The organism is Massilia sp., assembly GCF_046293535.1.
In the GTDB taxonomy this organism is placed as follows: domain Bacteria; phylum Pseudomonadota; class Gammaproteobacteria; order Burkholderiales; family Burkholderiaceae_D; genus Telluria.
In genome coordinates this window covers 56,353-114,023 of sequence record NZ_JBKBOV010000011.1, presented here as the reverse complement: position 1 = coordinate 114,023, position 57,671 = coordinate 56,353, and the positions used below count along the sequence as shown (strand labels likewise).

At 67.6% G+C, this 57,671-nt stretch carries 45 protein-coding genes (2 of these 45 only partly in view); 27 read left to right on the top strand and 18 right to left on the bottom strand.

All coding sequences use genetic code 11. From position 1 onward, the window contains the following. The 6 genes from ACK4S9_RS08930 to ACK4S9_RS08905 all read left to right on the top strand — a co-directional run. Nucleotides 1–272 carry the final stretch of an SDR family NAD(P)-dependent oxidoreductase gene (locus ACK4S9_RS08930; RefSeq protein ID WP_409724383.1) on the top strand. 520 nt of this gene lie to the left of the window's left edge, so 272 of the gene's 792 nt are visible here — the last part of the coding sequence; the start codon falls outside the window, past its left edge; it ends in the stop codon at nt 270–272. Beyond that, nucleotides 269–1,159 carry an SMP-30/gluconolactonase/LRE family protein gene (locus ACK4S9_RS08925; RefSeq protein WP_409724380.1) on the top strand — a complete coding sequence of 297 codons (891 nt, stop codon included), beginning with the start codon at nt 269–271 and terminating at the stop codon, nt 1,157–1,159. The genes ACK4S9_RS08930 and ACK4S9_RS08925 overlap by 4 nt, the downstream gene beginning before the upstream one ends. Before the next feature lie 4 nt (nt 1,160–1,163). Beyond that, nucleotides 1,164–2,963, top strand: a complete 1,800-nt coding sequence (locus ACK4S9_RS08920; protein ID WP_409724377.1) for an IlvD/Edd family dehydratase — start codon at nt 1,164–1,166, stop codon at nt 2,961–2,963. A 114-nt stretch (nt 2,964–3,077) separates the two neighbouring features. Further along, nucleotides 3,078–4,049, top strand: coding sequence for a D-xylose ABC transporter substrate-binding protein (gene xylF / locus ACK4S9_RS08915; RefSeq protein WP_409724375.1), 972 nt, complete (start codon nt 3,078–3,080; stop codon nt 4,047–4,049). A gap of 119 nt (nt 4,050–4,168) precedes the next feature. Next, nucleotides 4,169–5,695 (top strand): D-xylose ABC transporter ATP-binding protein, encoded by a 1,527-nt coding sequence (gene xylG, locus ACK4S9_RS08910; RefSeq protein WP_409724372.1) that lies wholly within the window; start codon nt 4,169–4,171, stop codon nt 5,693–5,695. Then, the gene (locus ACK4S9_RS08905; RefSeq protein ID WP_409724369.1) at nt 5,692–6,897 is read left to right on the top strand and encodes a sugar ABC transporter permease; all 1,206 of its coding nucleotides are present in this window, start codon (nt 5,692–5,694) and stop codon (nt 6,895–6,897) included. Before xylG ends, ACK4S9_RS08905 begins: the two co-directional genes overlap by 4 nt. A gap of 200 nt (nt 6,898–7,097) precedes the next feature. Here the strand turns inward: ACK4S9_RS08905 and ACK4S9_RS08900 are convergent, their stop codons facing one another. Together ACK4S9_RS08900 and ACK4S9_RS08895 are read right to left on the bottom strand one after the other, a co-directional pair. Next, nucleotides 7,098–8,687 carry an aldehyde dehydrogenase (NADP(+)) gene (locus tag ACK4S9_RS08900; protein ID WP_409724365.1) on the bottom strand — a complete coding sequence of 530 codons (1,590 nt, stop codon included), beginning with the start codon at nt 8,685–8,687 and terminating at the stop codon, nt 7,098–7,100. Nucleotides 8,688–8,778: 91 nt separating this feature from the next. Continuing rightward, entirely contained in the window at nt 8,779–11,841 is a 3,063-nt protein-coding gene (locus tag ACK4S9_RS08895) for a TonB-dependent receptor (protein WP_409724362.1), read from the bottom strand. A gap of 525 nt (nt 11,842–12,366) precedes the next feature. Between ACK4S9_RS08895 and ACK4S9_RS08890 the strand changes: the two genes are divergently transcribed. Genes ACK4S9_RS08890 through ACK4S9_RS08880 form a run of 3 tightly spaced genes read left to right on the top strand, consistent with a single transcriptional unit; the run spans nt 12,367 to nt 18,059 of the window. Continuing rightward, complete coding sequence (locus tag ACK4S9_RS08890; protein WP_409724359.1) at nt 12,367–14,031, top strand: DUF5597 domain-containing protein; 1,665 nt, start codon at nt 12,367–12,369, stop codon at nt 14,029–14,031. A 29-nt stretch (nt 14,032–14,060) separates the two neighbouring features. Continuing rightward, on the top strand, nt 14,061–16,940 hold the full coding sequence (locus ACK4S9_RS08885; protein ID WP_409724356.1) for a TIM-barrel domain-containing protein: 2,880 nt from the start codon (nt 14,061–14,063) through the stop codon (nt 16,938–16,940). Between the two features lie 36 nt (nt 16,941–16,976). Further along, nucleotides 16,977–18,059, top strand: a complete 1,083-nt coding sequence (locus ACK4S9_RS08880; RefSeq protein ID WP_409724353.1) for an SGNH/GDSL hydrolase family protein — start codon at nt 16,977–16,979, stop codon at nt 18,057–18,059. 22 nt (nt 18,060–18,081) lie between these two features. Here ACK4S9_RS08880 and ACK4S9_RS08875 read toward each other — a convergent pair whose 3' ends face one another. Together ACK4S9_RS08875 and ACK4S9_RS08870 are read right to left on the bottom strand one after the other, a co-directional pair. Further along, a complete protein-coding gene (locus tag ACK4S9_RS08875) occupies nt 18,082–19,602 on the bottom strand; it encodes a tryptophan halogenase family protein (RefSeq protein WP_409724350.1) in 1,521 nt (506 codons plus the stop codon). A 128-nt stretch (nt 19,603–19,730) separates the two neighbouring features. Further along, nucleotides 19,731–21,500, bottom strand: a complete 1,770-nt coding sequence (locus tag ACK4S9_RS08870) for a glycoside hydrolase family 9 protein (RefSeq protein WP_409724347.1) — start codon at nt 21,498–21,500, stop codon at nt 19,731–19,733. A 272-nt stretch (nt 21,501–21,772) separates the two neighbouring features. On the opposite strand from ACK4S9_RS08870, the gene ACK4S9_RS08865 reads away from it, so the two are divergent. After that, nucleotides 21,773–23,977: an OsmC domain/YcaO domain-containing protein gene (locus ACK4S9_RS08865; RefSeq protein ID WP_409724345.1), complete on the top strand. Its 2,205-nt coding sequence runs from the start codon at nt 21,773–21,775 to the stop codon at nt 23,975–23,977. A gap of 93 nt (nt 23,978–24,070) precedes the next feature. Next, nucleotides 24,071–24,271 carry a hypothetical protein gene (locus tag ACK4S9_RS08860; RefSeq protein WP_409724342.1) on the top strand — a complete coding sequence of 67 codons (201 nt, stop codon included), beginning with the start codon at nt 24,071–24,073 and terminating at the stop codon, nt 24,269–24,271. 10 nt (nt 24,272–24,281) lie between these two features. On the opposite strand, the gene ACK4S9_RS08855 is transcribed toward ACK4S9_RS08860, so the two are convergent. Beyond that, entirely contained in the window at nt 24,282–25,043 is a 762-nt protein-coding gene (locus ACK4S9_RS08855; protein ID WP_409724340.1) for a DUF1080 domain-containing protein, read from the bottom strand. A gap of 108 nt (nt 25,044–25,151) precedes the next feature. Here ACK4S9_RS08855 and ACK4S9_RS08850 point away from each other — a divergent pair, with 108 nt between their 5' ends. Both ACK4S9_RS08850 and ACK4S9_RS08845 read left to right on the top strand, forming a co-directional pair. Further along, on the top strand, nt 25,152–26,378 hold the full coding sequence (locus tag ACK4S9_RS08850; protein WP_409724337.1) for a YeeE/YedE family protein: 1,227 nt from the start codon (nt 25,152–25,154) through the stop codon (nt 26,376–26,378). 74 nt (nt 26,379–26,452) lie between these two features. Then, entirely contained in the window at nt 26,453–28,075 is a 1,623-nt protein-coding gene (locus tag ACK4S9_RS08845) for a phytoene desaturase family protein (RefSeq protein WP_409724334.1), read from the top strand. Here the strand turns inward: ACK4S9_RS08845 and ACK4S9_RS08840 are convergent. Further along, on the bottom strand, nt 28,072–29,472 hold the full coding sequence (locus ACK4S9_RS08840) for a PLP-dependent aminotransferase family protein (protein WP_409724331.1): 1,401 nt from the start codon (nt 29,470–29,472) through the stop codon (nt 28,072–28,074). The two genes, ACK4S9_RS08845 and ACK4S9_RS08840, sit on opposite strands and share 4 nt — an antisense overlap. 114 nt (nt 29,473–29,586) lie before the next feature. On the opposite strand from ACK4S9_RS08840, the gene ACK4S9_RS08835 reads away from it, so the two are divergent. From ACK4S9_RS08835 to ACK4S9_RS08815, 5 genes are all read left to right on the top strand, one after another. Next, entirely contained in the window at nt 29,587–29,820 is a 234-nt protein-coding gene (locus ACK4S9_RS08835) for a hypothetical protein (RefSeq protein ID WP_409724328.1), read from the top strand. Nucleotides 29,821–29,845: 25 nt separating this feature from the next. Next, the gene (locus ACK4S9_RS08830) at nt 29,846–30,748 is read left to right on the top strand and encodes an SMP-30/gluconolactonase/LRE family protein (RefSeq protein ID WP_409724326.1); all 903 of its coding nucleotides are present in this window, start codon (nt 29,846–29,848) and stop codon (nt 30,746–30,748) included. Nucleotides 30,749–30,922: 174 nt separating this feature from the next. Further along, on the top strand, nt 30,923–31,066 hold the full coding sequence (locus tag ACK4S9_RS08825; protein ID WP_409724324.1) for a hypothetical protein: 144 nt from the start codon (nt 30,923–30,925) through the stop codon (nt 31,064–31,066). Between the two features lie 180 nt (nt 31,067–31,246). Beyond that, complete coding sequence (locus ACK4S9_RS08820) at nt 31,247–32,692, top strand: NAD-dependent succinate-semialdehyde dehydrogenase (RefSeq protein WP_409724322.1); 1,446 nt, start codon at nt 31,247–31,249, stop codon at nt 32,690–32,692. 122 nt (nt 32,693–32,814) lie between these two features. Further along, nucleotides 32,815–34,131: an MFS transporter gene (locus ACK4S9_RS08815; protein ID WP_409724319.1), complete on the top strand. Its 1,317-nt coding sequence runs from the start codon at nt 32,815–32,817 to the stop codon at nt 34,129–34,131. A gap of 13 nt (nt 34,132–34,144) precedes the next feature. Here ACK4S9_RS08815 and ACK4S9_RS08810 read toward each other — a convergent pair whose 3' ends face one another. After that, entirely contained in the window at nt 34,145–34,840 is a 696-nt protein-coding gene (locus ACK4S9_RS08810; protein ID WP_409724317.1) for a trimeric intracellular cation channel family protein, read from the bottom strand. A gap of 122 nt (nt 34,841–34,962) precedes the next feature. Between ACK4S9_RS08810 and ACK4S9_RS08805 the strand changes: the two genes are divergently transcribed. Beyond that, on the top strand, nt 34,963–35,436 hold the full coding sequence (locus tag ACK4S9_RS08805) for an N-acetyltransferase family protein (protein WP_409724314.1): 474 nt from the start codon (nt 34,963–34,965) through the stop codon (nt 35,434–35,436). 3 nt (nt 35,437–35,439) lie between these two features. On the opposite strand, the gene ACK4S9_RS08800 is transcribed toward ACK4S9_RS08805, so the two are convergent. Further along, nucleotides 35,440–36,546, bottom strand: a complete 1,107-nt coding sequence (locus tag ACK4S9_RS08800) for an alpha/beta fold hydrolase (protein WP_409724311.1) — start codon at nt 36,544–36,546, stop codon at nt 35,440–35,442. Between the two features lie 139 nt (nt 36,547–36,685). Between ACK4S9_RS08800 and ACK4S9_RS08795 the strand changes: the two genes are divergently transcribed. Beyond that, a complete protein-coding gene (locus ACK4S9_RS08795; RefSeq protein WP_409724308.1) occupies nt 36,686–37,060 on the top strand; it encodes a DUF2784 domain-containing protein in 375 nt (124 codons plus the stop codon). A gap of 141 nt (nt 37,061–37,201) precedes the next feature. Here ACK4S9_RS08795 and zwf read toward each other — a convergent pair whose 3' ends face one another. Further along, nucleotides 37,202–38,668 carry a glucose-6-phosphate dehydrogenase gene (zwf, locus tag ACK4S9_RS08790; protein ID WP_409724305.1) on the bottom strand — a complete coding sequence of 489 codons (1,467 nt, stop codon included), beginning with the start codon at nt 38,666–38,668 and terminating at the stop codon, nt 37,202–37,204. A 445-nt stretch (nt 38,669–39,113) separates the two neighbouring features. Here zwf and ACK4S9_RS08785 point away from each other — a divergent pair, with 445 nt between their 5' ends. Then, nucleotides 39,114–40,253, top strand: coding sequence for an MBL fold metallo-hydrolase (locus tag ACK4S9_RS08785; RefSeq protein ID WP_409724302.1), 1,140 nt, complete (start codon nt 39,114–39,116; stop codon nt 40,251–40,253). Nucleotides 40,254–40,271: 18 nt separating this feature from the next. Here ACK4S9_RS08785 and ACK4S9_RS08780 read toward each other — a convergent pair whose 3' ends face one another. The 3 genes from ACK4S9_RS08780 to ACK4S9_RS08770 form a co-directional block, all read right to left on the bottom strand. After that, on the bottom strand, nt 40,272–40,856 hold the full coding sequence (locus ACK4S9_RS08780) for an SAM-dependent methyltransferase (RefSeq protein WP_409724300.1): 585 nt from the start codon (nt 40,854–40,856) through the stop codon (nt 40,272–40,274). A gap of 20 nt (nt 40,857–40,876) precedes the next feature. Continuing rightward, nucleotides 40,877–42,301 (bottom strand): APC family permease, encoded by a 1,425-nt coding sequence (locus ACK4S9_RS08775; protein WP_409724298.1) that lies wholly within the window; start codon nt 42,299–42,301, stop codon nt 40,877–40,879. Between the two features lie 259 nt (nt 42,302–42,560). Then, the gene (locus ACK4S9_RS08770; RefSeq protein WP_409724295.1) at nt 42,561–43,454 is read right to left on the bottom strand and encodes an alpha/beta fold hydrolase; all 894 of its coding nucleotides are present in this window, start codon (nt 43,452–43,454) and stop codon (nt 42,561–42,563) included. A 200-nt stretch (nt 43,455–43,654) separates the two neighbouring features. Here ACK4S9_RS08770 and ACK4S9_RS08765 point away from each other — a divergent pair, with 200 nt between their 5' ends. Further along, nucleotides 43,655–46,144: a TonB-dependent receptor plug domain-containing protein gene (locus tag ACK4S9_RS08765; protein ID WP_409724292.1), complete on the top strand. Its 2,490-nt coding sequence runs from the start codon at nt 43,655–43,657 to the stop codon at nt 46,142–46,144. Between the two features lie 46 nt (nt 46,145–46,190). Here the strand turns inward: ACK4S9_RS08765 and ACK4S9_RS08760 are convergent, their stop codons facing one another. From ACK4S9_RS08760 to ACK4S9_RS08750, 3 genes are read right to left on the bottom strand one after another with little or no spacing between them, the layout of a single operon-like run. After that, nucleotides 46,191–46,994: a hypothetical protein gene (locus tag ACK4S9_RS08760; RefSeq protein ID WP_409724290.1), complete on the bottom strand. Its 804-nt coding sequence runs from the start codon at nt 46,992–46,994 to the stop codon at nt 46,191–46,193. Nucleotides 46,995–46,997: 3 nt separating this feature from the next. Continuing rightward, entirely contained in the window at nt 46,998–47,693 is a 696-nt protein-coding gene (locus ACK4S9_RS08755) for a hypothetical protein (RefSeq protein WP_409724287.1), read from the bottom strand. Next, nucleotides 47,693–48,853 (bottom strand): exo-alpha-sialidase, encoded by a 1,161-nt coding sequence (locus ACK4S9_RS08750; protein ID WP_409724284.1) that lies wholly within the window; start codon nt 48,851–48,853, stop codon nt 47,693–47,695. Before ACK4S9_RS08750 ends, ACK4S9_RS08755 begins: the two co-directional genes overlap by 1 nt. Nucleotides 48,854–49,139: 286 nt before the next feature. On the opposite strand from ACK4S9_RS08750, the gene ACK4S9_RS08745 reads away from it, so the two are divergent. The 3 genes from ACK4S9_RS08745 (at nt 49,140) to pagP (ending at nt 52,012) form a co-directional block, all read left to right on the top strand. Next, entirely contained in the window at nt 49,140–50,243 is a 1,104-nt protein-coding gene (locus ACK4S9_RS08745; protein WP_409724281.1) for a sensor histidine kinase, read from the top strand. Then, nucleotides 50,240–51,031, top strand: a complete 792-nt coding sequence (locus tag ACK4S9_RS08740) for a LytR/AlgR family response regulator transcription factor (protein ID WP_409724279.1) — start codon at nt 50,240–50,242, stop codon at nt 51,029–51,031. Before ACK4S9_RS08745 ends, ACK4S9_RS08740 begins: the two co-directional genes overlap by 4 nt. 435 nt (nt 51,032–51,466) lie before the next feature. After that, nucleotides 51,467–52,012, top strand: coding sequence for a lipid IV(A) palmitoyltransferase PagP (gene pagP, locus ACK4S9_RS08735; RefSeq protein ID WP_409724275.1), 546 nt, complete (start codon nt 51,467–51,469; stop codon nt 52,010–52,012). A gap of 98 nt (nt 52,013–52,110) precedes the next feature. Here pagP and ACK4S9_RS08730 read toward each other — a convergent pair whose 3' ends face one another. Beyond that, complete coding sequence (locus ACK4S9_RS08730) at nt 52,111–52,674, bottom strand: hypothetical protein (protein WP_409724272.1); 564 nt, start codon at nt 52,672–52,674, stop codon at nt 52,111–52,113. 113 nt (nt 52,675–52,787) lie between these two features. Next, complete coding sequence (locus ACK4S9_RS08725) at nt 52,788–53,345, bottom strand: cysteine hydrolase family protein (RefSeq protein WP_409724269.1); 558 nt, start codon at nt 53,343–53,345, stop codon at nt 52,788–52,790. A gap of 102 nt (nt 53,346–53,447) precedes the next feature. Here ACK4S9_RS08725 and ACK4S9_RS08720 point away from each other — a divergent pair, with 102 nt between their 5' ends. Together ACK4S9_RS08720 and ACK4S9_RS08715 are read left to right on the top strand one after the other, a co-directional pair. Beyond that, entirely contained in the window at nt 53,448–54,248 is an 801-nt protein-coding gene (locus ACK4S9_RS08720) for a ferritin-like domain-containing protein (RefSeq protein ID WP_409724266.1), read from the top strand. Nucleotides 54,249–54,253: 5 nt separating this feature from the next. Further along, complete coding sequence (locus ACK4S9_RS08715; RefSeq protein WP_409724263.1) at nt 54,254–56,626, top strand: DNA polymerase II; 2,373 nt, start codon at nt 54,254–54,256, stop codon at nt 56,624–56,626. Between the two features lie 51 nt (nt 56,627–56,677). Here the strand turns inward: ACK4S9_RS08715 and ACK4S9_RS08710 are convergent, their stop codons facing one another. Continuing rightward, nucleotides 56,678–57,671, bottom strand: the 3' portion of a protein-coding gene (locus ACK4S9_RS08710; RefSeq protein ID WP_409724260.1) for a tripartite tricarboxylate transporter permease. Its footprint extends 509 nt past the window's final position; 994 of the gene's 1,503 nt are visible here — the last part of the coding sequence; its start codon lies beyond the right edge, outside the window; its stop codon occupies nt 56,678–56,680.

Genomic DNA, 57,671 nt, shown 5'->3' with positions numbered 1-57,671 from the left:
GCATCGAGGGCATGACCCGCGCGCTGGCGCGCGAGGTCGGCAAGTACGGCATCCGCGCCAACACCGTGGTGCCGGGCGCGGTGCGCACGCCGCGCCAGCAGGCGCTGTGGCATACCGAGGAAGAAGAGGCGCGCATCCTGGCCGGCCAGTGCATGCCCGAGCGCGTCGAGATGGAGGACGTCGCGGCGCTGGCGCTGTTCCTGGCCTCGAGCAACGCGCGCCACTGCAGCGGCCGCGAATACTTCGTCGACGCGGGCTGGTACGGCGCATGAGCGGCCGCAACGACATCGCAAGCAGCCCGTCCTGCCTGTGGCAGGTCGGGGCGACGCTGGGCGAGGGCGTCCTGTGGGACGCAGGCAGCAGGCAGGTCTGGTTCGTCGACATCAAGGGGCGCCGCGTGCACCGCTGCGACGGCGACGGCGCCAACCAGCGCAGCTGGGAAGCGCCGGGCCAGGTCAGCTTCATCGTCCGCGCGTCAAGCGGCGGCATGGTCTGCTCGCTGGACGACGGCCTGTATCGCTTCAATGAAAACAGTGGCGCCTTCCAACCCTTGCTCGCGGTCGAAGCCGACCAGCCGGGCAACCGCTTCAACGACGGCCACGTCGATGCGGATGGCGCCCTGTGGTTCGGGTCGATGGACGACGCGGAAGAGCGGCCCAGCGGCGCGCTCTACCGCTTCGACGGCAGCGCCGCCGAACGCAAGGACGACGGCTACATCATCACCAACGGTCCAGCGCTCAGCCCCGACGGGCGCACCCTGTACCACACCGACACCCTGGACAAGCGCACCTACGCCTTCGACCGGGCGGCGGACGGCGGCCTGTCGAACAAGCGCCTGTTCGTGACGCTGACGGACGGCGGCTATCCGGACGGGATGGCCGTGGATGTGGAAGGCTGCGTGTGGATCGCGACCTTTGGCGGCTGGCGCATCGACCGCTTCGACGCGGCTGGCAACAAGCTCGGCGAAGTGCGCTTCCCTTGCGCCAACGTCACCAAGCTGGCCTTCGGCGGGCCGGACCTGCGCACGGTCTACGCCACCACGGCGCGCAAGGGCTTGTCGAAGGACGAACTGGCGGCGCAGCCACTGGCGGGCGGCCTGTTCAGCTTCCGCGTGGAGACGCCGGGACTGCCGCAGCAACTGCTGCGCCTGAAGGACTGAGAACATGAATCAAGACGATCACGCAAACAAGCAAGCAAAGCCACGGCGCTTCCGGTCGCAGGACTGGTTCGACAACGAAGACCGCATCGACATGACCGCGCTCTACCTGGAGCGCTTCATGAACTACGGGATCACTCCCGAAGAGCTGCGCTCGGGCAAGCCGATCATCGGCATCGCCCAGAGCGGCAGCGACATCGCGCCCTGCAACCGCATCCACCTGGACCTGGCCAAGCGCGTGCGCGACGGCATCCGCGACGCCGGCGGCATTCCGATGGAATTCCCGCTGCATCCGATCTTTGAAAACTGCCGCCGCCCGACCGCCGCGCTGGACCGCAACCTGGCCTACCTGGGCCTGGTCGAGATCCTGCATGGCTATCCGATCGACGCCGTGGTCTTGACCACCGGCTGCGACAAGACCACGCCGGCCCAGCTGATGGCCGCCAGCACGGTCGACATCCCCGCCATCGTGCTGTCGGGCGGGCCGATGCTGGACGGCTGGTTCGAAGGCGAGCTGGTGGGCTCGGGCGCGGCGATCTGGAAGGGCCGCCGGCGCCTGGCGGCCGGCGAGATCGACGAGGACAAGTTCATCCAGATCGCGACCGCCTCGGCGCCATCGAGCGGCCATTGCAACACCATGGGCACCGCCTCGACCATGAACGCGGTGGCCGAGGCGCTCGGCATGTCGCTGACCGGCTGCTCGGCGATTCCCGCACCCTACCGCGAGCGCGGCCAGATGGCCTACGAGACCGGCCGGCGCATCGTGGCGATGGCGCATGAAGACCTGCGTCCGTCGAGCATCCTGACGCGCGAGGCCTTCCTGGATGCGATCGTGGTCAACGCCGCGATCGGCGGATCGAGCAATGCCCAGCCCCACATCGTGGCGATGGCGCGCCACGCCGGCATCGAGATCCTGCCGTCGGACTGGATGGAGTATGGCTACGACGTGCCGCTGCTGCTCAACATGCAGCCGGCCGGAAAATACCTGGGCGAGCGCTTCCACCGCGCCGGCGGCGTGCCGGCCATCATGTGGGAGCTCGAGCAGCAGGGACTGCTGCGTTCGAAGCGTCCTACCGTAACCGGCCGCACGATGGCGGAAAACCTGGCAGGCAAGGAAAGCGCCGACCGCGAGATGATCCGGCCGTTTGCCGACCCGCTCAAGCACAGCGCCGGCTTCCTGGTGCTGAAGGGGAACCTGTTCGACTTCGCCATCATGAAAACCAGCGTGATTTCGCCCGCTTTCCGCGCACGCTATCTCTCGGAGCCTGGCGCGGAGAACCGCTTCGACTGCCGGGTGGTCGTGTTCGATGGCTCGGACGACTATCACCACCGCATCAACGACCCGAGCCTGGACATCGACGAGCGCACCATGCTGGTGATCCGCGGTTCGGGCCCGATCGGCTGGCCCGGCTCGGCCGAGGTGGTGAACATGCAGCCGCCCGATGCCTTGATCAAGCGCGGCATCATGGCGCTGCCGACCCTGGGCGACGGCCGCCAGTCCGGCACCTCGGACAGCCCGTCGATCCTGAATGCCTCGCCGGAGAGCGCGGCCGGGGGCAACCTGGCGCTGCTGCGTACCGGCGACATCGTGCGGGTGGACCTGAATGCCGGACGCTGCGACGTCCTGATCCCGGACGAGGAACTGGAAGCGCGCCGCAAGGACACGCCGCCCGCCATCCCGCCGGACCAGACGCCGTGGCAGCAGATCTACCGCGCCACCGTGGGCCAGCTGCATACCGGCGCCTGCATGGAGCTGGCGCTGCCTTACCGCGGCGTGGGCCACGACATGCCGCGCCATAACCACTGACGACGAAACGGGCTGGCGTTGCGGCGGGATTTTGATCAGAATGGCAGGAGCTGCCGCAGAGCCGCACCGTAAGGCAACACAAGAAGCATAAGAAATTCATAGGAGACGTAACAAATGAAAAAGATGATCAAGGCCGTCAGCCTGGCCTGCGCAATCCTGTCTACCTGCGGCGTGGGCGTGGCCCACGCGGATGCCACCAATCCCAAGATCGGCTTCTCGATCGACGACCTGCGCCTGGAGCGCTGGGCGCGCGACCGCGACTACTTCACCGCCGCGGCCCAGAAGCTGGGCGCCAAGGTGTACGTACAGTCGGCCGACGCCAGCGAGCAGCGCCAGATCGCCCAGATCGAGAACCTGATCTCGCGCGGCGTGGACGTCCTGGTGATCGTTCCCTACAACGCCACCGTGCTCAACAACGCCATCCGCGAGGCCAAGAAGGCCAAGATCAAGGTGGTCTCATACGACCGCCTGATCCTGAATGCCGACGTCGACGCCTATGTCTCCTTCGACAACAAGGCGGTCGGCGAACTGCAGGCGCAGTCGCTGGTGAACCTCAAGCCGAAGGGCAACTACTACCTGCTGGGCGGCGCCCCGACCGACAACAACGCCAAGATCCTGCGCGAAGGCCAGATGAAGGTGCTGCAGCCGCTGGTGGACAAGGGCGACATCAAGATCGTCGGCAAGCAGTGGGTCAGGGACTGGAGCGCATCGGAAGCCATGGCCATCGTCGAGAATGCGCTGACCGCGAGCGGCAACAAGATCGACGCCGTGGTCGCCTCCAACGACGGCACCGCCGGCGGCGCGATCCAGGCGCTGGCGGCGCAGAAGCTGGCCGGCAAGGTGGTGGTGTCGGGCCAGGATGCCGACCTGGCGGCGGTGCGCCGCGTGATCGCCGGCACCCAGACCATGACCGTCTACAAGCCGCTGCGCGCCCTGGCCGCGAATGCCGCCAGCGTCGCGGTGCAGCTGGTGCGCAACCAGAAGCCGGCCTACAACGCGCAGATGCACAACGGCGTCAAGAACGTCGACAGCCTGCTGCTCAAGCCGGTCCTGCTGAACAAGTCGAACGTCGACCTGCTCGTCTAGGACGGCTTCTACACCCAGGCGCAGCTGGCCGGCAAGTAATCCGCCAGCTGTCGGCACTTTGCGCCAGCCGCGCCGGTCGATAGCGACCGGCGCTGGCGGCGCGCACGAACGAGTCTTGAATGTCACCCTATCTTCTCCAAATGAAGGGCATCGCGAAGCGATTCGACGGTGTCCCCGCGCTCGACGGGATCGATCTGGCGATCCGCCCCGGCGAGTGCATCGGCCTGTGCGGCGAGAACGGCGCCGGCAAGTCGACCCTGATGAAAGTGCTGTCGGCGGTCTACCCGCACGGAAGCTGGGACGGCGAAATCCTGCTCGACGGCCAGCCGCTGCGGGCGCGCTCGGTGCGCGAGACCGAAGACGCGGGCATCATCATCATTCACCAGGAACTGATGCTGGTGCCCGAGCTGTCGGTGGCCGAAAACATCTTCCTCGGTAACGAATTGACCCTGCCGGGCGGCCGCCTCGACTATCCCGCCATGAACCGCCGCGCCGAGGAAATCCTGCGCGAACTCAAGCTCCCCGACGTGAACGTGGTGCTGCCGGTGAAGAACTACGGCGGCGGCCACCAGCAGCTGATCGAGATCGGCAAGGCGCTCAACAAGCAGGCGCGCCTCCTGATCCTGGACGAGCCCTCGGCCTCGCTCACGGCCAGCGAGATCGCCGTGCTGCTCGAGATCGTCCGCGATCTCAAGAAAAAAGGCGTGGCCTGCGTCTACATCTCGCACAAGCTCGAGGAAGTCGCGGCGATCTGCGACACCATCGTGGTGATCCGCGACGGCAAGCACATCGCCACCACGCCGATGGAGAACATGAACGTCGACCGCATCATCGCCCAGATGTGCGGGCGCGAGATGAACCAGCTCTATCCGTCCCTGCCGCACGCGGTGGGCGAGGTGGTGATGGAGGCGCGCCACGTGAGCTGCTGGGACCCGGACCAGCCGCAGCGCAAGAAGGTCGACGACGTCTCCTTCGAGCTGCGGCGCGGCGAGATCCTCGGCATTGCCGGCCTGGTGGGCGCGGGGCGCACGGAACTGGTCACGGCCATCTACGGCGCCTACGAAGGCGCGCATGAGGGCGAGGTCTGGCTGGAAGGGCGGCGCGTCGACACCTCGACGCCGCTGAAATCGATCGACGCCGGCTTCGCCCTGGTGCCCGAAGACCGCAAGCAGCACGGCATCGTGCGCGACCTGTCGGTGGGCGAGAACATCACCCTGTCGGTGCTGGACCGCTTCTCGAAGCTCTCCCGCATCGACGACGCGCGGGAAGCGCGCGAGGTGGGCGAGCAGATTCGCCGCCTGGCGCTCAAGACCGCCAGCCCGGCGCTGCCGATCACGGCGCTCTCGGGCGGCAACCAGCAAAAGGCGGTGCTGGCCAAGATGCTGCTGACCCAGCCGAGGGTGCTGATCCTCGACGAGCCGACCCGCGGCGTCGACGTCGGCGCCAAGTTCGAGATCTACAAGCTGATCCTCGAACTGGCCGCCCAGGGAATCTCGATCATCATGGTCTCGTCCGAACTGGCCGAGGTGCTCGGGGTCTCCGACCGGGTGCTGGTGATGGGCGAGGGCAAGCTGCGCGGCAATTTTGACAATCAAGGCCTGACCCAGGAAATGGTGCTGGCCGCTGCAATCGGACAGGTGAAATGATGCTAGACAAAGTACAGGCCCCGGCCGTCGCCCAGGGCGGCGCGGCACTGGCCACGACCAACAATGGAATCAGCTTCAAGCAGATTTTCACGCAGTACAAGATCCTGGCCCTGCTGGTCGCGATCGCGCTGATCTGGGCCTTCTTCAGCTGGCAGACCGACGGCGGCTTCACCTCGGCGCGCAACCTGTCCAACCTGATGCGCCAGATGTCGGTCACCGGCATCCTGGCCTGCGGCATGGTGTTCGTCATCATCGCCGGCGAAATCGACCTGTCGATCGGCTCGCTCCTGGGCCTGCTGGGCGGCCTGGCCGCCGTGCTCGACGTGGTGCACCACCTGCCCTTGCCGATCTCGATGGCAATCGTGCTCGCCGGCGGCATGTTCCTGGGCTTTTTGAACGGCTACCTGACGGCGTATGCGGGGATACCCTCATTCATTGTCGGGCTGGGGGGCATGCTCGCCTATCGCGGCATCGTGCTCGGCCTGACCGACGGCACCACCATCGCGCCGATCTCGCCCGAATTCGAGCAGCTCGGCCAGGCCTACCTGCCGCCGGCCTTCGGCATGCTGCTCGGCGCGGGCCTGTTCGTGCTGGCCTGCGTGCTGGCCTGGCGCCAGCGCGCCAGCCAGGCGCGCCACAATCTGCCGGTCATGCCGCTGTGGCGCAGCGTGGGCAGGGTCGCCATCATCGGCGTGGTGCTGGCTGGCCTGATCACCACCTTCAACAGCTACGAAGGCATCCCGCTGCCGGTGCTGATCCTCCTGGTGCTGCTGGGCGTGTTCAGCTACATCGCACGCCAGACCGTGTTCGGCCGCCGCATCTACGCCGTCGGCAGCAATATGGAAGCGACGCGCCTGTCGGGCATCAACGTGCGCGCCGTGAAGCTGTGGATCTTCGGCCTGATGGGCCTGATGTGCGCACTGGCCGGCCTGATCAACACGGCGCGCCTGGCGGCCGGGTCGCCTTCGGCCGGCATGTCGGCCGAGCTGGACGTGATCGCCGCCTGCTTCATCGGCGGCACCTCGATGCGCGGCGGCGCCGGCACCGTGCACGGCGCCCTGGTCGGCGCCCTGGTCATGGCCAGCCTGGACAACGGCATGTCGATGCTGGACGTCGACACCTACTGGCAGATGATCGTCAAGGGCCTGATCCTGACCCTGGCGGTGTGGCTGGACGTGGCGACCCGCACCGGACGCCGCTAAGGAAGCGGCGCCGCTTCGGCGCCGCGCAGCGACAAAAAAGCCAGGCATGAGCCTGGCTTTTTGATGTGGTTTTCGATTTCCGCAGGGTGGGCGGGTCCTCCCGCCCACGCGGTGATCGCTGGCCTTTGAATGGACGCACGGGCTGCAGCACCGTGATTTGACCGCGTGGGCGGAATCCGCCCACCCTACAACTGCTCCGATCAGCCTGCGGTTTTCAATACGCCGTCCACCACGCGGGCCAGGCCCAGCGGATTATCGTCGCGCAGCGCCTCCGGCAGCAGTTCCGCCGGCACCGCCTGGTAGCAGACCGGGCGCAGGAAGCGGTCGATCGCCGTGGCGCCGACCGAGGTGGTGCGGCTGTCCGAGGTGGCAGGGAAGGGGCCGCCGTGCACCATCGCGTGCGACACCTCGACGCCGGTCGGGAAGCCGTTGAACAGGATGCGGCCAGCCTTGCGCTCGAGCAGTGGCAGCAGGCTTGCCGCCAGCTTGCCGTCCGCCGCCGTCGCATGCACGGTCGCGGTCAGCTGGCCTTCGACATGCCTGGCCACCGCCAGCAGCTCGGCTTCGTCGCGGCAGCGCACCATCAGCGCGGCCGGGCCGAAGATTTCTTCTTCCAGCGCAGGGTTGGCCAGGAAGGTGGCGGCATCGCAACCGTACAGGGCCGGCTGCGCGGCGCAGGCCGGACCATCGGAGGCCGCCGTCGCGCCGCGCGCGAGCAATTGCAGGCCCGGAACGGTGGAACGGCGTTCGATCGCTTCCACGTAGGCCTGGTGGATGCCGGGCGTGAGCATGGTGCCGGCCGTCTTCTGCTGCAGGGCCTCGGCGGCGGCCACCGAGAAGGCGTTGAAGGCTTCTCCCTCCAGGCCGATCACCAGGCCCGGGTTGGTGCAGAACTGGCCGACGCCGAGCGTGAGCGAATCGACGAAACCCTGGCCCAGCTGCGCGGCCTTGCCCTCGAGCGCGTCCGGCAGCAGGAAGAAGGGGTTGATGCTGCTCATTTCGGCGTACACGGGAATCGGCTCGGCGCGCGCGGCGGCGATGCGCATCAGGGACAGGCCGCCCTGGCGCGAGCCGGTGAAACCCACCGCCTTGATGGCGGGATGCGCGACCAGCTCGGCGCCGATGGTCCGGCCTTCGCCGACCAGCATCGAGAACACGCCTTCGGGCATGTCGCAGTCGACGGCGGCCTGCTGCACCGCGCGGGCCACCAGCTCCGAGGTGCCGAGGTGGGCGTTGTGGGCTTTGACCACCACCGGGCAGCCCGCCGCGAGGGCGGAGGCGGTATCGCCGCCGGCGACCGAGAAGGCGAGCGGGAAGTTGCTGGCGCCGAAGACCGCGACCGGACCCAACGGAATCTTGCGCATGCGCAGGTCGGGCCGCGGCGGCGTGCGTTCCGGCAGGGCCGAGTCGAGGGTCGCGCCCAGGAAGTGGCCGTCGCGAACCACCTTGGCGAACAGGCGCAGCTGGTTCACGGTGCGCATGCGCTCGCCTTCCAGGCGCGCCTGCGGCAGGCCGGATTCGAGGCCGGCGCGCTCGATCAGGGCCGGGCCGAGGTCGAGGATGCGGGCGGCGATGGCCTCCAGAAAAGCGGCGCGCCGCTCGAGGGGCAGGGCGCGGTAGCTGTCGAAGGCCTGCTCGGCCAGTTCGCAGGCGGCGCCAAGTTCCGCGCTGGAGGCCAGGCCGAAGGACGGCTCGAGAGTGGCGTGGCGTGCCGGGTCGATGGCATGGACGCTGCCGGCGGCGCCGCGCACGCTGCGCCTGCCGATGATCATGTCGCCTTGGATGTGCATGAGGATGCTCCTTGTCTGAGGGGGGATAAAAAAAGCCGCGGACCGCATGGCGGTACCGCGACTTCAGGAGAGACGAACGAACTGACTTACATCAGAAGTCGTACGATGCGCGCACGCCGAAGCTGCGGCCGGTCTTGAACCAGGCGCGGCCCAGCATGCCGACGTGCTGCTGCATCAGCTGCTTGACCGTGGTGTCGGTCAGGTTGGTCGCTTCCACGCCGATGCGCAGCTTCGGCGTCACGTTGTAGAAGAACGAACCGTCGAGCTGGCCGTAGTCGTCCATCCACAGCGGCAGGCCGTAGGCCTGGTTGTTGTCGCCGTTGTAAGTGCCGTAGGTGGGGCTGGCCGGGTTCATGTCACGCGCGTCGGTGCCGCGGGTGCCCCACTGGTTCACGCCCAGCAGGTAGCGCGAACGCCAGTTGTAGGCCAGGCGCGCCTGGACCGGGCCGCGCTCGTACATCAGCGCCAGGTTGATGGTCCGCCTGGACAGGCCCTGCAGCGGCAGGTTGCCGAACGAGCGCATGTCGGTGTCGCAGCCGTTGATCGACAGGTTCAGGTTTTCCGCGCCTTCGCCGCCGCTGCACCACTGCGAATATACCGGGTTGTTCAGCTTGCGCTCGCTGTCCACGAAAGTGAAGCTGAACTGGGTACCCAGGCCCTTGAGCCAGTCCGGCACGAAGTCGAAGTACTGCTGGTAGGCGACCTCGAAGCCGCGAGCGTAGCCGTGGGCGCCGTTGGTCGGGCCGGTGACCAGGAACTGGCGGTCGGCGCCGGCTGCGTCCTGCACCGTGTAGTTGTAGTTCTGGTTGACGATGATGTTCTTGATGTCCTTGTTGAACATCGCGAAGGTCAGCGAACCGGCCTTGGCGAAGTACCACTCGGCGGTCAGGTCGACCGAAGTCGCCGTCGCCGGGCGCAGGTTCGGGTTGCCCTGGCCGGTGCCCGTCAAGCTCACGCCGTTGAAGGTCACGGTGGTCGGCAGGCCGGTGCCCTCGCCGCCGGTGGTGGTCGAACGCACCGATTGCGACAGCGAGGTGTAGGCCGACAGTTGGCCGAAGTCCGGACGCGACATCGACTTGGCCACGGCGAAGCGGAACTGCAGGTTGTCCGCGGCCTTGTAGCGCAGGTTCAGGCTCGGCAGCCAGTTGTGGTATGCGTTTTCGTAGTCCTGGCGCTTCGAGAAGGCCGCGATGTTCGGGATCAGGTCCCTGCCTACGACGTTGGCGCCTTCCGGGATGGTCGGCAGGTTCGGGGCGAACACGGTGTAGCCGAAGGCGTTCGACTTGGTCTTCACGTAGCGCACACCGATGTTGCCGTCGATCGGATAGCCCCAGTCGTCGAAGCTGAAGCGCGCCTGCGTGTAGAGGGCGCGGGTCTTCTCGCTCTGCTTGTTGATGCTGGCCGGGTCGTCGGCGAAGCCCGCCGGTTTCCAGGCGACGCAGTCGCCCCAGCCCTGGGCCGCTTTCTGCTGCTCGCACAGCGCCAGGCCATAGCCGTGCAGCTTGGCATAGCTGTCGGGATAGCCGCGCGCGACGGCGTCGTCCGGGAACCACACGGCCGGGATGGTCACGTCGCCGCCGAAGAAGTTCGGTTGTCCGACCAGCGAGGCGCCGCCGGCGAAGCGCGGGTCGTTCAGGAAGGCCTCGTGCGGGATGCGCCAGCCCACCATCCACGGCTGGGTCACGCCCTGCCAGTTGTAGCTCGGATTGGTGTTCTGGTTGAGGGAGTCGCGGTTCTGCAGGCGCACGCCGAAACGGATGTCGCGCAGCACCGGATGGTCGAAGTCGTACTTGACGTCGGTCTTCCAAGCCTTGCTGTCGGCGGTGGAGTTGTCCATGTGCTCCATCGTGTACGCCCAGTAGTAATTCGCCGGATTGGCGAAATAGGCCAGGTCGGCCGGGCTGAAGCTGAACACCGGACGCTCGCCGCGGAAGTCGACGGCCTGGCTCGGCACGCGGATGCCGGTCGCCACGTCCGAATCGAAGCCCTGGGTGCGGGCCTTGACGCGCTGGAAGTCGGAGACCACGGTCCAGTCTGGACTCACACGCCAGTTGATGTTCAGCGCGATGTCCTGGGTGCTCGAGCGGCGGTCGGAGACGCGGCGGTCGCTGTTGTAGTTGACGCCGCCGTTTTCCGGATTCGACCAGGTGCCTGCCAGCAGGGCACCGGTATCGGACCAGACGCCGTTCTGCACCTGCATCTCGTAGGCATTGGTTTCCTGCGTCAGCAGGGCCTGCTCGGACCAGTCTTCGCGGTAGCGCGAGCGGAAATAGGTCAGGCCGGCGGTCAGGTCGCGGATCGGGCGCCACTGGAAGGCCGCGTAATCGCCCTTGCGGTTGCGGTTGAAGGTCTGGGAGCGCCATTCCGCGCCTTTCGGCACCCACATGGTCTTGCCCGGAACGATGTCGTTCACGTGCGGATAGTACGGCGAGATGTTCATCGCGTCGTTGCGGGTATTCGTCTTGGACGACGCCAGGTCGATCAGGGCGCCGACTTCGCCGAGCGGGGTGGTCCAGCGGTTCGAGAACAGCACCGAACCGCTCGGATCGGCGCGCTTCTTGAGCAGTTCCGAGTAGCTGGTGTTCACCGTGGCCGCACCCTTGAAGCCCTTGAAGTCGAAAGGCATCGCAGTACGCAAGTTGACGATGCCGGAGATGCCGCCTTCGATGTGCTCGGCCGACGGGTTCTTGTACACGTCGACACCGGCCATCAGCTCGGGAGGCACGTCGCTGAAGCTGAGCGAGCGGCCGCCGTTGGCCGAGAAGGCTTCGCGGCCGTTCAGCTCGGACAGCACATAGGTCAGGCCGCGGATCGCGATGCCCGAACCTTCCACCGCGTAGTGCTGCGGGTCATTCGGTGCGCTGCGGTCCATGGTCACGCCGACCACGCGGCTCAGCACTTCGGTGATCGAGCGGTCCGGCAGCTTGCCGATGTCCTCGGCGACGATCGAATCGACGACTTCGTCCGCTTCCTGCTTGAGTTTCTGGGCCGACTGGATCGCGGCGCGCTGGCCGGTCACGGTTACGACGGCTGCATTGGGGGTGGTGGGCTCGGCGGCACTGGTGTTCGCGGTCTGGGCCCATGCTGCGCCGCTGTAGAGGACGGCAATCTGCGCGACCGCTGCAGCGATCGCTGTTTTCTGGAACTTCCTCACGTTGTCTCCTGGTATAAGTAATTTTTTTATGTATCATGCGCCAGCACTACGCCAAAGCCTTGGCTAACACCTATTGTTGTACGCTACCATAAATCTTTATCAGAAACCTTACAAGATTGTATGTTTTGTTAATGCGCAACACTAGCGAAGACCGGCTTGCATGCGGTGAGCCATGGACATGGCGGTTCTCTACTGGGAGCCGATACAGAATACTGCCCGCCCCGACACAGCCAGGCTCACTAGTTCTCTACAGTACGCAATACAACGAGCCAGGTCAAGAAATCGATTTCATAAGCTTTCGCCGCTTCGCCCATACCGCTCGCTCCGCAGGTAGAAGTTTTTGTATGGAAAACCCCCGGAAGTCTGGCGCACACCTATGTTAGCGTGAACATTTTTCTTGCCATGCCTGCGCAGGCTGGCTTAGGATGCAGGCAGCGGCGCCGGCAGGCGGCGCTCACGACAAGCAGCGGGGGACATGTCCGGCCACGCCTCCTGGCGGGCGGCGACAGCCCGACAGGAGACAGCATGAAGCGATTCAGGATGCTTGCGCCGGTGCTGGCGCTGGCGCAGCTCGTACTCACGGCGCCGGCCGGCGCCGCCGATCCCGGCCTGCCGCGCATGGTCGAGCGCGAGGGCCGCCACGCGCTGCTGGTCGACGGCCACCCCTTCCTGGTGCTGGGCGGCCAGGCCCACAACTCCAGCAACTACCCGCTGGCCCTGCCCAAGGTCTGGGCGGCGCTCGAAGATGCGCAAGCGAACACGCTGGCGATCCCGGTGGCCTGGGAGCAGGTCGAGCCCGAGGAGGGGCGCTTCGACTTCAGCTACGTGGACACCCTGGTGGCGCAGGCGCGCCGGCACGGCAAGCGCCTGGTGCTGCTGTGGTTCGGCACCTGGAAGAACACCGGTCCGGCCTATACACCGGAATGGGTGAAGTTCGACGACGCGCGCTTTCCGCGCATGCGCGACCGGGAAGGCAAGGCCAGCTACTGCCTGTCGCCCTTCGGCGAAGCCACGCTCGCCGCCGACCGCAAGGCCTTCGTGGCCCTGATGCGCCATATCCGCAACATCGACGCCGGCAAGCGCACCGTGATCATGGTGCAGGTCGAGAACGAGGTCGGCACCTATGGGCTGGTGCGCGACTATGGTGCGCGCGCCGAGGCGGCGTTTCGCCAGCCTGTGCCCGAAGCGGTGCTGGCGCGCCAGCGCCCGCCCGCGGGACGCCCGGCCGAGGGCAGCTGGAGCGAGGTGTATGGCGACTATGCCGAACAGTACTTCCATGCCTGGGCGATGGCCCGCTACATCGGCGACATCGCCAAGGCGGGGCGCGCCGTCTACGACCTGCCCATGTTCGTCAACAACGCGCTGCGCGAGCCCGGCCACCCGGGCCAGCCGGCCACGGTCTGGCGCGGCGACTTCGCCAGCGGAGGCCCCACCTGGGACGTGCTCGGCATCTACAAGGCGGCCGCGCCCCACATCGATTTCGCCGCGCCCGACATCTACATGCCTGAGTCGGACAAGGTCGGCGCGGTGCTGGAAAGCTTCCGGCGTCCGGACAACGCCTTGCTCGTGGCCGAGATGGGCAACGCGGCCGCTTATGCGCGCTATGTCTACCAGATCCTCGGCCAGGGCGCCCTCGGTGTGGTCCCGTTCGGGATCGATTACGCCAGCTACAGCAACTACCCGCTCGGTTCGAAGCACACCGACCGCCGGATGGTCGAACCCTTCGCCCAGGTGTACGCCGCTTTTGGGCCGATGGCGCGCCTGTGGGCGCGCTGGGCTTTCGAAGGCCGCACCCACGGGGTGGCGGAGGGCGACGACCGGGCCGAACAGACGGTCGTCCTGAACGGGTGGAAAGCCACGGTCTCCTTCCGCGAATTCCAGTTCGGCGAGCGCCAGTACCTGCGCGACAAGAACGAATACGCCGAGGGCACCGAGCAGCCGGGCGGCGGCGTGGCGATCGCGCAGATCGGCCCCGGCGAGTTCGTGCTGGTCGGCCAGCGCGCGCGCATCAAGCTCGCATCGGCCGACGGCAAGCCGGCCATGTTCGCGCGCGTCGAGGAGGGCCGCTTCGACGCCGCCGGGCGCTGGACCATGGAACGCAACTGGAATGGCGACCAGACCGACTATGGCCTGAACCTGCCGGCGGCGCCGACCGTTCTCAAGCTCAGGATGCGCACCTACGAACCTTGAACACCGAAAATATAACCAGGAGACCCGCAATGCAAATCACCCGAATGGCGAGCGCCGTCCTGCTGCTGTGCGCAGCCACCCAGGCCCTCGCCGGCAGCTACCAGAAAACCGCCACCGGCATCGAGGTCAAGCCCGACCATGGCGCCGCCAGACTGGTGCGCCTGAACCTGATGAGCGACAACATCATCCAGGTGCTCAAGTTCGACGCGCCCGGCAAGGCGCTCACGCCTTCGCTGATGACCGTCGCCGCGCCCTGCGGCTGCAGCTTCACGGTGAGCAATGCCCGCGCCGGCAAGGACGAGGCGGTGCTGCTCAAGGCGGGGAGGATCTCGGCCACCGTGTCGCTGAAGGACGGGCGCGTGGCTTTCTTCGACGCGGCCGGCAAGCCGATCCTGCGGCAGGACGCGGAAAGCATGAAGCCGGTCACGGTCGGCGGCAAGCCTTACCTGGCGATCAAGCAGGGCTTCAACCACGGCACCCGCGACGCCTACTATGGCCTCGGCCAGCACCAGAACTCGCAGATGAACTACAACGGCGAAGACGTGCTGCTGGCCCAGCACAACATGATCGCCTCGGTGCCCTTCGTGGTCTCGGACAAGAACTACGGCCTGCTGTGGGATAACAACAGCATCTCCCGCTTCGGCGACGCCACGCCCTACGCCTGGATGTCGCGCGACCTGAGGCTGCGCGATGCCGGAGGCAGGCCCGGCGGCCTCACCGCGCGCTACTACATCGACGGCAAGCTGGCGCTGACCCGCCAGGAAAAGGACATCGCCTACCAGTACCTGAAGGACGTGGCCGAGAACTGGCCCAGGGAGCTGCCGCCCCTGAAGGAGATCAAGGACGCGCGGGTGGTCTGGGAAGGCAGCATGGAAAGCAGCAAGCCGGGCGTGCACAAGATGCAGCTGTACTCCTCCGACTACGCGCGCCTGTCGATCGATGGCAAGGAAGTGATGGACGTCTGGCGCATGGGCTGGAACCCCTGGTACCACAACTTCGAAGTGAAGTTCGAGAAGGACAAGCCGGTCAAGCTGCACCTCGACTGGAAGGTGTCGAGCGGGATGATCGCGATCACCCACAACGACCCGCTGCCGCAGCCCGAGCGCCATTCGCTCACCATGTCCTCGGAGATCGCGGAAGCGATCAACTACTACGTCATCAGCGCGGACAGCATGGACCGGGTCATCGCCGGCTACCGCCACCTGACCGGGCAGCAGCCGATGATGCCGAAGTGGGCCTACGGCTTCTGGCAGTCGCGCCAGCGCTACGAGACCCAGCAGCAGCTGCTCGACACCGTGGCGGAGTACCGCAAGCGCGGCTGGCCGCTGGATAACATCGTGCAGGACTGGTTCTACTGGCCGGAAGACGGCTGGGGCTCGCACGACTGGGACAAGACCCGCTTCCCGGACCCGAAGGGCATGGTGGACGCCGTGCACAAGCAGAACGCGCGCATCATGCTGTCCATCTGGGGCAAGTTCTATGCCAATACCGACAACTACAAGGAGCTGGCAAGCAAGGGCCATATGTGGACCAAGAACGTCGAGAACGGCGACCTCGACTGGGTCGGCCCCGGCTACAAGAACAGCCACTACGATCCCTACACCAAGGAAGCGCGCGACATCTATTACCGCCAGATGAAGCACAAGCTGGTCGACCTGGGCTTCGACGCCTGGTGGATGGACAATACCGAGCCGGACATCCTGTCGAACGCGCGCCTGGAAGACTTCAAGCAGCTGATCGGCCCGACCGTCCACGGGGCCGGCGAAGTCACCTTCAACCCCTACAGCCTGGTGCACTCGCAGGGTTTCGCCGAGAACCTGCGCCGTGACCAGCCGGACAAGCGCCAGTTCATCCTGTCGCGCTCGGGCTTCGCCGGCATCCAGCGCAATTCGGTGGCGGTGTGGAGCGGCGACACGGTAGGCCGCTGGAACAACCTGGCCGACCAGATCGCCTCGGGCGTGAACTTCTCGATGTCGGGCATCCCGAACTGGACCCATGACATCGGCGGCTACGCCCAGGAGACGCGTTTTCAGGTGGGCGACGTCGGTTCGGCCCAGGAAAACCGCAGCACCGGCACCAAACAGGCAGATCCGGAAGACATGAAGGAATGGCGCGAACTGAACCTGCGCTGGTTCCAGTTCGGCGCCTTTTCTCCGATCTTCCGCTCGCACGGTGAAGTGGTCAAGCGCGAGATCTACAACATCGCGCAAGGCGACGAAGCCATGCGCGACGCCATGGTCGGCTACCTGAAGCTGCGCTACCGCCTGATGCCGTATATTTACACGATGGCGGCCGACACCCACTACCATTCCGGCACCATGATGCGCGGCCTGGCGATGGATTTCCCCCACGACGAGCGGGTGAAGAACATCAAGGACCAGTACATGTTCGGTCCCAGCCTGATGGTGGCGCCAGTCACCGCCTACGGCGCGCGCTCGCGCCAGGTCTATCTGCCGCTGGGCAGCGACTGGGTCGACTTCGATACCGGGCAGCGCTACAAGGGCGGCCATACCGTCACGGTGCAGGCGCCGCGCGAGCGCATTCCGCTGTTCCTGCGCGCCGGCGCCGTGATCGCGACCGGGCCGGTCACCCAGTACGTTGACGAGAAGCCGGATGCTCCCCTGGTGCTGCAGGTCGTGGCGGGCGCCGACGGCCAGGCCAGCCTGTACGAGGACGACGGCGTGACCAATGCCTACGCGCGCGGCGAGTACAGCCGCATCCCGTTCAGCTATGACGAGCGTAGCGGCACCGTGACGATCGGCGCACGCGTGGGCCAGTACCAGGGCATGCCGCTCAAGCGCGAGATCCGGGTGCGCCTGCTGCGTCCGGGCGCCGCCGCGGCCAGCGACCTGGATGCCTACGACAAGTCGGTCAGCTACGACGGCCGCCCGGTGACGATCAAGCTCTGAGGCCCTTACCATACCGACATTCCCGAAAGCGCCACGATGAAACGCATTATCCGTTCGCTGCTCCTGGCCGGCCTGCTGCACGCCGGCCTGGCCGCGGCCGCTACCCCGGTGTCCCCGGACGACAGCAAGCTGCAGTACACCGGCCGCATCGACTTCTCCATGCCGGCCGCCCCGGTGCTGTCCTGGCCGAACAGCGCGATCGCCGGACGCTTCACCGGCACCTCGCTCGCCATCAAGCTGGACGACCAGCGCGGCCGCAACTACTTCAACGTGTTCCTGGACGGGGACCTGGCGACGCCGCTGGTCATCGAAGCGAAGCAGGGCGAGGCGACCTACGTGGTGGCGCAGCGGCTCGCCCCCGGCGAACACAGCTTCCTGATCACCAAGCGCACCGAGGGCGAGGAGGGGAGCACGGTGTTTCGCGGCCTGATACTCGACGACGGCGCCCGGCTGCTGGCGCCCCCGCCGCGGCCGACGCGCCGGATCGAGTTCTTCGGGGACTCGATCACCAGCGGCATGGGCAACGAGGGTGCGCTCAACGGCCGCGACGATGCGGGCAAGGACAAGAACAGCTTCCTGTCCTACGCGGCGATCGCCGCTCGCCAGTTGCAGGCGGAAATGCACATGACGTCGCAGAGCGGGATCGGCGTGATGATCAGCTGGTTCCCCTTCACCATGCCGGACTTCTACGACCAGCTGAGCGCGGTCGGCGACAACGACAGCCGGTGGGATTTCAAGCGCTGGACGCCGGACGTGGTGGTGATCAACCTGCTGCAGAACGACAGCTGGCTGATCGGCCGCGACCGCAAGCTGCAGCCGGAACCAAGCGACGCCGCGCGCATCCAGGCCTACAAGCGCTTCGTGCAGCGCATCCGCAGCCTCTACCCGCAGGCCTACATCGTCTGCGCGCTCGGCAGCATGGATGCCACCCGGCCCGCTTCGCCGTGGCCCGGCTACGTCACGGCGGCTGTAGCGCAGATGCGCAAGGAGGACGGCGACAAGCGGATCGACACCCTGTTTTTCGACTACACCGGCTACGGCCAGCATCCGCGGGTGCATCACCACCAGGCCAATGCCGCCAGGCTGAGCACCTTGATCCGGGCCAGGATGGGCTGGTAGGCCGGCAGGCCCGGGGGGGCGTTCAGGCGGCGCGCTCGACTTGCGCCGCGATGTAGGCGCCGTGCTCGGGCATCCGTGCCACGGCCTGGGCGATCATGTCGCGCACTCCGGCGAAGTGCCCGTGCACCTGGCGGATGTCCAGCGCATCGACAAAAGGATCGTAGCGCTTGGGCACCATGCCGAGGCCCATCAGCATGGCGACGAACGAGGGTTCGGCGAAACCGTGGCGGTCGAGGATGGCCACGCGCCCGGTTTCGCGGAACAGCTCGATCTGGTGCCGCAGCGAATCCGGGATCGGCATGGCGGCGCAGTAGCGCCAGAATTCCGAGTCGTCGCGCCGGGTGAGCTTGTAGTGCAGCACGATGAAGTCGCGCACCGATTCGTAGCGCGCGCCCACGAAACGGTTGAATTCAGCGGCCAGCGCCGGGGCGCAGTCGCGGTCCGGGAACAGCTCGAGCAGCTTGCCGACCGCGGTTTCGATCAGGTGGATGCTGGTCGATTCGAGCGGCTCGACGAAGCCGGCGGCCAGGCCCACCGCGACGCAGTTCTTGACCCAGGACCGCTTGCGGCGGCCGGTGACGAAGCGTAGCTGGCGCGGCTCGTCGAGCGCGGCGCCGTCGAGGGAGTCCAGCAGCACCGCGCGCGCCCGCTCGTCGCTGGTGAAGGCGTTGCTGTAGACGTGGCCGTTGCCGGTGCGGTGCTGCAGCGGGATGCGCCATGTCCAGCCCGCTTCCTTGGCGCTGGAGCGGGTGTAGGGCGTCAGCACCGCGGCGCTCGCGCACGGCACGGCCAGGGCGCTGTTGCAGGGCAACTGCTCGCTCCAGTCCTCGTAGCCGGCCTCGAGCGCCCCTTCGATCAGCAGGCCCCGGAAGCCCGAGCAGTCGACGAACAGGTCGCCCTCGACCCGGCGCCCATCGCGCAGCTTGATTGCCGTGATGAAGCCGCTCTCCGGGTGCCGCTCGACGTCCACCACCATGCCTTCGATGCGCTGGGCGCCGCGCGCCAGCGCATAGTCGCGCAGGTAGCTGGCATACAGGCCGGCGTCGAAATGGTAGCCGTAGGAATAGGTATCGGTCGCCGTCGGGGCGCGCTCGTTGGGCGGCACGAACTTGTTCTGGCGCGCCATCATCGAGGACACCGACCAGCTCTCCAGGGCCGGCATGTTGTTGAATTCGGCGGCCATGCGCAGCCAGAACATGTGGGCCGGGTAGTCGCCGAGGGAAGGGCCGAAGTCGCCGAAGCCGTGGAAGAAGCGGTTGCCGACCTGGCCCCAGTCCTTGAACTCGATGCCGAGCTTGTAGCTGGCCCGGGTGTGGCGCACGAAGTCGTCGGCGTCGATGCCCAGCGCGGCATTGTAGTAGCGGATGGTCGGCAATGTGGCTTCGCCGACCCCGATGGTGCCGATCTCGGGCGACTCCACCAGGATCACCTCGCAGGGCGCCGTGGGGCGGCGCGCCAGGCGCTGGGCCAGCGGGGCCGCCGTCATCCAGCCGGCGGTGCCGCCGCCCACGATGACGATCCGGCGGATCGGCTTCTCAATCATGTCGTCTCCTGTTCTCGTTCCCTTGCGACGCGCCCCGGGCGCGTCAATACTCGGGGAAGTGTAGAGCAGGAGCCGATTGCCAGGCAATAGAAATGTTTGCGCCTAACAATCGGTGTTGCCAGCCTGTTTCAGCGCTGCAGCGACTCCATCGCCGCCGCCACGTAGACCAGGGGCGCATTCCAGTTGATGGCGATCTCGTTGCTGGCGTAGCTGCACATGTGGTCGATCCAGGACAGCGCCGGCAGCCTGGACGGATAGGGGACCGGGCAATCCTTGGCGTCCTGCTGGCCGGGATTGGGGCCGCCCACCAGCATGCCCGGCACCGGCGCAGCGACGCCGTCGGCCTCGGACGGGCGGTGGTGCGGGTGCATCGGCGAGCGCGCGCCGAAGCCGGTGACGAAGGAGATGCCGGGGCCGTTGCGCCCCAAAACGTAGTCGAGCGCCGACTGCGCCGCGTTCAGGTAGTCCGGCCGCGGCTCGACCCGGTAGGCCGCCACCAGCATCATGGCCTGGTTCAGGATCACCGAGCTGCTGCCCCAGACGAAATCCTTGCTTCCCATGGTGACGCGATAGGGCGAGGCGCGCCAGCGCTCGACCAGCCGGTCGCCGACCGCGAGCAGCTGCTTGCGCGCGGGCGCGGCGTCCACGCCCGCCGGCAGGCGCGCGGCGTGTTGGGCGAGCGAGATCCAGCCCAGCATGCCGACGTCGGCCCAGCCCGGCTCGGTTCCCGTGGCGGCGCTGCCCGCATGGGCGAAGGCGCGGGCGCGGTAGGCCGGCTTGCCCGTGCTGATCAGGAGTTCGGCGGCGGCCCAGGCGAATTCGTCCTCGGCGCTCTTGTCGCCGTAGGCGCCGGTCTGGATGTCGGCCGGCTGCTGGTACAGGACGTTCGGATTGGCCTCGGCCCAGCGCCATGCGCTCTCGGCCGCGGCCAGGTAGCGCGCGGAGCGGCCCGGCTGCTGGCTGTCGAAGGGCGCCAGCACCCGGCTGGCCGCCGCCATCACGGCGGCGAAGTCGAGCGTGGCCGTGGTGGTCTTTTGCACCACGTAGCGCGGCGCCGTCGCCTTTTCGGGCATGACCATGCCGTCGAAGGCCTTGTTGGTGAGCTTGTGGTAGACCCCGCCGTCGTTCGGGTCCTGCATGCTGAGCATCCAGTCGAGGTTCCACAGCGCCTCGTTGAGGATGTCGGGCAGGCCGTTGCCGGATTCCGGCAGGTTCAAGGCGAGCTTGCCGAACCACTCGGGGAAGTGCTCGTAGGCCGCCAGCAGGGTATAGGTGCTGATGCCGGAGTTGACGATGTACTTGTTGTAGTCGCCGGCGTCGTACCAGCCCTTCGGGCTGGAGATCACGGTGCCGGCGGGACGCGCTTTCGACGCGGCCGAGGCATGGACCAGGACCTGGGTATCCGGGTGCGCCAGCGGGCGCGCATACGGACCAGCCACGGCCGGGGTGAGGGCGATGCCGCTCCGGTTCAGCGTATAGTTGCGGATCGCCGCGATGTCGAGCGCGCGGTAGACGCCGCTCTGGATGGAGAAGGGCGCCGAGTCGGGCAGTCCTGCCACGCGCAGGCGGTAGCTGCCGGGCGTGCGCAGGCTGGAAAAATCGGCAACGCGCACCCGCTCCTTCGAGGCGTCCCAGGTGGCAGCGCCGCCCAGGCTGCCCTCGAACACCGGCTTGCCGCTGGCCGCATCGACCACCGCGAAGCGCGCCTGCGCGGGCGCCGGCACCACCGCCAGCTTTTGCGCGGCCGGCAGGTAGCCAACCTGGTTGAGCTTGATGCTGGCCGGTGGCGTGCCGGCCGCCTGCGCGTGGCCGCCAAGCATGAGGACGGCGCACGCGGCGCTCAAGCGCAGGCGCCGTGGTGGATGGAACATGCCGGACGGGTAGGCGGGGTGCTTCATGCTGTCTCCTGTTGTTGGTATCGCGCTGTCCGGTTGGTCCGGATCGGTCGCTTGAAATCGATTTCATAATACCGTCGGGCATCAAGCCGAGTCAACGGCCGCGCCACACCGGCCGGCAAATCGATTGCAGGCACCCTTGCGGTCGGGGATAATGGCATGTTCGACAGAGGCCCTGCTTCAGCAGGGCCTTGTCATTTGGATGGTCGGGCAAGCGCCCAGTCGCGGACTCTCGCGTTGGCCATGTCAGTTCAAGCAGGTATCAAGGATTTATTATGGAAATCAAGGTCAACTTCCTCGACAAGCTACGCCTGGAAGCGAAATTCGACGACTTCACGGTGATCGCCGACCAACCCATCCGCTACAAGGGCGACGGCTCCGCGCCCGGACCTTTCGATTACTTCCTGGCGTCGTCGGCCCTGTGCGCGGCCTACTTCGTGAAGCTGTACTGCAATACCCGCGACATCCCGACCGAGAATATCCGCCTGTCGCAGAACAATATCGTCGACCCGGAAAACCGCTACAAGCAGATCTTCAAGATCCAGGTCGAGCTGCCGGCCGACATCTCCGAGAAGGACCGCCAGGGCATCCTGCGCTCGATCGAGCGTTGCACGGTGAAGAAGGTGGTCCAGCAGGGCCCGGAATTCGTGATCGAAGAGGTCGAGAACCTCGACGCCGACGCTCAGGCGCTCTTGACCCTGCAGCCGGATGCGGCTTCGCAAACCTATATCCCCGGCAAGGACCTGCCGCTGGAACAGACCATCGCCAACATGTCCGCCATGCTGGCGAGCTGGGGCATCAAGATCGAGATCGCCTCGTGGCGCAATATCGTGCCGAATGTCTGGTCGCTGCACATCCGCGATGCGCATTCGCCGATGTGCTTCACCAACGGCAAGGGCGCGACCAAGGAAAGCGCGCTCGCCTCGGCCCTGGGCGAATACATCGAACGCCTGAACAACAACCACTTCTATGCGGGCGTGTTCTGGGGCGAGGATATCGCCAACGCGCCTTTCGTCCACTATCCGAACGAACGCTGGTTCAAGCCCGGTCCGGACGATGCGCTTCCAAGCGAGATCCTGGACGAATACTGCCTGGACGTGTACGACCCGGACGGCGAGCTGCGCGGCTCGCACCTGATCGACACCAACTCGGGCAACGCCGAGCGCGGCATCGTCTCGCTGCCCTTCACGCGCCAGTCGGATGGCGCAACCGTGTACTTCCCGTCCAACCTGGTCGAAAACCTGTACGCCAGCAACGGCATGAGCGCCGGCAATACCCTGGCCGAAGCCCAGGTACAGTGCCTGTCCGAGATCTTCGAGCGCGCCGTCAAGCGCGAGATCCTGGAAGGCGAAGTCGCCCTGCCCGACGTTCCCCAGGAAGTGCTGGCGAAATACCCGGGCATCGTCGCTGGCATCCGCGGCCTGGAAGAGCAGGGCTTTCCGGTGCTGGTCAAGGATGCGTCGCTGGGCGGGCAGTACCCGGTCATGTGCGTCACCCTGATGAACCCGCGCACCGGCGGCGTGTTCGCTTCCTTCGGCGCGCATCCGAGCTTCGAGGTGGCGCTGGAGCGCAGCCTGACCGAGCTGCTGCAGGGCCGCAGCTTCGAAGGCCTGAACGACCTGCCGCAACCGACCTTCGCCAGCGAGGCCGTGACCGAGCCCTACAACTTCGTCGAGCACTTCATCGATTCGAGCGGGGTGGTGTCGTGGCGCTTCTTCAGCGCCAGGTCGGACTACGACTTCGTCGAATGGGACTTCTCGGCCCAGGGCCCGGATGCGAACGCCACCGAGGCCGCGACCCTGCTCGGCATCCTGGCCGACATGGGCAAGGAAGTGTATACGGCAGTGCTCGACCAACTGGGCAGCCAGGCCTGCCGCATCCTGGTGCCCGGCTACTCCGAGGTCTATCCGGTGGAAGACCTGGTCTGGGATAACACCAACAAGAGCCTGCTGTTCCGCGAAGACATCCTGAACCTGCACCGCCTCGACGACGAGGCCCTGGGCGCGCTGCTCGAGCGCCTGGAAAACAACGAACTGGACGAATACGCCGACATCGCCACCCTGATCGGCGTCGAGTTCGACGAGAACACCGAATGGGGCCAGTTGACGGTGCTCGAACTGCGCCTCCTGATCAACCTGGCCCTGCGCCGCTTCGAGGACGCGCACGAACTGGTGAAAGCCTTCCTGCAGTACAACGACAACACCGTCGAGCGCCGCCTGTTCTACCAGGCCCTGGACGTGGTGCTGGAAGTGGCGCTCGACGACGAAATGGAGCTGGACGATTACGTCGTCAATTTCCGCCGCATGTATGGCGACGCGCGGATGGACGCGGCCCTGGGCGCCCTCGACGGCAGCGTGCGCTTCCATGGCCTGACGCCGACCAGCATGGCGCTCGAGGGACTGGACCGGCACCAGCGCCTGATCGACAGCTACCGCAAGCTGCACAAGGCGCGCGCCGCCGCGGCGCAGGCCACCCGCTAGGCGGCGCGCACAGGAATTGTCCCGCGTATTTGCAGGCGGGCTGGTCGAGGAGTATGCTGAAGCTACGCATACATATAAATAGCGGAGACGATCATGAAACTTCGACTGGCCTCGCCGCATCTCGCGGAACGCTTGCACCGCCCCTTGCGCTTCGGCCGCCGCTGGCGCGGCCACGAACTGGCGCTGCGCCTCGTCCAGTTGGCCGTGCTGGTCGTGGTCGGGGCGATCGGCGCGAAACTCATGGCCGACGGCGTGGCCCTCCTGATCGGCACGATCGCGCGCATGGTGGGCTGAGCCGCGGCGCTCAGAGCGGGCGCACCCAGATATTCCGGAAGCTGACCGCGTCGCCGTGGTCCTGCAGCTTGATCGGCGCGGGGCCGTGCCGGCGATATGCCGGTGTGCCCGCGTACACCGTCTCGCCCTGCAGGGCGACACGGTTGTGCACCAGCACGCCGTTGTGCAGGGCGGTCACGTAGGCCGGGGAGAGCAGGGTGCCATCGGCCGCGAAGCGCGGCGCGGTCCAGATGACGTCGTAGCTTTGCCATTCTCCCGGCGCGGCGCAGGCGTTTACCAGCGGGATGTGCTGCTTGTACAGGCTGGCCGCCTGTCCGTTGGCGTAGGTGGTGTTGTCGGCGCAGTCGAGGATCTGGATCTCGTAGCCGCTGCCGCTGCCCGTCGATGCGAGGAACAGCCCGCTGTTGCCCCGGGCCTGGCCGCGGCCCGTGAGCGCGGCCGGCACGCGCCATTCGAGGTGGATTTGATAGTCGGTGAACAGGCGCCTGGTCTGGATGTCGCCGCTGCCGCCGCGCACGGTGAGCGTGCCGCCGGCCACGGTCCAGGCGGCGGGGCGCTCGGGCGCGGCGGCCTGGACCCATTCCGCCAGGTGCGTTCCGTCGAACAGCACGATCGCGTCGGACGGCGCGGCGCCCGCGCTGCCAGGGGCGACGCGCCTGGGTTCCGGCGCCCATACTTCGGTCGCCTTCGGGTCCGGCGCTTGCCGCTCGGCGGCGAAGGCCGGAACCAGCATCGACAGTCCGGCCAGCGCCGCGCCCAATCTCGACATCATCGATCACCCCATGGATAAAATGGCAAGCAGGATAACATGCGCCGGGCCTGCAAGAATCGCGAAAACACGCGACAATGACAGGTTTCCCGCTTCCAGGATCGATTTCCCATGTCCACTCCAGCATCCTTGTCCTCCCTGTCCGCCGGCCGCGGCATCGACATCAAGCTGAAGCCCCTGGCCGTCTCGCTCCTCCTGATCGTGGCAGGGGCCTGGTTCCTGGCGCAGGCTGCCGGCTGGCGCCAGGCCGCGCTCTACGCCGTGGGTGCGCTGCTCGGCGTCACCCTGTATCACGCCGCCTTCGGCTTCACCTCGGCCTGGCGGGTGTTCATCGCCGACGGGCGCGGCGCCGGCCTGCGCGCCCAGATGCTCATGCTCGCGCTCGGCGTGCTGCTGTTCTTCCCGGTGCTCTCCAGCGGCACGCTGTTCGGCGCCCCGGTGACCGGCCTGGTGTCGCCCGCCGGCACCTCGGTGATCGTCGGCGCCTTCATCTTCGGCATCGGCATGCAGCTGGGCGGCGGCTGCGCCTCCGGCACCCTGTACACCGTCGGCGGCGGCAGCACGCGGATGCTGGTGACGCTGGTCGCCTTCATCGCCGGTTCCGTGATCGCCACCGCCCACATGCCGTTCTGGACCGCGCAGCCGCAACTGGCGCCGATGTCGCTGGTGAACGTGCTGGGCCTGGCTCCGGCGCTGGCGCTGAACCTGGCCGTGTTCGCGCTGATCGCGGCCATCACCGTCGCCGTCGAGAAGCGCCGCCACGGACGCCTGGTCACCGCGCAGCCGCAGGCGGCGCCCGGCCCGCGCTGGCTGCATGGCCCGTGGCCGCTGGTGGCCGGCGCCATCGCGCTGGTGATCCTGAACTTCGCCACCCTGGCCCTGGCCGGGCGTCCCTGGGGCGTGACCTCGGCGTTCGCGCTGTGGGGCGCCAAGACCCTGTCCGCGCTCGGCGTCGACGTCGCCGGCTGGACCTACTGGTCGACCACGGCCAACGCCGCGGCCCTGGAGGCGCCGCTGTGGCGCGACGTGACCTCGGTGATGGACATCGGCATCGTGCTGGGCGCGATGCTGGCCGCGGCGCTCGCCGGCCGCTACGCGCCGGTCTGGCGCCTGCCGCTGCGCTCGCTGGTCGCGGCGGTGGTCGGCGGCCTGCTGCTCGGCTACGGTGCGCGCCTGGCCTATGGCTGCAATATCGGCGCCTACTTCAGCGGCATCCTGTCCGGCAGCCTGCATGGCTGGCTGTGGCTGGTCGCCGCCTTCATCGGCAACGTCTTCGGGACGCGCCTGCGCCCCCTGTTCGGCCTCGAAGTCGAGCGCGTGAAGCAAACCGGCTGCTGAAACCCGCTACTTTTGCGAGGTGCATCCGTCCTGCCCTTGGGACATAATGCTCCTGTTATCCGGGGAGACGGCAGATGCGCGACGCGATCATCATCGGGGGCGGCCACAATGGCCTGGTATGCGCCTTTTACCTGGCGCGCGCCGGGCTGAAGGTCACCGTGCTGGAGCGGCGCCAGGTGGTCGGCGGCGCCGCGGTCACCGAGGAATTCCACCCGGGTTTCCGCAACTCGGTCGCGGCCTACACCGTGTCGCTGCTCAACCCCAAGGTCATCGCCGACATGAACCTGGCCGGCCACGGCCTGCGCATCGTCGAGCGGCCGCTGTCGAACTTCCTGCCCCTGGACGACACCCGCTACCTGAAGCTCGGCGCCGGCAGGACGGCGCTTGAAGTCGCCAAGTTCTCCCAGCGCGACGCCGACCGCCTCGCGGACTACGGGCGCCATCTCGACGGCGCGGCCGACCTGCTGCGCGACCTGGTGCTGCAGACGCCGCCGAACCGGGTGCAGGGCAGCTGGCTCGCGGCCCTGCCCGAGCTGATCAAGGCCGGCAAGCTCGGCAACCGGGTGCGCGGCCTGTCGCTCGCCGCCCAGCGCGAGCTGCTCGACCTGTTCACCAAGTCGGCCGGCGACTACCTGGATGGCTGGTTCGAGAGCGCGCCGATCAAGGCGGCCTATGGTTTCGACAGCGTGGTGGGCAACTACGCCAGTCCCTACACGCCCGGATCGGCCTACGTGCTGCTGCACCACGTGTTCGGCGAAGTCAACGGCAAGAAGGGCGCCTGGGGCCACGCCATCGGGGGCATGGGCGCCATCACCCAGGCGATGGCCAGGGCGGCCCAGGCCCTGGGCGTGGAGATCCGCACCGGCTGCGCGGTGGAAGAGGTGCTGCTGGACCAGGGGCGCGCCTGCGGCGTCGTGACGGGCAGCGCCGAACGGCTGGTCGCGCGCGCCGTCGTATCGAACCTGAATCCGCGCCTGCTGTACACCCGGCTGGTCGACCCGGGCGCGCTGCCCGCCGACTTCCTGCGGCGCATGCAGGCCTGGCGCTGCGGTTCCGGAAGCTTTCGCATGAACGTGGCGCTGTCGGAGCTCCCGAGCTTCAGCTGCCTGCCGGGCACCCAGGCCGCCGAGCACCACGGCAGCGGCATCATCATCGCGCCGAGCCTGCAGTACATGGAGCGCGCCTACATGGATGCGCGCGCCCATGGCTGGTCGCGCGAGCCCATCGTCGAGCTCCTGATTCCGTCCACGCTGGACCCCAGCCTGGCGCCCGCGGGCCAGCACGTGGCCAGCCTGTTCTGCCAGCACGTGGCGCCTCAGCTGCCGGGTGGCGCCAGCTGGGACGCGCATCGCGAGGAGGTGGCCGACCTGATGATCGATACCGTCGACCGCCTTGCGCCCAACTTCAAGCGTTCCGTGCTCGGGCGCCAGATCATGAGCCCGCTGGACCTGGAACGGACCTTCGGCCTGGTCGGAGGCGACATCTTCCACGGCGCACTGGGACTGGACCAACTGTTCGCGGCGCGTCCGATGCTGGGGCACGCCGATTACCGCGGCCCGGTTCCCGGGCTGTACACCTGCGGTTCCGGCACCCACCCGGGCGGCGGCGTCACCGGCGCGCCCGGCCACAATGCGGCGCGCGAGGTGCTGTGCGACCTCGCGCGCGGCCGCCGGCCGGTAGGAGCGCCCGCCCGCTAGACCACGGCGGCGCTGAACGAGTCGGGCCGCCGCGCCAGCAGTCCGGACAGCCGCTGCAGGCCCGCTTGCAGGCGGGCGCGGTCCTGGATGCTGCCCAGCGAAATCCGGATCGCATTCACGGAATCACCGTTCGTGGCGAAGGCCTCGGCCGGCGTGACGGCGATGCCTTCGCTCTCGGCCGCAAGCGCAAGTCGCGACGAGTTCCAGTAGGCCGGCAGTTCGAGCCATAGGTGCAGCCCGTCTCCGGCGGCGCCGATGCGCCCGGCAAGGATGTCGCGCGCCATCCGCTGGCGCAGGCGCGCCTCCCGGCGCACGCCCTCCAGCAATGCGTCGGCCGATCCGTCCAGGATCCACTGCGTGGCCAGCGCCGCCGTCGGCGGGGCGGCCATCAGCGCAAACGCCCTGAGCGCGTCAAGAAAGCGTTCGCGTTCCTGCGGATCGCGTACCAGCACGAAAGCGAGACGCAAGCCGGGCGTCAGGCATTTCGACAGGGTCGAGATGTAATAGGTCTGTTGCGGAGCGAAGGTGGCGACGGGCGCCGGCGCGGCATCGGCGAGCAGCCAGTACGGATCGTCTTCGACGAGGCGCACGGCGCAGCGCTGGGCGACGGCGGCCAGTTCCTTGCGGCGGCGTTCGGGCATGGTGACCGTGGTCGGGTTCTGGCAGGTCGGGTTGAGGTAGACCAGCGCGGGCTGGTGGGCGCGGCAGGCTTGCTCGAGCATCGCGGGGACCATCCCGTGCTGGTCCGCCTGCACCGCAAGGATGCGGCGGCCGAACTGGGTCGCCGCGGCGCGCAGGCCCGGATAGCAGGCCGGCTCGGCCAGGATGACGTCGCCCGGCGCGGTCAGCGCCAGCATCGATGCGGCGATCGCCGCCTGCGCGCCCGGACAGACCAGGACCTGCCCGGGATCGAGCTGCCCGAACATCGGAGCGAGCCAGCGGGCGCCGGCCTGGCGCTCGGCATCGCTGCCGCCGCCCAGGTGGTAGTTCATCAGCAAGGCATTGTCCGAGCGCATCAGCACTTGCGCCAGTCCTTGCTTGAGCATGTCGTCGAAGTCGACGCCGTCCGGCGGCGGCGGGGTATTCATGCTCAGGTCGAGCACCGTGCTCAATTCGACTTTTGGCGCCGCGACATAGGTGCCGCGCGCGCCGCGGCCTTCCAGCAAGTTGCGGCGCCTGGCTTCGTCATAGGCGCGGGTGACGGTCGTCAGGTCGACCTCCAAGTGCGCCGCCAGCCGGCGCTGCGGAGGCAGGCGCTCGCCCGGCCGCAAGGAACCGTCCGCCACCGCCGCCTGCAGGGCATCCGCAATCTGCAGGAAACGCGGCCCGCCGTGCGCGGCCAGGCGCGGCAACCAGCTTGGGGATTCGATATCTTGTATGGATCTCAACTGGGACATTTTGTCTCAATGTATGGAAATTGCTTTTCGGTAGAATGCCTCAGGACGCGCAGCAAGACCACTCTTGTATGCAGTCGCCGCCATTTTCCCTCTCATCTGCATTGGCTCACCATCATGGATTGGTTCCCTATCGTTGCCGGTACGTTCAAGGTTCTCGCCCTGGGCATCGGCATGTTTTTCGCCGTAAAGTGGCATTACGACCAGGCGCAGAAGCAAAAGCGGATGGACAAGCGCGAGGTGCTGCGCGCGGCCGCCAAGGTGACGGTAATCTTCGTGTTGTCGCTACTGGCGCTGGGCTTGCTTACTTTCTTCCTGATCCGCGAGCTCGGTCTGGACTTTAACCTGTAGCGACGGCGCAGCACACCTGAATACCATGAACGTCGACACCACGCTCTCGTCCGCGGCCTCATCGGCGCCGGAATGCATCTGGGATGTGGGCGCCGAGCTGGGAGAGGGGGCGCTGTGGGACCCCACATCGGGCGTCGTCCGGTTCGTCGACATCAAGGGCCGGCGCATCCATCGCTGCGCCGCGGACGGCGGCGCGCGGCGCAGCTGGGACGCCCCAGGCCAGCCCGGATTCGTGGTCCCGGCCTCCGGCGGCGGCCTGGTGTGCGCACTGGAAGACGGCTTGTACCGCTTCGACGAGGCGGATGGCGCGTTCGCACTCCTGCGCAAGATCGAAGACGAGCTGCCGGGCAACCGTTTCAACGACGGCCACGTCGACGCCCGCGGCAACCTGTGGTTCGGCTCGATGGACGACGGCCAGGCCGCGCCGACTGGCGCCCTGTACCGGCTCGACCGGCATGGCCTGCTGGCGCGCGCCGACGCCGGTTACGTCATCACCAATGGCCCGGCCATCAGCCCGGACGGCAAGACCCTGTATCACACGGACACGCCCTTGCGCCGCGTGTACGCCTTCGACCTGCGCGAGGACGGCAGCCTGGCCGCCAAGCGGGTCTTCCTGCAGCTGCCGGAAACCAGCCGCCCCGATGGCATGGCGGTCGACGCCGACGGGCATCTGTGGATCGCCTTGTTCGGCGCCGGCCGGATCGAGCGTTATACGGCGGCGGGACGGCTGGTGGGCAGCGTGCGCTTTCCGTGCACCAATATCACCAAGCTGGCTTTCGGCGGCGCCGACTTGCGTACCGTCTACGTCACCACGGCCTGGAAGGGCTTGAGTCCCGAGGAGCGGGCGCGGCAGCCGCTGGCTGGCGGGCTGTTCGCCTTCCGCAGCCCGACCCCGGGGCTGCCGCAGGTCCCGTTTGCGCTCGGCTGAGATATCGGGAAACGACGGTAGGGGTATGCCTGGGCGTGATAACACGGACAAGTGCGCCTTCCTCTGTTATACATTTTTATTATCGCTGAAATCCAAAATCGCAATTGGACTAATTTCTCTATGGCGCATATCCTGTGTTCATCGCCCAACGCACCACAATAAAAAGGAAGCAATATGAACGCCATTACCATCGATTCGATCCGTCCTGAAACCAACAGCGCCTTCCGTAGCCTGATGGCCGCCCTGGGCAGGAAGCTGGTCCGCGCGCTCGAATTCGCCGGCAAGCCCTACACCGTGAACGGCGCCTACTATATGTAAGCAGGCCGGGTGGCCGCGTCCGCTGGCCGGGTTGCGGAACTGCTGCGAGAGAGCCCCTGTGTCCCAGGGGCTTTCGTGTTTCTGGCGCGGCACAGGCCTAGGTCCTGCAGGGTGTGCCGGCAAAGGTTATGATGTCAATTCCTTCAATACCGGCCATCTGAACAAAGGACGCGACGCTCCATGACGACTTCCAGCTACCCCGACACCAGACTCCTCATCGCCAACGAATGGCAAGACGCCACTGGCGGCAAGACGATTCCGGTGGTGAATCCCGCCACCGGCCAGGCGATCGGCAGCGTGGCCCACGCCAGCACCGCCGACCTGGACCGCGCCCTGGCCGCCGCCCAGCAAGGCTTCGAGGCCTGGCGCAAGGTCACCGCCGCCGAACGCGCCGCTACCATGCGCCGCGCCGCCAACCTGCTGCGCGAGCGCGCCGGCGACATCGCCCGCCTGCTGACCCAGGAGCAGGGCAAGCCGCTGGCCGAAGCCAAGATGGAAGCCATGGCCGGCGCCGAGATCATCGACTGGTTCGCCGCCGAGGGCATGCGCGTCTACGGCCGTATCGTGCCATCGCGCAACCCGGCCGCCCAGCAGCTGGTGCTGAAGGAGCCGGTCGGTCCGGTCGCCGCCTTCACCCCGTGGAATTTCCCGATCAACCAGGTGGTGCGCAAGCTGGCCGCCGCCCTGGCCACCGGCTGTTCCTTCCTGTGCAAGGCGCCCGAGGAAACCCCGGCCTCGCCGGCGGCCCTGTTCCAGTGCTTCGTCGATGCCGGCGTGCCGCCCGGCGTCGTGGGCCTGGTGTTCGGCGACCCGGCCGAGATCTCCGGCTACCTGATCCCGCACCCGATCATCCGCAAGGTCACCTTCACCGGCTCGACCCCGGTCGGCAAGCAACTGGCCGCCCTGGCCGGCGCCCACATGAAGCGCGTCACCATGGAGCTGGGCGGACATGCGCCGGTGATCATCGCCGAGGACGCCGACGTGGCGCTGGCCGTCAAGGCGGCCGGCGCGGCCAAGTTCCGCAACGCCGGCCAGGTGTGCATCTCGCCGACCCGCTTCCTGGTCCACAACGCGATCAAGGACGAGTTCACCCGCGCGCTGGTGGCCCATGCCGAAGGCCTGAAGCTGGGCGACGGCCTGCAGGAGGGCACCACCCTCGGCCCGCTGGCCAATCCGCGCCGCCTGAGCGCCATGGCCCAGTTCGTCGAGGACGCGCGCGCCAAGGGCGCCGTGCTCGCCACCGGCGGCGAGCGCGTCGGCCAGGCCGGCAACTTCTTCGCGCCGACCGTGCTGGCCGATGTGCCCCTGGAGGCGAGCGTGTTCAACGACGAGCCCTTCGGCCCGCTGGCCGCGGTGCGCGGTTTCGACAGCCTGGAAGACGCGATCGCGGAAGCGAACCGCCTGCCGTACGGCCTGGCCGGCTACGCCTTCACCCGCTCGATCAAGAACGCCCAGCTCCTGATGAACCGGGTCGAAGTCGGCATGCTGTGGATTAACCAGCCGGCCACCCCGAGCGCCGAGCTGCCCTTCGGCGGCATCAAGGATTCGGGCTACGGTTCGGAGGGCGGTCCGGAAGCGCTGGAGTCCTATCTCAACACCAAGGCCGTTTCGATGGTCGGCGTGTAAGAGCCCAAGCGTCCCCAAAATGCCTGCATCGCAGGCATTTTTTTCGTCCCAGTGTCTTCCATTGCACGGTTCGCCATCGATTCTTCTTGCACACTCCGGCCATGAGAGGGGAGAAAACATCGATGTCCACCATGGCGGCGACAGTAGAGCAGGCAATCCAGGCGGCCGGCGTCGGCCGTTTCCAGTACCGGCTGTTCGCCATCTTCGGCCTGGTCTGGATGGCCGACGCCATGCAGGTGCTGTCGATCGGCTTCAGCGCCCCGTCGATCGCGCAGACCTTCGGCGTCAGCCTGCCCGAAGCGCTGCGGACCGGGACCTGGTTCTTTGTCGGGATGCTGGTGGGCGCCTTCGGTTTCGGGCGCCTGGCGGACCGCATCGGGCGCCGGCCGGTGCTGATGGCCGCGGTGCTGATCGATGCCTGCTTCGGGGTCGCCTCTGCGTTTGCACCCGACCTGGGCTGGCTGCTGGTGCTGCGCTTCCTGACCGGTGTCGGCGTCGGCGGCACGCTGCCGGTGGATTACACCATGATGGCCGAATTCCTCCCCAGCGACCGGCGCGGGCGCTGGCTGGTGCTGCTCGAATCCTTCTGGGCCGTCGGCACGATCCTGCTGGCGGTGCTGGCCCTGGTCGCGCTGCGCTGGGGGGCGGATGCCTGGCGCGTGATCTTCCTGGTGACCGGCCTGCCGGCGCTCATCGGCGTCGTCCTGCGCCTGTTCGTGCCGGAGTCGCCCATGTTCCTCAACCGCAGCGGCAAGGCGGAAGAGGCGCGCGCCGTGCTGGCGCGGGTGGCCGCGGTGAACGGCCGCCAGGTCGAGATCCCGCCGCTGGCGCCGGACAGCGGGGGCAGGCAGCCGCTGTTCGCCCTGTTCGCCGGCAAGCTGCGGCGCCGCAGCGCCGCGCTGTTGCTGGCGTGGATGCTCATTTCCGTCGCCTACTATGGCGTCTTCGTCTACCTGCCGGTGAAACTGAGCAGCGAGGGATTCGGCTTCATGCGCGGACAGGAATTCCTGATCCTGCTGGCGCTGGTGCAACTGCCCGGCTTTGCGCTGGCGGCCCATGGCGTGGAGCGCTGGGGGCGCAAGCCGACCCTCGTGGGCTTTCTGTTGCTGAGCGCCGCCGGCTGCATGGCCTACAGCCTGGGCAACGCCACCTGGCTGGTGGTCGGCTCGACCCTGTTGATGAGTTTTGCCATGCTCGGCACCTGGGGCGCCCTGTATGCGTTCACGCCCGAGGTCTACCCGACCGGCCTGCGCGCCAGCGGAATGGGGACGGCAGGCGCGGTGGCCCGCTTCGGCGGCCTGTTCGCGCCGAGCATCGTGGCGCCGGTGATGGCGACCCACTTCACCTTGGCGCTGGCCATGCTGGCGGCGTTTCTCGTCATCGGCGCGGCGGCGATCCTGTGCGTCGACCTGGAGTCGCGCCGGCGCGCCCTCGACTGAAGCCGGGGCGGCCTCAGCGATATTCGCCGTGCTTCGGATCCTTCGCTTCGTCGTCGGGTCCGTCCGGGTGGCGGGCCGTGGGCAGGTGCCACCCGAAGCGGATCGCGGCCACCCGCAGGCCGAAACACAGGGCGGCGCCGGCGCTGGCGGTGGGGGCGGCGGGCAGTTGCAGCGCGTCGCCGAGCACCACGACGCTGGCGCCGGCAAGTGCGGCGAGCGCGTAGATGTCGGAGCGGAACACCGCCGGTACGTCGTTGAGCAGCACGTCGCGCGCGACGCCGCCGCCGATGCCGGTCAACATGCCGAGCAGGGCGGCCGCCCACGGGTCGGCGCCGAACACCAGCGCCTTTTGCGCGCCGGCCACGCAGAACAGCGCCAGGCCGGCGCCGTCGAAGATCAGGACCGGATTACGCAGCCGGTTGACGATCGGATACCAGAAGAAAATGACCAGGCCGGCCAGCAAGGACACGGCCAGGTAGCGCCAGTCCCGTATCGCGGCCGGCGGGGTGGCGCCGATCAGGAGGTCGCGCACGATGCCGCCCGAGGTGGCGGCAACGAAGGACAGCACCAGCACCCCGAAGATGTCGAGGCGGCGGCGCGCGCCGGCGATGGCGCCGCTGAGGGCGAAGACGAAGGTGCCGAACAGGTCGAGGGTCAGCACCAGGGTCTTGATGGCGGCTCCCACGTCGAGAGCGATTACGGGTAACACGGGGATCCTTGGGTCGTAGTGGCGGAGAATGCCGGCATGGTAGCCTAGAATCCGGCGCCCGTGGCCGAGTCCGCTACCGGATATACTGCCGGGAATCGTCCACCCTGCCCAGCCTTCCTGCCATGTCTCTTGCCGCCCTGCGCATCCGGCCCGCCCTGCCGCTTGATGAGGCCTTCTTCCTGGCCCTGTACCGATCCACCCGCGACGATCTGCTGGGCCTGCTTGCCGATCCGCGCTACGTCGACGGCATCATCGCCATGCAGCAGCAGATGCAGGTGGCGGGTTATCGCAGCAGCTACCCGGATGCCCTGTACCAGGTGCTCGAGCTGGACGGCGATCCCGTGGGCCGGCTGGTCACCGCCGGCGTGCCGGGCGCGCTGCGGGTGGTCGACATCGCCGTGATGCCACAGGCGCGCGGCCGGGGCGTGGCGGGCGAGGCGCTGCGCCGCCTGCAGGAGCAGGCAGCGCGCGAAGGGCGCGAGCTGACGCTGGCGGTGCGCACCGACAACCATGGCGCGCGCCGGCTGTACGCGGCGCTGGGCTTTACGGTGGAGGCGGAAGAGGCCGGCCGCCTGCAGTTGCGCTGGCGGCCCTAGGCTTCATTGCCGCAGGCCGGCGAGCCAGTCGAAGATGGACGGCCAGATGCGGGCGTGGGCACTGGTCCCGACCAGCACGCCCACGTGCTGCAGGTTGACGCCAACGTCGCCTTCGTAGTGCAGCAGGCACTTGCGCTCGCTACCCGCGGCCTCGTGGAAGGGCCGCATCGCCGCCTCGGGGATGAGCTTGCTGCGCGGATCGAGCACGCTGACCAGGGGCGCGCGCAGGTCTTGCGGGCCGATCTGGCGTGCGCCGATGCTCAGCGCCCCCTGCATGAACTCGTCCTTGCGGTAGAGCTGCTCGACCAGGTCGGTGAACAGCCGGCCCGGCAGCGGGAACTCGTCGTGGGTCCAGCGTTCCACCCGCATGTGGGTGGCGAGCAGTTGCGGGTGGGCGAGCGAGAGCCAGCGGTCCATCATGCGTTCCCACTGGAAGGCGTGGGGTTCGGCGATGGCGCTCATCATGTTCAGGAATACGCCCGGCACCTGGCGGAAGGCGTCCGCGATGGGCCGCGCATGCGGCGTGGCCTCGATCAGCGGCGTGAAGCAGCAGGATCGCTTTTCGAAATGCAGGGGCGATTCCAGCAGCACCGTGGCATCGACCCGCTCGGGGTGCAGGCAGCTGTAGATCGCGGCCAGGATGCCGCCCAGCGAATGGCCGGCGATGGTGAGCGTTGCCTTGCCGCTGTCGCGTTCGATCGCCTGCTGGCAGGCGCCCAGCAGGCGATCGCCGTAGTCGTCCAGGCCGAAGTCCTGGTCGGCCGCGTCGTCCGGCAGCGGCGTCCATTCGGCGAGGTAGACCTGGTAGCCGTGCTCCATCCAGCGCCGCACGACGCTGGTCTCGGGCGCCAGGTCCCAGATGTAGGAACGCTTGATCGGGGCGGGAACGAGCAGGACGGCGGGGCCGTCGGCATTGGTGCCGCCAAAGCGGCGCAGGTTCAGGCCCGCTTCGCTGTGCAGGATGGTGAACGGGGTTTCCTGCGGACCGTAGCCGGCGCGATCGAGCAGCTTGCCGCGCGCCTGGCGGCTGCGGTCCATGTTCTTCAGTACGCTCGCTCCAAGCGAAGCAAACGGGGGCAGGGCAAAGGCTTGCGGTTTCAGGGCGTGCATGGCGTTCTCGGCGTGTTCGAAGACCAGCAACTGTACGCCGCCCGGCGCCGGGCTTCAAGCGTGCACGCCTCGAATGGCGCGGGCGTTTGCGACGTATTAAACTGGCCCTGTCGAACGTTTCCTGGGAGACCGTTCAAGCATGGCCTATCGTTTCCTTGCCGATGCGGTGCTGCTCCTGCACCTGGGCTTCATCCTGTTCGTGGTGTTCGGCGCCCTGGCTGTGCTGCGCTGGCCGCGCCTGCTGCCGCTGCACCTGGCCGCCGCCGCCTGGGGCTTCGGCATCGAGGTGCTGGGCGCGATCTGCCCGCTGACCCATGCGGAAAACCGCCTGCGCCAGCTGGCGGGTGACGCGGGCTACGGCGGCGGCTTCGTCGAGCATTACCTGCTGCCGCTGATCTATCCGGGCGAGATGACGCGCGGCCTGCAGCTGGGGCTGGCCGCGGGCGTACTCGTCGTCAATGGCGTGCTGTACGCGTGGATCCTGCGCACGCGGCGCAGGTCCGTGCCGTCGTAGGGTGCACCGGGGCGCGTAGCCGGCTTTGCCGTGCGCGCGTCCTGCTCCGTGATGCGCTGTGGCGGAGCGTCTGTCAGTTGAACGCGCGGTCGGCGACGCGTGATCTGGTCCACTGGACCAGATCACCCCTACGAAAGCGACTTACTCGACCCAGGCGAAGCCGTCGCGCGCCAGCAGCGCGAAGGCTTCCGCGGGTCCCCAGGAGCCGGCCGCATACGGATGCGGCTTTTCGCCCAATGCGCTCCAGCCCTCGATGATCGGGTCGGCCCAGGCCCAGGCGGCTTCGAGTTCGTCGCGGCGCATGAAGTGGGTCAGGCGGCCGCGCACCACGTCGATCAGGAGGCGCTCGTAGGCCTCGGCGCGGCGCTGCTGGAAGGCCGACTGCAGGTCGAGGTTCAGCGCCACCTGCTGCATCTGCATGCCGCTGCCGGGCTGCTTGGCCATGATCTGCAGCTTGATCGCTTCTTCCGGCTGCAGTTCGATCACCAGGCGGTTGGCGACGCCGCCCGGCATGTCGGGGAACAGCGAGAACGGCGGATTGGCGAACTCCACCACGATCTTGGAGGAACGGCGCGCCATGCGCTTGCCGGTGCGCAGGTAGAACGGCACCTTGGACCAGCGCCAGGTGTCGACGTGGGCGCGCAGGGCCACGAAAGTCTCGGTCTTGCTGTCCGCCGGGACGTTCTTTTCCTCGAGGTAGCCGCCCACTTCCTGGTTGCCGCTGACGCCATGCACGTATTGCCCGCGCACCGTGTCGCGCGCGATGTCGGCCAGCTTGAGGCGGCGCAGCGAGCGGATCACTTTCAGCTTCTCGTCGCGCACCGCGTCGGGCGAGAGCGAGGTGGGCGGCTCCATGGCGACGATGCACAGCAGCTGCAGCAGGTGGTTCTGCACCATGTCGCGCATCGCGCCGGTGCTGTCGTAGAAGCCGGCGCGGCTCCCGACGCCGACTTCCTCGGCCACCGTGATCTGTACGCTCGAGATGTTCGGCGCGCGCCACAGCGGTTCCAGGATCGAGTTCCCGAAGCGCAGCACCATCAGGTTCTGCACGGTCTCCTTGCCCAGGTAGTGGTCGATGCGGTAGATCTGCGATTCGGCGAAGTGCTTGCCGACCGCTTCGTTGATCTCGATGGCCGAAGGGAGGTCCTGTCCCAGCGGCTTTTCCAGCACCACGCGCGCGCGCTCGTCGACCAGGCCGGCCTGGGCCAGCTTGTCGCAGATGGTGGTGAACAGGCTGGGCGAGGTGGAGAGGTAGAACACGCGCTGCGCGCCCGGGTGGGCGGCCTTGGCCAGGGCGCTGAAGTCGGGCGCGGCCTGGACGTCGAGGCGCACGTATTCGAGCAGCTGCAGGAAACCGTCCCAGGTCTTCTCGTTGAAATTGTCGTTTGCGATGAAGGAGCGCGAGTTGTCTTCGACGAAGCGCAGATAGGCGTCGCGGTCGAACTCCTGGCGCCCGGTCGAGATGATGCGGGTCTGCGGCGGCAGGTTGCCGTGCAGGTAGGCCATGTAGAGCGCGGGGAGCAGCTTGCGCATCGCCAGGTCGCCCATGCCGCCGAAGATGATCATGTCGAGAGGGAGAGCGTTATCGGTATCTGTCGAAGAGGTCATAGTGAACAGCTAATAGGTAGCCAGAAAAGTTATAGAGGTCGCTGCTACACCGGCTTGGTGCCGGGCGGGTGCGCCGCCGCTGCCCCGATACGGTAGCAGAATGGCAGTGGATGCGCACGAGACGTCCCGCTTGTGGCCAGACGGGACACCCGCGGCGCTGGGTGGAGGCGCGGGCGTCGCCAGCGTTCGCGCTGGACCCCATAGCTTACATCCTGGGCAACAATAAGGAAATGGCAAAATGCCGGGCGGGCCTGCCGGGCGGCATGCGGCCGGTGGTCTGCTGACCATGGTTCGTTTGCATTTGTTGTTGTTTATGCAAAGAATATTTGCATTCGGGGCGCTTCGTGCAAATCTTGTCTGCACGATCCGGGACAGATCCGATACGCTTCGCCCCCCGTGAGCGCGATCCCTTATACTCGCCGTTTTCCATCGTCGCGCGTCCTCCATGCCCCTGCCAGCCCGCCTTGCCTCTACCGGCGCCATCCTCGCCGCCTCCCTGCTTGCCGGCTGCGCGCAAGTCAATCCCTACTATGACGCGAGCAAGCCGCACCACCGGCCCGAGGGCTTCGCCAACAACTACCCATCGAATCCCGCCTACCAGCGCCCGAAAGTCGGCTTCGTCGAGGGCTGGGTCGGACGCTTCAGGAACTGGACTTCGGACGGCTCCGAGCGCCTGCCCCTGGCGCCGGTGCCGACCGTGCCGGCCGACCTGGCTTACATCCACGCGAACAAGACCGAGCCGGCGCTGACCTGGATCGGCCACGCCAGCTTCCTGCTGCAGACCGGCAGCGGCGTCAACATGCTGTTCGATCCGGTGTTCGACGAGCGCGCCTCGCCCTTGTCCTTCGCCGGCCCCAAGCGGCACCAAGCGCCCGGCGTGGCGCTGGAAGAGTTGCCACACATCGACGCCATCCTGATCAGCCATTCGCATTACGACCACCTGTCGCTGGCCTCGCTGCGCGCGCTGTACCGCCAGAAGGGCGGCGCGCCGATGCTGTACGCGCCGCTGGGCGTCGACCTGTGGCTGGAAAAACACGTGACCGACGGCGACCGCTCGCGCATCGCCCGCTTCGACTGGTGGGACAAGGCGAACCTGCGTGGCCTGGAACTGCAATTCCTGCCGGTGCACCATTGGTCGGCGCGCGGCCTGGTCGACCGCAACGAAACCCTGTGGGGCGCCTGGGCAGTCAGCCGTCCCGGCTTCTCCTTCTTCTTCTCGGGCGACCTGGGCTATTCGAAGGACATCCAGGACATCGCTGCGCGCTTCCCGAACGGCTTCGACCTGGCCGCGATCGGCATCGGCGCCTACCAGCCGGTGTGGTACCGCAATTCCCACGTCAGCCCGGATGAAGCCGTGCGCATCCACCGCGAGCTGCGGGTGCGGCGCAGCGTCGGCATGCATTGGGGCAGCTTCCCGATGGGACAGGAGCGCATCGACCAGGCCCCGCGCGACCTGGCCATCGCGCGCCAGGCCCAGGGCGTGAGCGAGGAAGCCTTCGGCGTGATGCGCATCGGCGAGACCTATCGTCTGCCGCCGCCGGCTGCGGCAGGCGCGGCGGCAACGGCGGCGGCCTCGGGCCCCTGAGCCGCGCTGTTGCGCCGCTCAGGCCTTCGCGGCGTTCTTGTTGGCCTGGGTGATGGTCCAGTAATAAATGGTGCGGCCGTCGACCTCGTCCTTCTTCTCGGGCGGCCATTCCGGTCCCATGTCGAAGGCATGCGACACCACCCGGGTGCCGACCTTGAGCTGCTGCCACAAGCGCGGCCGCAGCTTGACGTTCACCGAAGGCAGCAGGTACAGGGTCACCACCGTGGCCGGCGACACGTCGGCCTGGAACAGGTCGCCCACCTTGAAGTTGACGCGGTCGGCTACGCCGGCGGCCTTGGCGTTTTCCTTCGCCTCGGCGATGCGCACCGGGTTCAGGTCGATGCCGGTACCACGTGCGCCCCGGTTCTTGGCCGCAGTGACCACGATGCGGCCGTCGCCGCAGCCGAGGTCGTACAGCACGTCGTTCTTGCCGACCCTGCCCATCTCGAGCATGCGGTCGACCACTTCCTGGGGCGTGGGCACATAGGGGACGTCCAGGCGTTCGGGCTCGGCCAGCGCCTGGGCCAGCGCGCGGGTCGGCAACAGGATGCTGCCCGCGGCGGCGGACAGCAGCAGGGTACGGCGGCGTTCGTCGGTATGCATGTGGACTCCTTCAGGTGGGACTAGGGAACGGATCTTGTTTTGGCGGGGTCAAGGCCGTCCTTCCGGTCGAGGAAGAGCAGCAGCAGCGATCCGCTGGCGAGCACGGCCACGCCGATCCAGGCCGCGTTCAGCCCGCCGAGCGACTGGCTGTACACGTAGGACAGGCTGGACCAGAGCATGTAGGCGCAGGTGGCGCAGAACAGCAGGGGCAGCAGCGGATACAGCGGAACCCGGAACGGCCGCGGTAGATCCGGCTCGCGCCGGCGCAGCACGAACAGCGACACGCCGCTGAGCAGGAAGAACAGCCAGAACACCGGCGCCGTGAATTCCACCATGGCCTTGAAGCCGCTGCCGAACGCGGCGCCGATGCCGACCAGCAGCAGGGCGGCGACGCACTGGATCGACATCGCGACGGTGGGCGTGCTGTTCTCGCCGTTCCACTGGCCGAGCTTGCGCAGCGCGCGCCAGTCGCGCCCCATGGCAAAGCCGGTGCGTGCGCCGACGATCATGGTGGCATTGATCGAGGTCAGGGCCGAAATGGCCACCAGCACCGAAATGACTTTTTCGCCCGAGGACCCGAAGGCGACGCCCATGACGTCGGCCGCCAGCGCCTCGGACCGGGCCATGCCCTGCATGCCGAGCACCTGCAGGCAGGCCCAGGTGACCATCAGGTAGAGGGTGGTGATGATCAGGATCGACAGCGTCAGGGCGCGCACCATGCTGGCGGCGCCGCCGCGGATCTCGGCGCTGATGTAGGCCGCCTCGTTCCAGCCGCCGTAGGTGAGCAGGACGAAGACCATGGCCATGCCGAACGAGACCGGCGCCGCCGCTTGCGGCGCGGACGCGGCCGGGGCGAATGCGGGGGCCGCGTCGGTGAAGAAGGCGGCTGCTATCACCAGCAGCAACAGGCCGCCGATCTCGGCCAGCGTCAGCCACATCTGGGCGCCGGCGCCGGTGCGCAAGCCCTGCAGGTTGACGATCGACAGGACGACGATCACGGCGCAGGCATAGGCGGTGGCGCCCCAGCCCGCGGGCAACATGGTGAGCGGCACGGCCTGCTGCATGTAGTCGCCGAACACGAAGGCCAGCAGGGCGATCGAGCCGGTGGTGATCACCGCGAAGCGGGCCCAGCCGAACAGGAAGGCGGTGGCGCGGCCGTAGGCGCGGTGCAGGAAATGGTAGTCGCCGCCGGGATGCGGGTAGGCGGTGCTGAGTTCGGAATAGCACAGGGCGCCGACCAGCGAGACCAGGCCGCCCAGAATCCACATGGCGAACATCCAGTCGGCGCTACCGCTGAGGCCGGCGACGATGGAGGGCGACTTGAAGATGCCGGCGCCGATGACGACGCCGACGATCAGGGCCACGGCCTGGCGCAGGCCGAGCAGACGGCGCGGCGTGGTGCCGTCGCCGGTCGACGCAAACAAGTCCTCATCGGTACGGTCCATGTGGTGCCGATCAACGTAATAGAGGGAACTTTGCCGGCGAAGAGCGCACCGGCCCATAGCGCATCGTGCACAGGGCCGCGCAGCTGGGCACGCGGTCCTGCGGCGACCGATTATAGGGAAGCGTTTTGCCGCGTGGCGCGCGCCTGAAACGCGGTAGGGTGGTCGGCTTGCCGACCGCGCGACCGGGCCCGCGATGCGCAGCCGCGGCGTTTGGGGAGTTGAACGCGCGGCCGGCGGAGCCGGCCACCCTACGAACGGATCACGCCAGCAGGAAGGGCAGCGCCCGCGCCAGCAGCGCCTCCGGCGCTTCCTCGGGGATGTAGTGGCCGCAGTCCAGGGCTTCGCCCTCGACCTGCGCGGCCACCTTGCGCCACTCCAGCAGCGGGTCGAAGCAGCGCTGCACCACCCCTTGCTCGCCCCACAGGGCGAGCAGCGGCGTGTCGATGCGGCGCCCGAGCGCGCGGTCGGCGCGGTCGTGTTCGAGGTCGATGCCGGCGGCGGCCCGGTAGTCCTCGCAGATGCCGTGCGCGGCGCCGGGCAGGGCCAGGCAGCGCGCGTACTCGGCCAGCGCGCGCGCCTCAAACGGCGCCAGGCCGGCGCTGCGCCGCCCCATCACGTCGCGCAGGTAGGCGCCGGGGTCGGCCTCGATCAGGCGTTCCGGCAGCGGCGCCGGCTGGATCAGGAAGAACCAGTGCCAGTAGGCGCGCGCGAAGGCTTCGTCCGTCCCTTCGTACATGGCCAGGGTCGGCGCGATGTCGAGCAGCACGGCGCGCTCCACCGCCTGCGGGTGGTCCGCCATCAGGCGGTGCGCCACGCGCGCGCCGCGGTCGTGGGCCATCACCCGGAAACGCGCGAACCCGAACCGGCGCATGAGGGCCAGCATGTCGGCGGCCATGCTCCGCTTGCTGTAGTTCGCGTGGTCGGGCAAGCCTCGCGGCTTGGACGAATCGCCGTAGCCGCGCAGGTCGGCGGCGACCACGCTGAAGTGCTGCGCCAGCAGCGGCGCCACCTTGTGCCAGATCGCATGGGTCTGTGGATGGCCGTGCAGCAGCAGGAGCGGCGGACCATCGCCGCCGATTACGCCGGCGATCATGTTGCCATCGAGCGTTTCTTCAATGAAGGAACGAAAACCGGGAAACAGGGTGTCGTGCATGCGAAGGTCCGGGCTGAAGATCGGGAAAGTGTAACAGCCTCAGGCAGCCAGGCCTTACAACAGCCTGACGCGGACCGCCTGTTGTAAATATGCCCAAGCGAAAGCTTTACGAATTGACATCCTATTGTGTGCCCAGCAGTATCGAAGAGCAACCGCGCGGCGCCTTTCGGCGTGCTAACGACAACAAGAGGAAACCCAAGATGCAGAAACACGACACCAAAAAGACGGTCCTGGCCCTTGCCATCGCTTCCTTGTTTTCCGGCGCGCAGGCGCAGGACGCCCCGGCCACGGACCCGACAGCCTCTGCCACGGTGGTGGTCACCGGCACCCGCGTGGCCAACCGCACCGCCCTGGACACCGCCGCGCCGGTCGACATCATCTCGTCGGAGACGCTGAAGAACGTCGGCACCACCGAGATGAACCAGGCCCTGTCGATCGCGCTGCCTTCGCTGAACTTCCCGCGTCCCGCCATCACCGACGGGACCGACACCATCCGTCCCGCCACCCTGCGCGGCATGGCGCCCGACCAGACCCTGGTGCTGGTGAACTCGAAGCGCCGCCACGCGTCCTCATTGGTGAACGTAAACGGCTCGATCGGGCGCGGCTCGGCGGCGGTGGACATGAACACCATCCCGACCGCCATCGTGAAAAGCGTCGAGGTGCTGCGCGACGGCGCCGCCGCCCAGTACGGCTCCGACGCCATCTCGGGCGTGGTGAACCTGCGCCTGCGCACCGACCGCGAGGGCGGCGAAGCCAGCGTCACCTACGGCGCCCGCAAGACCGAGTACGAACTGTGGAACGACGTCGCCCCCGCGGGCGCCACCTGGACCGCACCCGCCAAGCGCGAGCGCACCGACGGCCAGACCGGCACCGTCAGCATCTGGAAGGGCCTGGCCCTGGGCGAGACCGGCCACCTGACCGTGGCCGGCGAATACAAGAAGCAGGAGCGCACCGAGCGCAGCGGCTACGACATGCGCCAGCAGTACCCGCGCCTGGCCAATGGCGCTTTCGACCCGCGCGAACTGAGCATCGACCGCTTCAACGCCTGGTACGGCGAACCGGAGATGGAGCAGGTGAGCTTCTTCGCCAATGCCGGCAACGACCTGGGCGGCGGCGTCAAGCTGTACGGCTGGGCGAGCTACCAGAACCGCTTCGCGCGCTCGGGCGGATTCTTCCGCCCGGCGCAGGATGCGCGCAACATCCCCTCGATCTACCCGAACGGCTTCCTGCCGATCATCGCGCCGACGGTGAACGACTTCTCGGCCACGGGCGGCGTCACCTGGAACGTCGGCAGCTGGGACATGGACGCCTCGCTCGGCTACGGCAGGAACAAGATGGAGTACGACATCGAGAACACGCTGAACCGCTCGATCGGCCCGAGCAGCAAGCGCCAGTTCTACGCCGGCGGCTATGCCTACGACCAGCTGGTGTTCAACCTGACCGGCGTGCGCACGCTGGAGGTGGCGGCCTTTGCCTCGCCGCTGAACGTCGCGCTGGGCGTGGAAGCGCGCCGCGAAGGCTACGAGCTGTTCGCGGGCGAACCGGATTCCTGGCGCGCCGGCCCCGAAATCCTGCCGAACGGCACCCCGGCGGCGCCGGGCGCCCAGGTGTTCCCAGGCTTCCGGCCGTCCAACGAAGTCGATGCGCACCGCAGCGCGATCGGCGCTTTCGTCGACCTGGAAGCGAACATCACGCCGCAGCTGCTGGCCTCGGTGGCGCTGCGCGGCGAGCACTACACGGACTTCGGCAACAGCCTGGCCGGCAAACTCTCCGGCCGCTACGACTTCAGCAAGGCATTCGCCCTGCGCGGCGCCGTCCAGAACGGCTTCCGCGCGCCGTCGCCGCAGCAGCAGAACTTCACGGCGACGTCCACCAACTTCATCAACGGCGTGCCGTTTGAAATCACCACCTTCCGCCCGACCGACCGGGTGGCGGTGGCGCTGGGCGCCAAGCCGCTGGAAGCGGAGAAATCGGTGAACGCCTCGCTCGGCGCCGTGATGCGCTTCGATCCATTCAGCATCACCGTCGACGCCTACCGCATCGACATCGAAGACCGCATCATCCTGTCCGAGAACCTGACCCAGGCGAACGTGCGCAACTACATCATCTCGCAGGGGATCACCGGGGTGGGCGGCGGACGCTTCTTCATCAACGGCGTCGATACCCGCACCCAGGGCGTGGACGTGGTGGTGAGCTGGCCGATGCGCACGGCCACTGCCGGCAACTTCGACTTCACCGTAGCGGGCAACTTCACGGACACCAAGGTGACCAAGGTGCCGGTGACGGCGCAGCTGAGCGCCCTGAACCCGGCGCCGGTGCTGTTCGACCGCCTGAACGTGCTGTCGCTCGAGAAGGGCCAGCCGGAGAACAAGCTCAGTGCGAACGTGAATTGGAAGCTGGGGCAGTGGGGTGCGACCTTCCGCGCCACCCGCTACGGCAAGGTGCTCTCGCCCGGCACCACCGCGGCGCTGGACTTCTGGATGGATCCGAAGACCCTGGTCGACATCGAGGCGCGCTATGCGTTCACGCCGAAACTGAGCCTGGCGCTGGGGGCGGACAACCTGTTCGACCAGTATCCGGAGACCCAGCCGCCGGCGCTGAACACGACGGGCAACACCCCATTCGCGAACTACGCGCCGTTCGGACGGGCGGGGCGCTTCATCTATGCCCGCATGAACTACGGCTTCTAAAACGGCGGTGGGCGGCCATGCCGCCCACCGTGGCGATTCACATCGCTCAGCCGACCACGGCGCCGGCGCCCGCGCTCAGCATCCAGCCGTTGAGCAACAGGAACAGCATCCACAGCGCGAACAGTTTCGACACCCGCACGACGTCGGCGGGATGCTCGAACAGCGCCGGACGCTTGTAGGCCACGCCGACGTAATAGGCGCCGAACACGGTCGCCATGTAGTGCACCGCACCGAACATCTCGCCCAGTTCGCCCTTGCGCGGATGGTCGACCAGCAGATGCGACAGCGCCACCAGCACCAGGTAAGGAACCGAGGCCGACAGCGGCGGCAGGTACAGGCCCATCTTCTCGACCCAGGCCTGCACGCCCGGCTTGGCGCGCGCCACCAGCGGCAGGATCAGGTTGTGGATCATGCCGGTGATGAAGATCAGCTTGAGCAGCACGTTCTTGTGCAAGCTGCCGTCGCCCATGGCCAGGTTGTGGATGTTGGTCTCGCCCTGGCGGTTATGCTGCAGGAAGAATTCCGAGGACTGGACGTTGAGGATGCGCTGGAACCAGCTGATCTCTTCCAGGGCCGCCAGCGCGCACAGCAGGCTCAGGCCGCCCAGGGTCAGCAATTCAAGGACACCGCGGTCGCTGCGCTTGAGACGCTCGGTGAATGCGAAGCCGAGCAGGCCCGCGATCGCGCTGAAGCACAGGAACTGCATCCATTCGACGATGCCGTCTTCCACCAGCAGGCGGTCCATGCCGGCCGGGTTGCCGGCCAGGGCCAGCGCGAGCAGCAGCACGAAGGTGTTGATGACGATCCCGGTGGCGATGACGGGATGGAGATACCACTTCTTGTTTGCCACAGACTACTCCTTCATTGATGAAATCGGTTCGGTACCGGCCGCTTGCAGCGCCGGTTCGGCAGCGGAAGGCGCCCGGCGCGCGCGGGCGCCCAGCACGGCGCGCACGGCGGCCCGCAACAGGGTGACCAGCGCCCAGCCCCACAGCAGCGGGTCGAGCAGCGCATCCCACAGGTTGCCGCTCGGCAGGCGCGCGAACGAGAACAGGGCCAGCGCGCCGAGCAGCGCGGCGACCTGCGGCTTGAAGCGGCCGCGCGCGGCGAGCAGCGCGCAGGCGCCGGCCAGCAGCACCGCGCCCAGCGCCGCGGCGCCGCCGAAGCCGGCGTAGTAATACCCGCCCGCGACCAGGCCGAAGGCGTCGAGGTAGAGCAGCAGGCCGACGAGGGCCAGCGGCGCGGCCAGCAATGGCGACAGCGCGGCCCGTACCGGGCCGGCGACGATGCGCGAGCGTTCGTGCAGCTTGACCAGGCACAGGCCGGCCAGCAGTGCGCTCGGATACTGGAAGGCCAGGCCCAGGTGCCAGGCGGGCGAAGCCGCCCCCGGCAGGAACATCAGCAGCAGGCAGGCGCCGAGCAGCGCGCCCAGGGCCCGCCGGGGCAGGCGCCAGGACGCCGGCCACAGCGCGACGACCAGCGCCGCCAGCACCAGCGCCCACGCCAGGCGGGCATACACGAATTGCAGCGAAAGTTCGGGCAGGATCATCAAATGCTCTCCCCAATGCTGATCCGGTAGCGATGATGGGCGATCGCCTGGCGCTGGAAGGTGTACGTGAGGTGCAGCTCCTGGCCGACCTGCTGCATGGTGGGATAGGAGAATTCGTCGCCCTTGCCGCCGCCGGCCACGTCGGCCACGGTGCGCCAGCTATGGCCGTCCCTCGAGAGCGACAGGCGCAGCAGGCTGCGCGAGCCGCCGCCGTCGACGATGTGGTTGTGCAGCATCAGGAACTCGCCGTTGGACAGGCGCAGCGCCGCCATCGAGGTGTTCTCGTTGTTCAGCGCCAGGGGCGGCAGGTCTTCCCAGCTGGCGCCGCCGTCGCGGCTGAGGGCATGCTGCACGCGGCGCTCGTCGCTGGCATCGCGCATCCAGGCGCGCACCTCGGTCGGGGACACCGGAACGATCGCCGGCTGCAGCGTGGTGGTGCGCTCGCCGATGCGTCCCAGGCCGGTGGGTTCGCCATCCGGCCCGAAGGCCATCATCATCGGGTACTTGATGCCGATCTCGAAGTACACCGGCAGCCACCAGCCGCCGTCGACCAGGCCGACCGCATTGGTGCGCACCAGTACGCTCGTATTGAACAGCGGCGACATCGGCAGCACGCGTTTCATCGCGAAGCTGGCGCCCTCGTCGCTGGAAACCAGGTGGGCCACGCGCGAAGCCGCCCATCCGCCCAGGCCGGTGGCGACCACGTACAGGTGGATCCTGCCGTCCGGGCCGGTCCAGGCCACCGGGTTGCCGATGCGGCGCACGCCGAAACCGAGGGCCTCGCCCAGCGTTTCACGGCTGGCGACCATCCAGGGCTGGCCCCATTTGCCGTTCTGCCATTGCGACGCATACACCTTGACGTCCGGGCCGCTCTCGCGGCTGCCGGCCCACCAGAAGGTGATCAAGCGGTCGCCGGGCAGCGTGGCCATGGCGCTGGCATGGGCCGAGGGCGTGTCGCGCGGCATGGGAATGAGCGAGCGCGACAGTTCGGACAGGGCCACCCGGCCCGGCATGAGGGCAGGCGCCGTCGAGGGCGCGGCGGCGGCGCGCGCCTGGTTCCAGCGCACGGTCTCGGCGCACGCGATGGCCAGCACGATGGCGGCGCAGGCGATAGCGATAGGGCGGCGCGCAGTGCCGCGCGCTTGCGGGGTTGGTTCCATACACTTCCGGCGACCCGGCTCGGTCCGGTTCGCGATGCTGGTTATCGTGATAATGCCTTGCAGGGCAGGGCGAGCTGAGCCCCTGCCGGGCAAAGGCGCTATCCTACAGGAAAGAGGCGCCGGTGACATATTTCATGGGCGATTTCCCTACCGCTGAGTGGGATTCCGGTCGACCGGGATGCCGGTTCGCGCCCGGGAAATGCCGGTTCATCGCTTCCGGCTTGCCGAGCCGATAAGGTCTCGGCAGAATGCTGGCCATATCGGCAACAGACACGAACGAGACCGCATGAGCAGCCTGACCCACACCACCCCGGCCCCGGCGCTTGCCGAGCCCTCTATCCTGCCCACGCTGGCGCGCGACATCCGGCTCTCCGCGCTGGTCAGCGCCCTCGCCGCGGTCCTGATCGTGCTCCTGATCGCCAAGCCCGAGACCCTGTTCGAGCAACTGGTGTATTCGCTGTGCATCGGCGTGCCCGGCTTCGCCGTGGTCGACCTGGCGCGCTTGCGCTTCTGGCCCGTGCTGGACGGGCATCCCGGCCGCTGGCTGGCGCTGGTCGGCGTGATGCTGCTGGTCGCGGGGCCGGCGCATTTCACGGGCGTTCACCTGGCCGGCGCGCTGCTCGGCGACACGGTGCCGGGCCTGGCCGAGTATCCAAGCGTGGGCCGGCTCAGCTACGTGGCCTTCACTTTTCTCGGGCTGGTCACCATGAGCCTGCTGGTGGTGCACCGCGAACGCGTGCAAGGCATCGAGCGCGCCCACCACGAAGCGCGGCTTCGCGCCGAAACCATCGAACGCCAGGCCCTGCAGGCGCAGCTGCGCCTGCTGCAGGCCCAGATCGAGCCGCACATGCTGTTCAATACCCTGGCCAACCTGCAGGGCCTGATCGCGATCGATCCGGAGCGCGCCAACGGCATGCTCGACCAGCTGATCCAGTACCTGCGCGCCACGCTGGGCGCGGCGCGCTCGGAAAGCACCACGCTGGCCGAGGAATTCGCCGCCATGGACGCCTACCTGGGCCTGATGCAGGTGCGCATGGGCGCGCGCCTGGCTTACCGGCTCGAGCTGCCGCCCACGCTGCGCCGGGCGAAGTTGCCGCCGATGCTGCTCCAGCCCCTGGTCGAGAACGCGATCGTGCATGGGTTGGAACCGAAGATCGAGGGCGGCGACGTGCGCATCTCGGCCGAGGAGCGCGACGGCCTGCTCGACATCCGCATCCTCGATACCGGCCTGGGCCTCGGCCAGTCCACCCATGGCGGCGGCGGCGTCGGCCTGGCCACCACCCGAGAACGCCTGCGCGTGCTGTACGGCGAACGCGCCGGCGTCCTGCTCGCCCCCGCGGCGCCGCAAGGCACCCTTGTCCGCCTTACCTTACCCCTGGAGACCGCATGAACGTCCGCGCCCTGATTGCAGAAGACGAACCGATCCTGGCCGCGACCCTGGCCCGCCTGCTGACGAACCTGTGGCCGGAACTGGAGATCGTCGCCACCGCCCCCAACGGCGTGGCCGCCGTCGAGCAGGCGCTGGCGACCCGGCCCGACGTGCTGTTCATGGACATCAAGATGCCCGGCCAGACCGGCATCGAGGCGGCCGAGGAGCTGGCCGAGCGCTGGGAGGGGCCTGCGCCGTTCCCGCACGTGGTGTTCGTGACCGCCTACGACGACTACGCCGTGCAGGCCTTCGAACAGGCGGCCGCCGACTACGTGCTCAAACCGGTGAACGAGGCGCGCCTGGCGCGCACCGTCGAGCGCCTGCAGGGCCTGCTGGCGCGCCGCCAGGAGCCGGACGCGGGCGACGCGCTGGCCGAGCTGGTGGGCCGCCTGCAGGCCCTGGTGCCGGCCGCGCCCGGTCCGGAACGCCTCACCATCGTGCGCGCGGCGGTCGGCAACATGGTGCGCATGATCCCGGTCGCCGACGTGGTGTTCTTCCAGGCCACCGACAAGTACGTCAACGTCGCCACGGCGGAGAGCGAAGCCCTGATCCGGGTGCCGCTCAAGGAACTGCTGCCGCAGCTCGATCCGGTGCAGTTCCGCCAGGTCAATCGCAGCACCGTGGTGAACATGGGCTGCGTGGCCAGCGCCGGGCGCGATGCGATGGGCAAGGTAATGCTCAACCTGCGCAACCGGCCCGAGAAGCCGCGGGTGAGTCCGGTGTATGCGCATTTGTTCAGGCAGATGTAGAACCTTCTTCCGCTAGACCTGCAGATCGTGCTCGTCTGGTCCGGCATGGTCGTCGACGCCGGCAGCCCCTTGCGCTCCATCGACATGCCGGCACACGTCTTCCACAAGGTATCGTGCATGCATGCCTATGCAGTCTTGCGGGCGACCGGACGCGAGATCTCATGAGCAAGGAATCGCCGATCCGCTACACTTGCGTCGCCATACTGTTCGCCGTTTCTGTCGATCGCCTGGGGCAGGGTGACAGCTCACCGTTTGGCACGGCTTTTTTGATATCTGCGACGACACTGCTCTTTTCCCAATGGATACGAGAGAAAAGACCGGCGCACAAGCATAAGAGGGCCGCCGACCACGCGCGCCGATGATCTTCGACATTCGCAGCAAGCTGCGGCTCTACAGGAGGTAGAAGTTGAACACTGGGCAGTCTCGATGAGTCGCATGTCGCTTGCCGTGTTTCTCGCCATGAGTGGCACAGCGCATGTATACGCCGCGGAACCAGGCATCATCTCTTCGTTCAGAAGCGCCGCAGCTTCAGAAGCCTCGCGCATCTGGAATGAGGGCGATACCGATATCTATCTGCCGCTGCACACGCACCACCTACGGCACGCCTACAGTCCACAAAGGGTGGCATCCTTCAATGAGGCCACGTTCGGCCTGGGCTATGGCCGTAGCTTCAAGGATGCACAAGGCGGATGGCACGGACTCTATGCGATGGTGTTCAACGATTCGTATCGTAAGCCTGAGCCAGCGATGGGCTATGCCCGGCTTTACCCGCTTGCTCGAGTGGGCGAAGCATCATTGAATGTCGGATACACAGCGTTCATCACGGCACGCCACGATGTGAGGCGCTACCTTCCGATTCCCGGAGCACTTCCGCTGATGTCCGTCGAGGTCGGCCGTTTATCGCTAATGACAACGTTCGCGCCGGGTATACGCAATACCGGTAACCTGTTCTTCATCTTTGGGAAGTACACCTTGCCTTGATGGTCATTCCCGCGATTCTGCGACGCGCATGAGAGCAAAGGACCACTGGCCCGGACCATGCCCTTCCGCCCGTCCTGCGAGCTGTGGCAAGATGGACTTCAGGGCAGAGCGGCACCGCGCGCCCGGCCACCCCGCACCAGCCGCAGCACCGCCCCGACGAGCAGGTGCACGACGAACGCGCAGGCCGCGATGACCGAGGCCACCAGCACCGGCAGTACGGCCCCGAAGCTGAAAGTCATGCCCAGCGCGAAGCCGAGCACGTACTCGGCGCGCCAGGCGCCCGCCAGGATGGCCGTGCCGAAGGCGCCGAAGAAGATCCAGCTCACGGCCGGATGCCCGAAGCTGAAAGCCAGCGCCAATGCGCCGGCCCACACGAAGGCCACGCCGAAGCGGACCCGGACCAGGGTACGAAAGCGTTCCCGGCTGCCCGTTTGCACCAGGGTGGCGGCGCGGCGCTGGATGCGCCCCACCAGGAACCAGACCAGCAAGGGTACGACCAGCAGCCCCCACCAGTTGGAGATGGCGGGCAGTTCCGGATTGTTCAGCAGATGGTGCGCCGGCACCCCGCCATGGCTGAATTCCCAGCCGAGGTGGAGGACTTCGGCGCCGAAGGCGCAGGTGGCGAGGATGAGGCGGGACTGCAGGTCAGGACGAGCGAACATGGCACGCTTCCTTTGCGGTGGGCCTGGCGATGGACGGAATGTCCGGCCGGCCAGTGTAGCAAGCTTGGAGCCCTTGTCACAATGTCAAACGGGTAGACTGTGCTTGAGGCGACTCAATCGAGCAAGCGAAGCGCCTCGGACGTCGACAGGATCGTGGCGTATTCCCCGGCGAGGTTCGCCAGCGACATCGCATGCACCTCGTCGGCGCTGCGCAGCGCCCCCGCATGGTCGCGGCGAGCGAAGGTGAAACAGGCGTCCGCCGCCACGCTCACCTGAAAGCCGAGATTGCCGGCGCTGCGCACGCTGCATTCCACCGAGATGTTGGTGCTGACCCCGGCGACCACCAGGCGTTCGATGCCGCGCACCCGCAGCCAGCGTTCCAGGCCCGAGAGGATGAAGGCATCCGGCACGTTTTTCTCGACCACGTGCTCGCCCGGACGCGGCGCGAACACCGGCTGGAAACCGGCGCCGGGTTGCCCGGGAGCGAAGCCCGAGCCTGGTGAGCGCGAGATGTGGCGCACGTGGACCACGGGCGCCGCGCGCGAGCGCCATGCGTCCAGCAGCGTATCGATGTTGGCCTCGGCCTGCGGGTTGTTGCGGGCGCCGGCGTCCGGGCTGGCCATGCATTGCTGCATGTCGATGATCAGGAGGGCGGGATGGTCGGGGCGCATGGCTGCTCGGGTCGATGGCAATGCCATCATGGTAACCCAGCCGGTGGCGGCCGGCCGCCTTTTGGTACACTAGCGCCTTTCCGATCTACCTGAGGCTTGACGATGGCGCAACCGCTGGAGCTTCGCGCATGCGCTCTGCAATTCCTGCTCGAAACCGACCCCGCCGCCAAGTGCGCGGGCGTGGCGGCGATGTGCGCCGCACAGCGCGCAGGCGACTGGCGCGTCGACATCGATGCCGCGCTGGCCGCGCCCGCCGGCATTCCCGGCCGTCCGGCCCGGCCCGAACTGGTGCCGCCGCGCCTGGTCGGACGGCGCTCGATGGCCACCGTGGAGGGCCGCGCCATGCTGGTCCACGCGCTTGCCCACATCGAATTCAACGCGGTCAACCTGGCGCTCGACGCCCTGTGGCGCTTCCCCGGCATGCCGCCGGCCTACTATACCGATTGGCTGCGGGTGGCGAGCGAGGAAGCGCTGCATTTCAATATGCTGTGCGCCCACCTGGCCACACTCGGCTACGCCTACGGCGACTTCCCGGGCCACGACAGCCTGTGGGAGATGGTGGAAAAAACCCGTGGCGACGTGCTGGCGCGCATGGCCCTGGTGCCGCGCACGCTCGAAGCGCGCGGGCTCGACGCGATCCCGCCGTTGCGCGCCAAGCTGGCCCAGGCCGGCGACGCGGCCGCCGCCGCCATCCTCGACGTGCTCCTGCGCGACGAGGTCGGCCACGTCGAGATCGGCAACCGCTGGTACCTGCACTTGTGCGCCCTGCGCGGGCTCGACCCGGTGCCGACCTATGGCGAGCTGACCGTGCGCTACAAGGCGCCGGTGCTGAAGGGGCCCTTCAACATCGAGGCGCGGCGCCAGGCCGGCTTCAGCGAGGCGGAGCTGGCGCGTTTCACCTAGCCCCCATGGACACCGCATCCTTCCAGGGCTTCCTGCTGACCCGCCACTGGCGCGACCTCGATGGCGGCGTCGAGGTCGAATTCTGGGTCGCCACCGAACACGGGCCGCGCCGCGTGCGCCTGCCGGCGCAGACGCCGGTCGCCTTTCTCCCGCTCGAGCAGCGCGAAGCGGCCGAACTGGCGCTGCACGGCGAAAGGAAGGGCTGGGAGCTGCGCGAATTGTCACTGTGCGACTTCCACCACCGTCCGGTGCTCGGCCTGTACTGCCGCCAGTACCGCCAGCTGCTGCGGCTGGAAAAGCGCCTGCGCGAGTTCGGCGTCGCCGTCTACGAGGCCGACGTGCGCCCGCCCGAACGCTACCTGATGGAGCGCTTCATCACCGCGCCGGTCGTGGTGCACGGCAGGCCGGACCCGCGCGATCCGGCGCTGGTCCTCGACGCCCAGCTGAAGCCGGACGGCGACTACCGCCCGCACTTGCGCCTCGCTTCCCTCGACATCGAGACCAACCAGCACGGCGAACTGTATTGCATCGGCCTGGAGGGCTGCGGGCAGCGCCAGGTCTACATGCTGGGCGAGCCGAACGGGGAGCCGCGCGAGCTGGACTTCCGGCTCGACTACTGCGCCAGCCGCGCCGAGCTGCTCGAGCGGCTGGAAGCGTGGATCCGCGAGCACGACCCGGACGCCATCATCGGCTGGAACGTGATCCAGTTCGACCTGCGCATGCTGGTGCAGGCCGCGGAACGCCTGGGGCGTCCCTTGCGCCTGGGCCGCGACGGCAGCGCCATCGAGACCCGCGAGCACGGGCGCTCGGAGCACTATTTCGTGTCGATCGCGGGCCGCCTGGTCATCGACGGCATCGAGGCGCTGCGCTCGGCCACCTACAGCTTTCCCTCCTTCAGCCTGGAGTCGGTGTCGCAAAGCCTGCTGGGCGAAGGCAAGGCGATCGACAATCCCTACAGCCGGATGGACGAGATCAACCGCATGTTTGCCGAGGACAAGCCGGCGCTGGCCTTCTACAACCTGAAGGACTGCGAACTGGTCACCCGCATCTTCGAGAAGACCGAGTTGATCCGCTTCCTGCTGGAGCGGGCCAGCGTCACCGGCCTGGCGGTGGACCGCAGCGGCGGCTCGGTGGCGGCCTTCGAGCACCGCTACATGCCGCTGATGCACCGCCAGGGTTTCGTCGCGCCCAACATCGGCGACGTGGCGGCGGGCGACAGCCCCGGCGGCTTCGTGATGGATTCGCGCTCGGGGCTGTACGACTCGGTGGTGGTGCTGGACTACAAGAGCCTGTATCCCTCGATCATCCGTACTTTCCTGATCGACCCGGTCGGGCTGGTGGCTGGCCTGGCCGAGCCGGAGGAGCGTACCGTGCCGGGCTTTCGCGGCGGACGCTTCTCGCGCACCAAACACTGCCTGCCGGGCATCGTGCGCGACGTGTGGGAGGGGCGCGAAGCGGCCAAGCGCGCGCGCAACGCGCCGCTGTCGCAGTCGCTCAAGATCATCATGAACGCCTTCTACGGCGTGCTCGGCACGACTGCCTGCCGCTTCTTCGACCCGCGCCTGGCGTCCTCGATCACCATGCGCGGCCACGAGATCATGCACCGGACCCGCGCGCTGATCGAGGAACAGGGCTACGGCGTGATCTACGGCGACACCGACTCGACCTTCGTCTGGCTCGGCCGGGCGCACGGGCGGGAGCAAGCGGAGCGCATCGGGCAGGCGCTGGTCGATCACGTCAACGGCTGGTGGCGCGAGCACCTGGAGGCGCAGTACGGGCTGGCCTCACACCTGGAGCTGGAATTCGACACCCATTACGCGCGCTTCCTGATGCCCACCGTGCGCGGTTCCGACGAAGGCAGCAAGAAGCGCTACGCCGGCCTGGTGCTGCACGCGGACGGCAGCGAGGAGATGGTGTACAAGGGCCTGGAGACGGTGCGCACCGACTGGTCGCCGCTGGCGCAGCAGTTCCAGCAGGAGCTCTACCTGCGCATCTTCAAGGGCGAGCCCTACGAAGCCTGGGTAGGCGACTACGTGGCGCGCACGCTGCGCGGCGAACTGGACGAACTGCTGGTCTACCGCAAGCGCCTTCGCCGCCCGCTCGACGAGTACGAGCGCAACGTGCCGCCACATGTCCGGGCCGCGCGCATGGCCGACGATTTCCATACCGCCCAGGGACGGCCGGCGCAATACCGGCGCGGCGGCTGGATCCGCTACGTGATGACCACCGCGGGGCCGGAGCCGCTGGAACTGCGCCGCGCGCCGATCGACTACGAGCATTACCTCACCAAGCAGCTCGAACCGATTGCGGATGCGATCCTGCCTTTTCTCGGCGACAGCTTCACGCGCCTGACCAGCCCGCAGGGCGCGCTGTTCTAGGGTTTGGCAGTGGTAGGGTGGGCGGAGAATCCGCCCACCCTACGAAAAACTTCACTCTTCCTGGAACGCCTCTTCGCGCTTCTTGCGCAGCGCCGGCAGCGTCACGATGATCAGCGCGATGGCCGCCATCGCCAGCATGGTGGCGCTGATCGGGCTGCGCAGGAACACCATCGGGTCGCTGTGCGAGAGCAGCAGCGCGCGGCGCAGGTATTCCTCCATCATCGGGCCGATGATGTAGCCGAGCAGCATGGGCGCCGGTTCCGCGCCCAGCTTGGCGCAGATGTAGCCGAACAGGCCGAACAGGGCCATGAGCCAGATGTCGAACTCGTTGTTGTTCAGGCTGAACACCCCGATCGCGCAGAACATCAGGATCGCCGGATACAGGCGGTGGTAGGGGACCAGGATCATCTTGACCCACAGGCCGATCATCGGCAGGTTCAGCACCACCAGGAACAGGTTGCCGAACCACATCGACACGATCAGGCCCCAGAACAGTGCCGGCTGCTCGGACATCACGGCCGGACCCGGCTGGATGCCCTGGATGATCATCGCGCCGATCATCAGCGCCATCACCGGATTGGACGGAATGCCGAGGGTCAGCATCGGGATGAACGAGGTCTGGGCGCCGGCGTTGTTGGCCGCTTCCGGCGCCGCCACGCCCTCGATGGCGCCCTTGCCGAAGTTCTTGGCGTTGGGCGAGACCTTCTTCTCGATCGAGTAGGCCGAGAACGAGGCCAGCATGGCGCCGCCGCCGGGCAGGATGCCCAGCGCCGAGCCGAGGAAGGTGCCGCGCAGGACCGGCGCCAGGATGCGCTTGAAGTCGTCCTTGCTCAGCATCAGGCCCTGGACCTTCTTCATCAGGACGTTGCGGTCTTCGCCGTGCTCGAGGTTGCGGATGATCTCGCCGATGCCGAACATGCCCATCGCGACGATCACGAAGTTGATGCCGTCGGCCAGTTCCGGCTTGTCGAAGGTGTAGCGCTGCGCGCCCGAGTTGACGTCGGTGCCGATCAGGCCGAGCAGCAGACCGAGGATCACCATGCCG

Coding starts and splice junctions, on each gene's coding strand:
- ACK4S9_RS08920 (WP_409724377.1), top strand. CDS start 1,164: ATGAATCAAGACGATCACGCAAACAAGCAAGCAAAGCCACGGCGCTTC.
- ACK4S9_RS08795 (WP_409724308.1), top strand. CDS start 36,686: ATGGCCTATCGTTTCCTTGCCGATGCGGTGCTGCTCCTGCACCTGGGC.
- ACK4S9_RS08725 (WP_409724269.1), bottom strand. CDS start 53,345: ATGCGCCCCGACCATCCCGCCCTCCTGATCATCGACATGCAGCAATGC.
- ACK4S9_RS08770 (WP_409724295.1), bottom strand. CDS start 43,454: ATGCACGACACCCTGTTTCCCGGTTTTCGTTCCTTCATTGAAGAAACG.
- ACK4S9_RS08890 (WP_409724359.1), top strand. CDS start 12,367: ATGAAGCGATTCAGGATGCTTGCGCCGGTGCTGGCGCTGGCGCAGCTC.
- ACK4S9_RS08800 (WP_409724311.1), bottom strand. CDS start 36,546: ATGCACGCCCTGAAACCGCAAGCCTTTGCCCTGCCCCCGTTTGCTTCG.
- ACK4S9_RS08875 (WP_409724350.1), bottom strand. CDS start 19,602: ATGATTGAGAAGCCGATCCGCCGGATCGTCATCGTGGGCGGCGGCACC.
- ACK4S9_RS08805 (WP_409724314.1), top strand. CDS start 34,963: ATGTCTCTTGCCGCCCTGCGCATCCGGCCCGCCCTGCCGCTTGATGAG.
- ACK4S9_RS08840 (WP_409724331.1), bottom strand. CDS start 29,472: ATGTCCCAGTTGAGATCCATACAAGATATCGAATCCCCAAGCTGGTTG.
- ACK4S9_RS08825 (WP_409724324.1), top strand. CDS start 30,923: ATGAACGCCATTACCATCGATTCGATCCGTCCTGAAACCAACAGCGCC.
- ACK4S9_RS08745 (WP_409724281.1), top strand. CDS start 49,140: ATGAGCAGCCTGACCCACACCACCCCGGCCCCGGCGCTTGCCGAGCCC.
- ACK4S9_RS08750 (WP_409724284.1), bottom strand. CDS start 48,853: ATGGAACCAACCCCGCAAGCGCGCGGCACTGCGCGCCGCCCTATCGCT.
- ACK4S9_RS08715 (WP_409724263.1), top strand. CDS start 54,254: ATGGACACCGCATCCTTCCAGGGCTTCCTGCTGACCCGCCACTGGCGC.
- ACK4S9_RS08865 (WP_409724345.1), top strand. CDS start 21,773: ATGGAAATCAAGGTCAACTTCCTCGACAAGCTACGCCTGGAAGCGAAA.
- pagP (WP_409724275.1), top strand. CDS start 51,467: ATGTCGCTTGCCGTGTTTCTCGCCATGAGTGGCACAGCGCATGTATAC.
- zwf (WP_409724305.1), bottom strand. CDS start 38,668: ATGACCTCTTCGACAGATACCGATAACGCTCTCCCTCTCGACATGATC.
- ACK4S9_RS08860 (WP_409724342.1), top strand. CDS start 24,071: ATGAAACTTCGACTGGCCTCGCCGCATCTCGCGGAACGCTTGCACCGC.
- ACK4S9_RS08850 (WP_409724337.1), top strand. CDS start 25,152: ATGTCCACTCCAGCATCCTTGTCCTCCCTGTCCGCCGGCCGCGGCATC.
- ACK4S9_RS08765 (WP_409724292.1), top strand. CDS start 43,655: ATGCAGAAACACGACACCAAAAAGACGGTCCTGGCCCTTGCCATCGCT.
- ACK4S9_RS08900 (WP_409724365.1), bottom strand. CDS start 8,687: ATGCACATCCAAGGCGACATGATCATCGGCAGGCGCAGCGTGCGCGGC.
- ACK4S9_RS08780 (WP_409724300.1), bottom strand. CDS start 40,856: ATGCATACCGACGAACGCCGCCGTACCCTGCTGCTGTCCGCCGCCGCG.
- xylF (WP_409724375.1), top strand. CDS start 3,078: ATGAAAAAGATGATCAAGGCCGTCAGCCTGGCCTGCGCAATCCTGTCT.
- xylG (WP_409724372.1), top strand. CDS start 4,169: ATGTCACCCTATCTTCTCCAAATGAAGGGCATCGCGAAGCGATTCGAC.
- ACK4S9_RS08730 (WP_409724272.1), bottom strand. CDS start 52,674: ATGTTCGCTCGTCCTGACCTGCAGTCCCGCCTCATCCTCGCCACCTGC.
- ACK4S9_RS08880 (WP_409724353.1), top strand. CDS start 16,977: ATGAAACGCATTATCCGTTCGCTGCTCCTGGCCGGCCTGCTGCACGCC.
- ACK4S9_RS08740 (WP_409724279.1), top strand. CDS start 50,240: ATGAACGTCCGCGCCCTGATTGCAGAAGACGAACCGATCCTGGCCGCG.
- ACK4S9_RS08815 (WP_409724319.1), top strand. CDS start 32,815: ATGTCCACCATGGCGGCGACAGTAGAGCAGGCAATCCAGGCGGCCGGC.
- ACK4S9_RS08820 (WP_409724322.1), top strand. CDS start 31,247: ATGACGACTTCCAGCTACCCCGACACCAGACTCCTCATCGCCAACGAA.
- ACK4S9_RS08835 (WP_409724328.1), top strand. CDS start 29,587: ATGGATTGGTTCCCTATCGTTGCCGGTACGTTCAAGGTTCTCGCCCTG.
- ACK4S9_RS08775 (WP_409724298.1), bottom strand. CDS start 42,301: ATGGACCGTACCGATGAGGACTTGTTTGCGTCGACCGGCGACGGCACC.
- ACK4S9_RS08755 (WP_409724287.1), bottom strand. CDS start 47,693: ATGATCCTGCCCGAACTTTCGCTGCAATTCGTGTATGCCCGCCTGGCG.
- ACK4S9_RS08785 (WP_409724302.1), top strand. CDS start 39,114: ATGCCCCTGCCAGCCCGCCTTGCCTCTACCGGCGCCATCCTCGCCGCC.
- ACK4S9_RS08855 (WP_409724340.1), bottom strand. CDS start 25,043: ATGATGTCGAGATTGGGCGCGGCGCTGGCCGGACTGTCGATGCTGGTT.
- ACK4S9_RS08830 (WP_409724326.1), top strand. CDS start 29,846: ATGAACGTCGACACCACGCTCTCGTCCGCGGCCTCATCGGCGCCGGAA.
- ACK4S9_RS08720 (WP_409724266.1), top strand. CDS start 53,448: ATGGCGCAACCGCTGGAGCTTCGCGCATGCGCTCTGCAATTCCTGCTC.
- ACK4S9_RS08905 (WP_409724369.1), top strand. CDS start 5,692: ATGATGCTAGACAAAGTACAGGCCCCGGCCGTCGCCCAGGGCGGCGCG.
- ACK4S9_RS08845 (WP_409724334.1), top strand. CDS start 26,453: ATGCGCGACGCGATCATCATCGGGGGCGGCCACAATGGCCTGGTATGC.
- ACK4S9_RS08885 (WP_409724356.1), top strand. CDS start 14,061: ATGCAAATCACCCGAATGGCGAGCGCCGTCCTGCTGCTGTGCGCAGCC.
- ACK4S9_RS08870 (WP_409724347.1), bottom strand. CDS start 21,500: ATGAAGCACCCCGCCTACCCGTCCGGCATGTTCCATCCACCACGGCGC.
- ACK4S9_RS08925 (WP_409724380.1), top strand. CDS start 269: ATGAGCGGCCGCAACGACATCGCAAGCAGCCCGTCCTGCCTGTGGCAG.